61 protein-coding genes (1 of these 61 cut by a window edge) are annotated in these 53,713 nt (G+C 65.2%); 40 read left to right on the plus strand and 21 right to left on the minus strand.

Annotation, left to right across the window (positions count from 1 at the left end; genetic code table 11):
* Nucleotides 1-71: 71 nt before the first annotated feature.
* The 3 genes from ACK4HJ_RS13735 to ACK4HJ_RS13745 form a co-directional block, all read right to left on the minus strand.
* Complete coding sequence (locus ACK4HJ_RS13735; protein ID WP_409832468.1) at nt 72-464, minus strand: hypothetical protein; 393 nt, start codon at nt 462-464, stop codon at nt 72-74.
* A 109-nt stretch (nt 465-573) separates the two neighbouring features.
* Nucleotides 574-2,031 (minus strand): DUF1501 domain-containing protein, encoded by a 1,458-nt coding sequence (locus ACK4HJ_RS13740; protein WP_409832470.1) that lies wholly within the window; start codon nt 2,029-2,031, stop codon nt 574-576.
* A gap of 47 nt (nt 2,032-2,078) precedes the next feature.
* Nucleotides 2,079-4,124 carry a DUF1800 family protein gene (locus tag ACK4HJ_RS13745; RefSeq protein WP_409832472.1) on the minus strand — a complete coding sequence of 682 codons (2,046 nt, stop codon included), beginning with the start codon at nt 4,122-4,124 and terminating at the stop codon, nt 2,079-2,081.
* A 431-nt stretch (nt 4,125-4,555) separates the two neighbouring features.
* Between ACK4HJ_RS13745 and ACK4HJ_RS13750 the strand changes: the two genes are divergently transcribed.
* The 4 genes from ACK4HJ_RS13750 (at nt 4,556) to ACK4HJ_RS13765 (ending at nt 7,354) form a co-directional block, all read left to right on the plus strand.
* Complete coding sequence (locus ACK4HJ_RS13750) at nt 4,556-4,774, plus strand: CsbD family protein (protein WP_409832474.1); 219 nt, start codon at nt 4,556-4,558, stop codon at nt 4,772-4,774.
* Between the two features lie 77 nt (nt 4,775-4,851).
* On the plus strand, nt 4,852-5,433 hold the full coding sequence (locus ACK4HJ_RS13755; RefSeq protein WP_409832477.1) for a hypothetical protein: 582 nt from the start codon (nt 4,852-4,854) through the stop codon (nt 5,431-5,433).
* A gap of 186 nt (nt 5,434-5,619) precedes the next feature.
* Entirely contained in the window at nt 5,620-6,144 is a 525-nt protein-coding gene (locus ACK4HJ_RS13760; RefSeq protein ID WP_409832480.1) for a hemerythrin domain-containing protein, read from the plus strand.
* Nucleotides 6,145-6,247: 103 nt separating this feature from the next.
* The gene (locus ACK4HJ_RS13765) at nt 6,248-7,354 is read left to right on the plus strand and encodes a diguanylate cyclase (RefSeq protein ID WP_409832482.1); all 1,107 of its coding nucleotides are present in this window, start codon (nt 6,248-6,250) and stop codon (nt 7,352-7,354) included.
* A gap of 70 nt (nt 7,355-7,424) precedes the next feature.
* On the opposite strand, the gene ACK4HJ_RS13770 is transcribed toward ACK4HJ_RS13765, so the two are convergent.
* A complete protein-coding gene (locus ACK4HJ_RS13770; protein ID WP_409832483.1) occupies nt 7,425-7,748 on the minus strand; it encodes a hypothetical protein in 324 nt (107 codons plus the stop codon).
* Nucleotides 7,745-9,190 carry a cell envelope integrity protein CreD gene (gene creD, locus ACK4HJ_RS13775; protein WP_409832486.1) on the minus strand — a complete coding sequence of 482 codons (1,446 nt, stop codon included), beginning with the start codon at nt 9,188-9,190 and terminating at the stop codon, nt 7,745-7,747. Before creD ends, ACK4HJ_RS13770 begins: the two co-directional genes overlap by 4 nt.
* Before the next feature lie 244 nt (nt 9,191-9,434).
* On the opposite strand from creD, the gene ACK4HJ_RS13780 reads away from it, so the two are divergent.
* Nucleotides 9,435-12,197 carry a di-heme oxidoredictase family protein gene (locus ACK4HJ_RS13780; protein ID WP_409832489.1) on the plus strand — a complete coding sequence of 921 codons (2,763 nt, stop codon included), beginning with the start codon at nt 9,435-9,437 and terminating at the stop codon, nt 12,195-12,197.
* Between the two features lie 187 nt (nt 12,198-12,384).
* Here ACK4HJ_RS13780 and creC read toward each other — a convergent pair whose 3' ends face one another.
* From creC to ACK4HJ_RS13800, 4 genes are all read right to left on the minus strand, one after another.
* Nucleotides 12,385-13,821: a two-component system sensor histidine kinase CreC gene (creC, locus tag ACK4HJ_RS13785; protein WP_409832492.1), complete on the minus strand. Its 1,437-nt coding sequence runs from the start codon at nt 13,819-13,821 to the stop codon at nt 12,385-12,387.
* A 66-nt stretch (nt 13,822-13,887) separates the two neighbouring features.
* Entirely contained in the window at nt 13,888-14,586 is a 699-nt protein-coding gene (locus ACK4HJ_RS13790) for a winged helix-turn-helix domain-containing protein (protein ID WP_409832494.1), read from the minus strand.
* Between the two features lie 6 nt (nt 14,587-14,592).
* Complete coding sequence (locus ACK4HJ_RS13795) at nt 14,593-15,228, minus strand: MarC family protein (protein WP_409832497.1); 636 nt, start codon at nt 15,226-15,228, stop codon at nt 14,593-14,595.
* Nucleotides 15,228-15,977, minus strand: a complete 750-nt coding sequence (locus ACK4HJ_RS13800; protein ID WP_409832500.1) for an SDR family oxidoreductase — start codon at nt 15,975-15,977, stop codon at nt 15,228-15,230. Before ACK4HJ_RS13800 ends, ACK4HJ_RS13795 begins: the two co-directional genes overlap by 1 nt.
* 117 nt (nt 15,978-16,094) lie before the next feature.
* On the opposite strand from ACK4HJ_RS13800, the gene ACK4HJ_RS13805 reads away from it, so the two are divergent.
* A complete protein-coding gene (locus ACK4HJ_RS13805; RefSeq protein ID WP_409832503.1) occupies nt 16,095-16,784 on the plus strand; it encodes a dienelactone hydrolase family protein in 690 nt (229 codons plus the stop codon).
* A gap of 201 nt (nt 16,785-16,985) precedes the next feature.
* A complete protein-coding gene (locus tag ACK4HJ_RS13810) occupies nt 16,986-17,882 on the plus strand; it encodes an amidohydrolase family protein (RefSeq protein ID WP_409832744.1) in 897 nt (298 codons plus the stop codon).
* Between the two features lie 33 nt (nt 17,883-17,915).
* On the opposite strand, the gene ACK4HJ_RS13815 is transcribed toward ACK4HJ_RS13810, so the two are convergent.
* From ACK4HJ_RS13815 to hemB, 3 genes are all read right to left on the minus strand, one after another.
* Nucleotides 17,916-18,749, minus strand: coding sequence for a DUF72 domain-containing protein (locus ACK4HJ_RS13815; protein ID WP_409832505.1), 834 nt, complete (start codon nt 18,747-18,749; stop codon nt 17,916-17,918).
* 65 nt (nt 18,750-18,814) lie between these two features.
* Complete coding sequence (locus tag ACK4HJ_RS13820; RefSeq protein ID WP_409832507.1) at nt 18,815-19,942, minus strand: magnesium transporter CorA family protein; 1,128 nt, start codon at nt 19,940-19,942, stop codon at nt 18,815-18,817.
* 61 nt (nt 19,943-20,003) lie between these two features.
* On the minus strand, nt 20,004-21,008 hold the full coding sequence (gene hemB, locus ACK4HJ_RS13825; RefSeq protein WP_409832510.1) for a porphobilinogen synthase: 1,005 nt from the start codon (nt 21,006-21,008) through the stop codon (nt 20,004-20,006).
* A gap of 316 nt (nt 21,009-21,324) precedes the next feature.
* Here hemB and ACK4HJ_RS13830 point away from each other — a divergent pair, with 316 nt between their 5' ends.
* The 21 genes from ACK4HJ_RS13830 to ACK4HJ_RS13930 all read left to right on the plus strand — a co-directional run bounded on the left by ACK4HJ_RS13830 (nt 21,325) and on the right by ACK4HJ_RS13930 (nt 36,510).
* Nucleotides 21,325-21,753 (plus strand): CopD family protein, encoded by a 429-nt coding sequence (locus ACK4HJ_RS13830; protein ID WP_409832512.1) that lies wholly within the window; start codon nt 21,325-21,327, stop codon nt 21,751-21,753.
* Nucleotides 21,754-21,765: 12 nt separating this feature from the next.
* On the plus strand, nt 21,766-22,863 hold the full coding sequence (locus ACK4HJ_RS13835; RefSeq protein ID WP_409832514.1) for a VanZ family protein: 1,098 nt from the start codon (nt 21,766-21,768) through the stop codon (nt 22,861-22,863).
* Nucleotides 22,864-23,009: 146 nt separating this feature from the next.
* Nucleotides 23,010-23,372: a (2Fe-2S) ferredoxin domain-containing protein gene (locus ACK4HJ_RS13840; RefSeq protein ID WP_409832517.1), complete on the plus strand. Its 363-nt coding sequence runs from the start codon at nt 23,010-23,012 to the stop codon at nt 23,370-23,372.
* Nucleotides 23,373-23,468: 96 nt separating this feature from the next.
* Nucleotides 23,469-24,122 carry an alpha/beta hydrolase gene (locus ACK4HJ_RS13845; protein WP_409832519.1) on the plus strand — a complete coding sequence of 218 codons (654 nt, stop codon included), beginning with the start codon at nt 23,469-23,471 and terminating at the stop codon, nt 24,120-24,122.
* 85 nt (nt 24,123-24,207) lie between these two features.
* The gene (locus ACK4HJ_RS13850; protein ID WP_409832521.1) at nt 24,208-25,377 is read left to right on the plus strand and encodes a D-alanyl-D-alanine carboxypeptidase family protein; all 1,170 of its coding nucleotides are present in this window, start codon (nt 24,208-24,210) and stop codon (nt 25,375-25,377) included.
* Between the two features lie 295 nt (nt 25,378-25,672).
* Entirely contained in the window at nt 25,673-26,050 is a 378-nt protein-coding gene (gene rpsL / locus ACK4HJ_RS13855) for a 30S ribosomal protein S12 (protein ID WP_010104110.1), read from the plus strand.
* Nucleotides 26,051-26,221: 171 nt separating this feature from the next.
* A complete protein-coding gene (gene rpsG, locus ACK4HJ_RS13860) occupies nt 26,222-26,695 on the plus strand; it encodes a 30S ribosomal protein S7 (RefSeq protein WP_005798541.1) in 474 nt (157 codons plus the stop codon).
* 148 nt (nt 26,696-26,843) lie between these two features.
* Nucleotides 26,844-28,946 carry an elongation factor G gene (gene fusA / locus ACK4HJ_RS13865; RefSeq protein ID WP_409832525.1) on the plus strand — a complete coding sequence of 701 codons (2,103 nt, stop codon included), beginning with the start codon at nt 26,844-26,846 and terminating at the stop codon, nt 28,944-28,946.
* Nucleotides 28,947-29,119: 173 nt separating this feature from the next.
* Nucleotides 29,120-30,310: an elongation factor Tu gene (gene tuf / locus ACK4HJ_RS13870; RefSeq protein ID WP_409832528.1), complete on the plus strand. Its 1,191-nt coding sequence runs from the start codon at nt 29,120-29,122 to the stop codon at nt 30,308-30,310.
* Nucleotides 30,311-30,335: 25 nt separating this feature from the next.
* Complete coding sequence (gene rpsJ / locus ACK4HJ_RS13875; RefSeq protein WP_005796953.1) at nt 30,336-30,647, plus strand: 30S ribosomal protein S10; 312 nt, start codon at nt 30,336-30,338, stop codon at nt 30,645-30,647.
* A gap of 235 nt (nt 30,648-30,882) precedes the next feature.
* Nucleotides 30,883-31,557 (plus strand): 50S ribosomal protein L3, encoded by a 675-nt coding sequence (rplC, locus tag ACK4HJ_RS13880; RefSeq protein WP_409832531.1) that lies wholly within the window; start codon nt 30,883-30,885, stop codon nt 31,555-31,557.
* The gene (rplD, locus tag ACK4HJ_RS13885) at nt 31,557-32,177 is read left to right on the plus strand and encodes a 50S ribosomal protein L4 (RefSeq protein ID WP_008906425.1); all 621 of its coding nucleotides are present in this window, start codon (nt 31,557-31,559) and stop codon (nt 32,175-32,177) included. The genes rplC and rplD overlap by 1 nt, the downstream gene beginning before the upstream one ends.
* Nucleotides 32,174-32,509, plus strand: a complete 336-nt coding sequence (gene rplW / locus ACK4HJ_RS13890) for a 50S ribosomal protein L23 (RefSeq protein ID WP_409832534.1) — start codon at nt 32,174-32,176, stop codon at nt 32,507-32,509. Before rplD ends, rplW begins: the two co-directional genes overlap by 4 nt.
* Before the next feature lie 2 nt (nt 32,510-32,511).
* Entirely contained in the window at nt 32,512-33,336 is an 825-nt protein-coding gene (gene rplB, locus ACK4HJ_RS13895) for a 50S ribosomal protein L2 (RefSeq protein WP_409832536.1), read from the plus strand.
* A gap of 10 nt (nt 33,337-33,346) precedes the next feature.
* Nucleotides 33,347-33,622, plus strand: a complete 276-nt coding sequence (gene rpsS / locus ACK4HJ_RS13900) for a 30S ribosomal protein S19 (protein ID WP_010467177.1) — start codon at nt 33,347-33,349, stop codon at nt 33,620-33,622.
* Between the two features lie 9 nt (nt 33,623-33,631).
* Entirely contained in the window at nt 33,632-33,964 is a 333-nt protein-coding gene (gene rplV, locus ACK4HJ_RS13905) for a 50S ribosomal protein L22 (protein ID WP_119967500.1), read from the plus strand.
* 15 nt (nt 33,965-33,979) lie between these two features.
* A complete protein-coding gene (rpsC, locus tag ACK4HJ_RS13910) occupies nt 33,980-34,861 on the plus strand; it encodes a 30S ribosomal protein S3 (protein ID WP_409832541.1) in 882 nt (293 codons plus the stop codon).
* A 2-nt stretch (nt 34,862-34,863) separates the two neighbouring features.
* Nucleotides 34,864-35,280, plus strand: a complete 417-nt coding sequence (gene rplP / locus ACK4HJ_RS13915) for a 50S ribosomal protein L16 (RefSeq protein ID WP_409832542.1) — start codon at nt 34,864-34,866, stop codon at nt 35,278-35,280.
* A gap of 16 nt (nt 35,281-35,296) precedes the next feature.
* Entirely contained in the window at nt 35,297-35,491 is a 195-nt protein-coding gene (rpmC, locus tag ACK4HJ_RS13920) for a 50S ribosomal protein L29 (protein ID WP_409832545.1), read from the plus strand.
* Nucleotides 35,492-35,503: 12 nt separating this feature from the next.
* Nucleotides 35,504-35,773, plus strand: a complete 270-nt coding sequence (gene rpsQ / locus ACK4HJ_RS13925) for a 30S ribosomal protein S17 (protein ID WP_409832547.1) — start codon at nt 35,504-35,506, stop codon at nt 35,771-35,773.
* 227 nt (nt 35,774-36,000) lie between these two features.
* Nucleotides 36,001-36,510, plus strand: a complete 510-nt coding sequence (locus tag ACK4HJ_RS13930; protein WP_409832550.1) for a peroxiredoxin — start codon at nt 36,001-36,003, stop codon at nt 36,508-36,510.
* 193 nt (nt 36,511-36,703) lie between these two features.
* Here ACK4HJ_RS13930 and ACK4HJ_RS13935 read toward each other — a convergent pair whose 3' ends face one another.
* The 3 genes from ACK4HJ_RS13935 to ACK4HJ_RS13945 all read right to left on the minus strand — a co-directional run bounded on the left by ACK4HJ_RS13935 (nt 36,704) and on the right by ACK4HJ_RS13945 (nt 39,797).
* The gene (locus ACK4HJ_RS13935; RefSeq protein ID WP_409832553.1) at nt 36,704-38,320 is read right to left on the minus strand and encodes a reverse transcriptase family protein; all 1,617 of its coding nucleotides are present in this window, start codon (nt 38,318-38,320) and stop codon (nt 36,704-36,706) included.
* A 249-nt stretch (nt 38,321-38,569) separates the two neighbouring features.
* Nucleotides 38,570-39,061: a GNAT family N-acetyltransferase gene (locus tag ACK4HJ_RS13940; protein WP_409832556.1), complete on the minus strand. Its 492-nt coding sequence runs from the start codon at nt 39,059-39,061 to the stop codon at nt 38,570-38,572.
* 49 nt (nt 39,062-39,110) lie between these two features.
* Nucleotides 39,111-39,797: a cytochrome b/b6 domain-containing protein gene (locus ACK4HJ_RS13945; protein ID WP_409832558.1), complete on the minus strand. Its 687-nt coding sequence runs from the start codon at nt 39,795-39,797 to the stop codon at nt 39,111-39,113.
* 178 nt (nt 39,798-39,975) lie between these two features.
* On the opposite strand from ACK4HJ_RS13945, the gene ACK4HJ_RS13950 reads away from it, so the two are divergent.
* The gene (locus ACK4HJ_RS13950; protein ID WP_409832561.1) at nt 39,976-40,431 is read left to right on the plus strand and encodes a c-type cytochrome; all 456 of its coding nucleotides are present in this window, start codon (nt 39,976-39,978) and stop codon (nt 40,429-40,431) included.
* 239 nt (nt 40,432-40,670) lie between these two features.
* Here the strand turns inward: ACK4HJ_RS13950 and ACK4HJ_RS13955 are convergent, their stop codons facing one another.
* Complete coding sequence (locus ACK4HJ_RS13955; RefSeq protein ID WP_409832563.1) at nt 40,671-41,174, minus strand: TlpA disulfide reductase family protein; 504 nt, start codon at nt 41,172-41,174, stop codon at nt 40,671-40,673.
* A 179-nt stretch (nt 41,175-41,353) separates the two neighbouring features.
* Here ACK4HJ_RS13955 and ACK4HJ_RS13960 point away from each other — a divergent pair, with 179 nt between their 5' ends.
* From ACK4HJ_RS13960 to ptsP, 5 genes are all read left to right on the plus strand, one after another.
* Entirely contained in the window at nt 41,354-41,950 is a 597-nt protein-coding gene (locus ACK4HJ_RS13960) for a hypothetical protein (RefSeq protein WP_409832566.1), read from the plus strand.
* Nucleotides 41,947-43,203, plus strand: coding sequence for an MFS transporter (locus tag ACK4HJ_RS13965; protein ID WP_409832568.1), 1,257 nt, complete (start codon nt 41,947-41,949; stop codon nt 43,201-43,203). The genes ACK4HJ_RS13960 and ACK4HJ_RS13965 overlap by 4 nt, the downstream gene beginning before the upstream one ends.
* Nucleotides 43,204-43,283: 80 nt before the next feature.
* Complete coding sequence (locus ACK4HJ_RS13970; protein WP_409832571.1) at nt 43,284-43,739, plus strand: PTS sugar transporter subunit IIA; 456 nt, start codon at nt 43,284-43,286, stop codon at nt 43,737-43,739.
* Complete coding sequence (locus ACK4HJ_RS13975; protein WP_409832574.1) at nt 43,708-43,977, plus strand: HPr family phosphocarrier protein; 270 nt, start codon at nt 43,708-43,710, stop codon at nt 43,975-43,977. Before ACK4HJ_RS13970 ends, ACK4HJ_RS13975 begins: the two co-directional genes overlap by 32 nt.
* Nucleotides 43,978-44,185: 208 nt before the next feature.
* Nucleotides 44,186-45,934 (plus strand): phosphoenolpyruvate--protein phosphotransferase, encoded by a 1,749-nt coding sequence (gene ptsP, locus ACK4HJ_RS13980; RefSeq protein ID WP_409832577.1) that lies wholly within the window; start codon nt 44,186-44,188, stop codon nt 45,932-45,934.
* A 208-nt stretch (nt 45,935-46,142) separates the two neighbouring features.
* Here ptsP and ACK4HJ_RS13985 read toward each other — a convergent pair whose 3' ends face one another.
* The 5 genes from ACK4HJ_RS13985 to ACK4HJ_RS14005 all read right to left on the minus strand — a co-directional run bounded on the left by ACK4HJ_RS13985 (nt 46,143) and on the right by ACK4HJ_RS14005 (nt 49,844).
* Nucleotides 46,143-46,976, minus strand: a complete 834-nt coding sequence (locus ACK4HJ_RS13985; protein ID WP_409832580.1) for a DMT family transporter — start codon at nt 46,974-46,976, stop codon at nt 46,143-46,145.
* A gap of 77 nt (nt 46,977-47,053) precedes the next feature.
* Nucleotides 47,054-47,776: an AraC family transcriptional regulator gene (locus ACK4HJ_RS13990; protein ID WP_409832583.1), complete on the minus strand. Its 723-nt coding sequence runs from the start codon at nt 47,774-47,776 to the stop codon at nt 47,054-47,056.
* Between the two features lie 18 nt (nt 47,777-47,794).
* Nucleotides 47,795-48,775, minus strand: coding sequence for a lipoyl synthase (gene lipA / locus ACK4HJ_RS13995; RefSeq protein WP_409832586.1), 981 nt, complete (start codon nt 48,773-48,775; stop codon nt 47,795-47,797).
* 24 nt (nt 48,776-48,799) lie between these two features.
* Nucleotides 48,800-49,495 carry a lipoyl(octanoyl) transferase LipB gene (gene lipB / locus ACK4HJ_RS14000; protein WP_409832588.1) on the minus strand — a complete coding sequence of 232 codons (696 nt, stop codon included), beginning with the start codon at nt 49,493-49,495 and terminating at the stop codon, nt 48,800-48,802.
* A gap of 31 nt (nt 49,496-49,526) precedes the next feature.
* The gene (locus ACK4HJ_RS14005) at nt 49,527-49,844 is read right to left on the minus strand and encodes a YbeD family protein (RefSeq protein ID WP_409832591.1); all 318 of its coding nucleotides are present in this window, start codon (nt 49,842-49,844) and stop codon (nt 49,527-49,529) included.
* Nucleotides 49,845-50,144: 300 nt separating this feature from the next.
* Here ACK4HJ_RS14005 and ACK4HJ_RS14010 point away from each other — a divergent pair, with 300 nt between their 5' ends.
* The 6 genes in view from ACK4HJ_RS14010 to atpA are tightly spaced (at most 56 nt apart) and all read left to right on the plus strand, a layout consistent with a single transcriptional unit that may run on beyond the window.
* Entirely contained in the window at nt 50,145-50,618 is a 474-nt protein-coding gene (locus ACK4HJ_RS14010) for an ATP synthase subunit I (protein ID WP_409832593.1), read from the plus strand.
* 21 nt (nt 50,619-50,639) lie between these two features.
* Complete coding sequence (atpB, locus tag ACK4HJ_RS14015) at nt 50,640-51,518, plus strand: F0F1 ATP synthase subunit A (protein ID WP_409832596.1); 879 nt, start codon at nt 50,640-50,642, stop codon at nt 51,516-51,518.
* A gap of 56 nt (nt 51,519-51,574) precedes the next feature.
* Nucleotides 51,575-51,844, plus strand: coding sequence for a F0F1 ATP synthase subunit C (gene atpE / locus ACK4HJ_RS14020; protein WP_007847749.1), 270 nt, complete (start codon nt 51,575-51,577; stop codon nt 51,842-51,844).
* A gap of 34 nt (nt 51,845-51,878) precedes the next feature.
* Nucleotides 51,879-52,349, plus strand: a complete 471-nt coding sequence (locus ACK4HJ_RS14025) for a F0F1 ATP synthase subunit B (protein ID WP_409832599.1) — start codon at nt 51,879-51,881, stop codon at nt 52,347-52,349.
* A 10-nt stretch (nt 52,350-52,359) separates the two neighbouring features.
* The gene (locus ACK4HJ_RS14030; protein WP_409832602.1) at nt 52,360-52,902 is read left to right on the plus strand and encodes a F0F1 ATP synthase subunit delta; all 543 of its coding nucleotides are present in this window, start codon (nt 52,360-52,362) and stop codon (nt 52,900-52,902) included.
* Nucleotides 52,903-52,944: 42 nt separating this feature from the next.
* A protein-coding gene (gene atpA / locus ACK4HJ_RS14035) for a F0F1 ATP synthase subunit alpha (RefSeq protein WP_409832605.1) crosses the window boundary here: on the plus strand, nt 52,945-53,713 show its start. The gene runs 785 nt beyond the window's last position; only the first 769 of its 1,554 coding nucleotides appear in the window; its start codon is at nt 52,945-52,947; its stop codon lies off the right edge, out of view.

A 53,713-nucleotide genomic window follows, 5' to 3' on the forward strand; every position in this document is an offset into this window, starting at 1 on the left:
CGCTTGCGCGTGCGCTTGGTGGTGTTGCTCAGGCCCAGGCTGCTTTGCTTCATGTGCCTATTGTCTCGGCTTCAAGCATTCGTCGGCACATGACGCAGGGGATTCGTGAAGAGGGTCCTTAAGCCATCCCTGTAGTTGAATGTGTAGATGTTGGGGGGAAATCCGGGATTACTACAATGCGCGGCGGGATCGTTAGCCGCGGAAATAATGGCCGCAACGATCTCGTCGATGCTGCCGCCTAAGATGGATACTGCTAGGCCGGATCCGCTGCAGCCAATTACTCCGGCATAATCGTATTTCTCAATTGCGCTCACTTTTTCGAATTTTGACAGATTTGTTACTTTCGAGCGAAAATCAGAAATCCGTATTTGTGGATCAGCCCATGCAGCGCTGCACATAAAAAATAGCACGAGCCAGCCTAGAGCGATGCCGTCGCGAAGTATTGGTGTATTTTTAATATTCATTATTTTCCTGTGTTTCCTGGCATTTGTTATTGTTATTTTAATTTCCGGGCTGGGTGGTAAATCGCGCAGGCGTGGCAAATGGGGGGTTTACAGGCCTTCCCTGATTTTTCTATGCCATAAAACCCAAATCCACCGGATAGTCCGCCCTTCCGGCCCCTATCCCAAAATTCCCAATATTCGGCAACACCCCCGACATTTCGGACGCCGACACCCCAAACCACTTTGCCAAGGTGGCCGCGTACTGGTCCACCGACGTGCTGGGCAGCAGCCGCCCCTGGCCCACGTGCCACTGATCTTCGGGCGCAGCGGTGTTGGTGTTGCTGACCGGCGGCGCGCTGCCGTAGAAGGCCTTGCCTTTGACGGCGCCGCCCACCATGAGGTGGTGGCTGCCCCAGCCGTGGTCAGATCCGTCGCCGTTGGAGCTCAAGGTGCGGCCAAAGTCGGATGCGGTGAAGGCGGTCACCTTGTCGGCCACGCCCAGTTCCACCGTGGCGTTGTAGAAGGCGGTCATGGCTTCACTCACGCGCTGCATCAGCACGGGTTGCTGGGCGATGAGGTTGTCGTGCAGGTCAAACCCGCCCAGCGACACCAAGAACACCTGGCGTTTGCTGCCCAGCGTGTTGCGCGCGCCGATGAGGCGGGCCACCATCTTCAGCTGGTCGGCCAGGGAGTTGCCGGTGGGAAAGGCGGTGTTCACAGTCACGCCCGCCAGGCCGCCGGTGATCTGGCCTTCGGCCGCGATGGCGCGGGCGGTGACGCGGTTGTATTCGTTCTCCAGCGTCTGGCTGCTGGGCTGCTGGATCAGCGAGGTGAGTGCGGCGCGCACGGCGGTGGAGCCGTAGACGTTGTTCTTCACCCCGTTGATGGCCACGGCGCCGTTGGTGCTGACCTGGTACTGCAGGGCAGAGTCGCCCGACAGGAACACGGCGTTGCCCGTGACCGAGATGCAGGTGAACAGCGAGTTGCCATTGGACGACAGCGCCAGGTCGCCGATGTGGCCGCCCCAGCCCACGGTGGAGCCTTCAGACGACGACGATTGCCACACTGACTGCTGGTCGTTGTGCGAGAACAGCTTGGGAGGCAAGGGGTAGTTGGTGCGGTCCGAGCTGTTGTATTGCGCGCGGGTCAGCGGCACCACCAGCGGCCCCACGTTGAGCTGCACGGCGGCCTTGCCGCTGTTGAACAGGCCTGCCAGGCCCGTCATGGCCGGGTGCAGCGCGTACTGGCGGCCGCCGGGCAGGGGCGTGGTGGGGTTGAGCAGCGTGGCCGCCAGGTCGGACTTGGCCAGCGCAATGCCGCCGGCTGTCTGGCCGGCGCCGCCGCCGCGGATGGCGCTGTAGCGGTTGTAGCTGGCGTCGTCGTATGTGACCACGGTGTTGGCGTAGTCGTTGCCGCCGTAGAGAAACACGCAGACTAAGGCCTTGTAGTCGGTGGCTGTAAACGCTGCGGCTTCGCCCAGCGCGGCCAGGTTGAGCGCAAACGGCAGGGCGGTGCCCGCCAGCCCCAGCTGGGTGGAGCGGCGCAGGAACGCGCGGCGGGTGTGGAGTTCGGGTTGGAGCAGGTGCATGGTGCGGGCCTACGGGGGGCTGTATGTGTGTGTGAACTGACGACGGACTACTTTTGAACGAGGTATTCGGCCGAGGCCATCACCAGGAAGACGGCGGCCGCCACCCGGTCGAGCTTGGCGTTGTCGGTGCTGGCCGCAGTGACGTTGGTGGTCTTCAGCGCGTCGCTGATCAGCTTGACCGTGGCGGCCGAGAGCTGGCCTGCGCACATCAGCAGGTTGATGCGCGCAACCAGCGCGTCGGGGTCGGTCACCAGCGCCAGTTCGCTGCTGTAGCTCGCCTTGATGTCGAAGCCGTTGTTTGTGGTGCTGGCGTTGTTGGGCAACTCGGGCGCGTTGACATAGATGCCGTTGCGGATGACGCCCTGCATGTAGTTGAGGTAGCCGCCCACGCTGCTCTCGTTGACCAGCTGGAACTCTGGCGCCACGGCGCCGCTGGCGGCCAGCGTGGTGGATGGCGGCACATAACCAGGCCGGAAGAAGTTGAACACCGAGGGAGAGCGCAGCGGGCTTTGGCCCAGGCGGGAACCCGGGTCGCTGAGGTTGCCGATCTTCCAGCTGCCGCGCGCGGAGCTGACGCCAAAGGTGCGGCCCCACTGCACGAGGCGCAGCATGGGCTCGCGCAGCTTGCCAAAGCCGGGCTGCGTGAGGCCGGCGGGTGCGCGCACTTCATCGTCCAGCAGGATGGCCTTGACCACGGCGCGCAGATCGCCGCGCACGCCCAGGCCGTTGTTGTTGAAGGCTGCGGCCACCCGCGCCACGTAGGCAGGCGAGGGGTTGCTGGTCACCAGACGCTGGATGAGCTGCTTGCCGATGAACGGCCCCACGTTGGGGTGGTTGAACAGCGTGTCCAGCGCCGTCTTGAGGGCGGCCGCGCCAGGTGTGCTGCCCGGGATGGTGGTGCCCAGGAAGGTAGCGTCCAGCGTGGAGTGGCGCGATGCGTTGAGCGCCATGGGCAGGCGCGCAAACGTGGTGCTGGGCACCGTGCGGGTGGTGCCGGGCACCGTGGTGGGTGTGTTCTGTGACTGGTCGAAGTCATAGCCCGTGAACACCCGCGCGAGGTTGGTTACGTCGCTTTGCGTGTAGCTGTCGATGGGTTTGCCCGATCCGTCGCGCCGCACGGTGCCGTCGGGGTTCAGGGCCGACAGGCCGATGGACATGAGCTGCAGCACCTCGCGGGCGTAGTTTTCGTCGGGCAGTCGGCCGGTGGCAGGGTTTTCCTTCTGGTTGCCGCGCGTGTTCAGGTAGAAGCCCATGGCAGGGTTCAGCGTCACGTCTTCCAGCACCTGGCGGTAGTTGCCAAAGGCGTTGGCGACCAGCTGGTCCCAGTAGTGCGCGATGGCGTGGCTGCGCCAGCTGAAATCCAGCCCGGTGAGCGACACCACGCAGATCTCGGACAGCGCCAGCGCCACACGCTTGCGCAACTGGTCGGGCGCCGTCATGAGCTGGTTCCAGATCATGTAGTCGCCGGGGTAGCTGTTGTCGTAGTAGGACGTGTCGTTGCTGATGCTGGCGTAGCCGCGCTGGTTCAGCCAGTCCCAGCCGCGCTGGCCGGCGCTGCGGGCGAACTGGCTGTCCAGCCAGTCTGCGTAAGTGGTGGAGCGCAGTATGGCGATCTCGCTGGTAGAGGCGGAGAACTGTGCCTGCAGCAGGAAGCGCGCCGCCTCCTGGTCGGACCGGGCCACGGGGTGGGCGTAGTTGCCCAGCGTGGGCGTGGAAGGCGCGGGTGCCGGTGCGGGCGCTGGGCCGGGGGCTGGCGCAGGCGATGGGCTGGGCGATGGATTGGGCGCGGGGCTCGGCGACGGGCCGGGTGAGGGAGCGGGCGCAGGTGCCGGCGGCAGCGGCGCTGGCGACGGGGCCGCAGGGCTGGCGCCGGGCGTGTTCGCGTCACTGCCGCCACCGCCGCACGCGGCCAGGGCGGTGGACGCGAAAAGCGCCGTGAGCAACGGCGCATCGCTGCGCGCGGTGGTGCTTTGCGGCGTCGCAGTTGCGGGAGATTTGGAAACGGCGTTTTGCGCCGGCGTCGTCGAATGGCAGCCCTCTGTGTCCTCGGCGACTGCAGTGGCCGCCCGAGGCTCCTCGTGTGTGTATTGCATGGTGGTGTGGGGTGAAACACGCGCTGTGCGCCGCGCGCGGGCCTCACTTCATCACAAGCGCCCCCTGGCGCGGCAACATAAGCGTTACCAAACGAAACGCCCATAGGGAGAGGGTTACAAACCCCGCTGTTCAAGTGATGGGCAATTGCAACACTTTGTGGGCTTTGCGGACGGTTGTAACGGCGCGTTGCCGGTGGAGGGTAGCGGCCAATCCACCGCAACGCAGTGTGCGGCTGAGCATTTGCCCACCCCGCCCACGCGGCGCATCGACACCCGCTGGCAGGCCCGTAGGCGGGTGCTGACGCACGCTGCGTTGCATGGCCTACGGACGGCTTGTGGATTCATTTCTACAGTCACCTCCATCGCATCACGCAAGTAGTTCCACGCACTCCGAGTGGATGGCTGAAGCGAATTTTTTGAGGATGCACATCATGAATGAAGACACCGTCAAGGGCAACTGGAAGCAGTTCAAGGGCAAGATGATCGAACAGTGGGGCAAGCTCACGAATGACGACTTCGACGTGATCGACGGCAAGCGCGAGCAATTCCTGGGCAAGCTGCAAGAGCGTCAAGGCCTGGCCCGCGATGCTGCGGAAAAGCAGCTCAAGGAATGGCAAGACCGCCATCCTGACTTCCGCTTCAACGACTGACAGCGGGCTCCCGGCAGACCGGATCTGCCGGCCCTTCACTCCCTCATACCAATCACTCTGACACCGAGGAGAAAACCATGAAATTCGCACGCACCCTGATCGCCACCGTTGCCGCCGGCCTGATGGCTACTTCTGCCTTTGCCATGACGAAGGAAGAGCACAAGGCCGCCAAAGACAACATCGAAGCCACCTATAAGGCTGACAAGGACAAGTGCGATGCCCTGACGGCCAATGCCAAGGACATCTGCCAGAAGGAAGCCAAGGGCAAGGAAAAGGTCGCGAAGGCCGAACTGGAAGCCCAGTACAAGCCCAGCGCCAAGAACACCCAGAAAGTCGCCGAAGCACGCGCTGACGCTGCCTACGACGTTGCCAAGGAAAAGTGCGACGACCTGAAGGGCAATGAAAAAGACGTGTGTGAAAAGGACGCCAAGGCTGCCCATGTGAAGGCCAAGGAAGACGCCAAGGTGGCCGCAGCCCAGGCCAAGCCTGCTGACAATGCTGCCGACAAGGCCGCCAATGTGGCCGAGGCCCGCAAGGATGCCAACGCTGAAAAGAACGAAGCCAACTACAAGGCTGCCAAGGAGCGCTGCGACGCGATGTCCGGCAATGCCAAGTCGGCCTGCGTGGACGACATGAAGCGCATGTACGGCAAGAGCTGATGGACCCGCCGCATAGCGGCGCCCTGAGCTGAAGCAAAAGAACGCCCCGCCTATGCGGGGCATTCTTTTTTTGTGGGCGTGCTCTGTACACACTGCGCTGCGCCCTGACCTGCATCAATACCCGATTGCCGCGCGGCGCCTAAGCTGGGCTTCTCGAATTTCTTTTGCTTCAGGGGATCGAATTCCATGGCCCAACTCGAATGGTCCGACGCGCTGCACTTGGACCTGCCGTTGATGGACGACACGCACCGCGAGTTTGTCGACCTGCTGGCGGCGGTGGAGCGTGCCGATGACGCGCAACTGGTGTCCGCCTGGCACAGCCTGGTGGAGCACACCGAGCAGCACTTCGGGCAGGAAGACGCGTGGATGGCGTCCACGCGGTTCGCGTCCGGCAACTGCCACAGCATGCAGCACAAGGTAGTGCTGCAAGTGATGCGCGATGGCCTGGTGCGCGCGCAGCAAGGTGACCTCAAGGTGCTGCGGGTGATGGCGGGCGAGCTGGCGCTGTGGTTTCCGGCCCATGCGCAGAGCATGGACGCAGCCCTGGCCCTGCACCTGCGCCGGGTGGGCTTTGACGCCGCCACAGGGGTGGTGCATGCGCCTCAGGCGCTGCCGGGCGAGCTGATCCACGGCTGCGGCGGAGCCACCTGCGGCGACTCCGCTGCAACCCACGAGGCACCCGGAATACAGGCTGCACCGGTGGCGGCATAGCGCGAGTGCTGCCGTGCCGTGCTGCGCGGCAGACAGGCTTTTGCCGATGCGGTCGCGCGGCGGCTGTGGCATGCTGGCAAGGTCTCAGCCACCTCGCAGCGCCATGGCCGATTCCACAGACTTTTCCATCCTCTCGGCAGCCCATCCGGGCCACACACCCGGCGAAAGTACCGGCGACCCGGCCGATGCCGTGGTGCGGGACGCTGCGCGACTGCTCGCGTTGCAGCGCTATGCGATCCTCGACACCCCCATGGAGCCCGCCTACGACGAGCTGGCCCGCATTGCGGGCCACGTGTGTGACGCACCGGTGGCGTTGATCAGCTTTGTGGACCGCGACCGGCAGTGGTTCAAGGCCGCGCTGGGCGGCATGCCGGCCGAGACGCCGCTGGACCAGTCGGTGTGCCGCTACGCCCTGCGGCAGACCGGCGTGTTTGTGGTGCCCGACCTCGCGCAGGACCCGCGCTTTTGCCACATGCACATCGTCACCCAGCCCCACCCGCTGCGCTTTTACGCCGGGGCTCCGCTCGTCACCCCTGACGGCTATGTGCTGGGCACGCTGTGTGTGCTGGACCATGCGCCGCGCACGCTGTCCCCCGCCGTGCTCGACATGCTGAGCGCTTTGTCGCGCCAGGTAGTGCGGCTGCTGGAGCTCAAGCGCGCCAACGACCGCCAGGGCCAGATGCTGTTGGAGCTGGAAGAGGCGCGGCGCCAGATGGCGGTGCTGGCCCACACCGACGTGCTGACCGGGCTGGCCAACCGCCGTTCGTTCACCGAGCGTCTGCGGCAGGAGCTGGCTCTGCTGCAGCGCGATGGCGAGCCGGCCTGCCTGCTCATGATGGACATCGACCACTTCAAGCGCGTGAACGACGTGCACGGACACCACGTGGGCGACCAGGCGCTGCAGCTGTTTGCGGCCCTGTGCCGCGACGTGTTCCGCGCGGCCGATGTGGTGGGCCGCTGGGGCGGGGAGGAATTTCTGGCCCTGCTGCCGGGCACCCGGGTTGAGCAGGCGCAGGCCGTGGCACAACGCATCCACGCCGCGCTGGCGCACCAGCCTGTGCCCGGTGTGGAGCCGCCACTGGTGCTGACGGTGAGCATGGGTTTGGCCGCTTTCGACCCCTTGCGACCGCTGGACCTGACCCTGCGTGCCTTGGACGCCGCGCTGTACACCGCCAAGCGCGAGGGGCGCAACCGCACGGTGCTGGTGTAGGTTGGAAGTATCAATTTGATAGCTGCCAGCGTTTGATGGACAAGCGCTGGAGCCTGTTTTTGCATAAATTTCACAACAATTCCGTCCCGTTGCGCGTGCCGCGCGGCAGCAGCAGGCCCGCCATGCGCCAGGCCAGGTCGCGCAGGGCACCGCGCAGCGCGGGCGACAACGGTTGCCCGGCGGCCGGCTCGGTCGGGCGGAAGGCGGCGTCCAGCACCGCCTGCTTGGCGCACCACAGGGCCTTGCGGTCATGCGCCTGCAGGGCGGCCATGAGCTGGTCGCGGTGGCGCTGCACGCGGGCGGCCTCGGCCGCCGACAGCGCGGGCAGCGTTGATGATGCCGAGCCCACCGGCGCCACGAGGTGCCGGGCCCAAGTGTGGGGCGCCGGGGTCATGCGGCCTCCGACGGGGTGGGCAGCGGCTGCGTTTTCGGCATGCGGGCAGCGGGCGACGCACCGCCACCCTGCGCCAACCCGTACCAGTTCACCTTGCGCGTCAGCACCATCACCGCAGCCAGTACCAGAAACAGTGCAATCGAACCCACCACCAGCGCCGTCTGCTCCAACTGCAGCAGCACGTACAGCAGGCCGTACAGCAGTGCAACGCCCGCCCCCAGCGGCAGGCCGCGTGCCAGGCTTCCAAGGATGTGGCTGGCGTAGTAGCCCAGCAGCAGCACGCAGGCTGCGGCGGCAATGCCGTACGCGGCGCCAAAGGGCAGGTGCTCCGACAAGCTCACCAGCAGCAGGAAGAAGCTGCACAGCGCGCTGCCCACCAGCAGGTATTGCACGGGGTGCACACGCAGTTTCTTCATCAGCTCGAACAAACCCACCGCCACGAAGGTGAGGGCGATGAAGAGCAGGCCGTATTTGGTAGCGCGGTCGCTCAGGGTGTAGGGGTTCACGGGGTCCACAAAGGCGACGCTGAAACTGTCTGCGCAGTCGCGCGGCGTGGCGCCGCCGGGGGCGTATTCGCCCGGGGCGCTCGCATCGTCATAACCGCTCACGCAGACACGGCTGCCGCCCGCGATGTCGGCCTGCGCGGTGGTGGCCAGGGACGACAGGCGCCATTGGGCCGAAAAGCCGTCCGGTTTCACCTCCCGCTCGGACGGGAGGAACCGCCCCGCGAACGACGGATGGGGCCAGCTGCTGGTCATCTGTACTTCGGTATTGCCGCCCAGCGGCACGATGGCGATGCGCTCGGTGCCCACCAGCTCCAGGTCCAGCGTGGCCGTCAGGCCGTCGGCCTTGCCGCGCACGGCCTCGGGCAGCGCAGCGTGCAGGCCCCGGCTGTAGGTGGGGTGAAACGTGCCGGGCTTGAGTGGCAGCGCCTGCTCGCCCAGCGTGAGCTGCGCGGTGCGGATGCCGCGCGCGTCGCCCACCGCCATCATCACGATGGGCGCGCCGCAGTGCATGCGCGAGTTCTTCACCGTGCTCTGCGGCTGCAGGCTGGCCAGCGAACCCCACTCGGCCGTGATGTGCGCCTTGAGGTTGAAGGTGTTCACCTTGTGCACGCCGCGTGCACGCTCCTCCATCGCGGCGCCCGAGCGTAGCTTGAGCTGCTCGGGCATGGCGGTGAGCAAAAACTCGCGGCGCCGTTCCACCATGCGGCGTTCGTCGCCCTTGCCGGTTTCTTCGTCCCAGCTCTCCACGCAGGCGCTGTGGATCAGCGGGCCCATCAGCGTCTGCGGGCCGGCCAGGCTGTCGGCCACGCTCTGGGCTGTCAGGCTGCGGTAGCGCTGCCGGTCGTGCACCACGTCGCTGATGAGCGCAAGGCCGATCAGCAGCAGCAGTGTGACGGCGGCCAGCGCGAACAGTTTGATGAACAAGGGGTGTTTCAAGAGGTCCTCCACAAGGCTTAAAGAATGGGTGGAGGCAGTGTTCAAGCGCGCTGTGAGGGCGCAATGAAGTATGTGAAGTCTGTGTGAAGCGTACCGACGGAAACCTTGTGAAACATAAATTCCGCGCTTGCTACAAATTGGCCATGTTTTTGGCGCCAGCTGCAACACCGCGCAGCGGGGTTCGCCCGTAGCATCGCATCGCAACAACATCACATCCGCCCGCAGGGCGAGAGGGAGAGAACCCATGCGCACCCCGATGAAAGCCGGCCTGTCCCTGGCCGCCGCCGCATTGCTGGTCGCCTGTGGCGGCGGCAGCAACAGCACCGATACCCAAGACACTGCCACCCGCAGCGCCGGGACCGAAACAGTCACGGTCGCCGCGTCCCGCGCGGCCCAGGCCGTGCCCAGCCAGCCTGGCGTGCTGATCAAGCCCGTGGCCGCCACCTCGTCGCCGGTGGAAAACCCCGGCATGTCCGCCACCGCCGCCATCGACGGCAACCCCAACTCCCGCTGGGGCAGCACCTTTGTGGATGATGCGTGGATCCAGTTCGACTTCGGTCAGCCCACCGCCATCGGCGCCATGAAGCTGCTGTGGGAGCGCTCGTACGGCAAGGAGTACGCGCTGCAGGTGTCCGACGACGGCCAGACCTGGGCGCAGCTGCGCTACGTAATGGACGGCAAGGGCGGCACCGAGGAGTTTTTGAACCTGGGCGTGCTAACCCGCTATGTGCGCCTGCAGGGCGTCGCGCGCAGCTCGCAATACGGCTATTCGTTGTTCGAGGTGGAGTTCAAGTCCCCCGGCAGCGACAACACCCAGGGCGGCCAGGCCGTGGCGCCGCTGCGCTTTCCGGCCAACGGGCAGGGCCTGCAGCCGCTGCCTGCTGCACCGCAGCCCTTGGAGCAGGTGCAGTTCTCGCTGGCCGACGGCACCCTGGTCACCCGCTTTGGCGCGCGCGCCATGGGCCGCCACGGGCGCGAGCGCGGCGAGGAATGGAACGAGATCGGCTATGGCCCCAACGACACCGTGGACGCCGCCGGCCAGCCCGTGGACAAGGGACCGGGCGCGCACCTGACCTTCGTCACCCAGTACTTCAAGAACCGCACCTGGGGCATGGAGATCATCGACAACAGCCGCGTGGCGGGCGTCACCAAGCCCACGCTCATCGTCAACCGCTACACCCAGGTGGACTTCCTGCCGGGTGACACCGCGTTCTTCCGCGCGTTCGACCGTCCCGGGGTGACCGGCTACGGCTGGATGAACCCGGGCGAGCTGGTGGACCGCACTGTCAAGGTCTGCCGCCCCACGGCCTATCCGGCCACCGCGCAGCTGGTGGGCCCGGGCGGCATCAACGGCGCCTGCACGCTGCGGGTCAAGGACTACCCCGGCCATGGCGGCCTGGGCGCCGACGGCCTGCCCAACGGCACCAACGTGCCCTCGCGCCCACTGGTGGTGGGCGACGCCATCGAGATCTCGCCCGCCATGTTCAGCACGCACGAGGCCATGTCCGCCAAGGGCGACAGCGGCGGCATCCGCTACTACTCGGCCGAATGGCTGTATGTGGTGGGGCAGGGCCTGGCGCCCTGGTACGGCGTGCAGCCGCGGCTCAACTCCGCGCCGCTGCCGGTGGCCACGCTCTCGGGCGGCACGGGGTCGGTGTCGTACAACTACTCGGACAACGGCAGCTCGATGTTCCAGCAGCCGTTCAACCACGTGGGCATGAAGAACATGCAGCGGTTCGTGGAAGGCCGCCGCCTGATCCACACCGACTTCACCACGGGCGCGCACAGCGAGCCCGGCAACGACCCCTACACGCCCGCAGCCAAGCTGCAAGGCACGCATTTCAACCAGTCGATGTGCGTGGCCTGCCACGTCAACAACGGCCGCAGCCCGGCCCCCACGCGCCTGAACCAGCGGCTGGACAGCATGTCGGTGCATGCCGCGAGTCTGGGAGACGGCGGCGTGCAGCAGCCCCACCCGCGCTACGGCAGCGTGGTGCAGATGAACGCCCTGGCGGGCAGCGGCCAGCGGCAGGACTGGGGCAACAGCGTGCGCGTGGCGCGCTTCGAAACGCGCGAGGTGCGCCTGGCGGACGGCACGGTGGTGGAACTGCGCAAGCCCGTGCTGGGCTTTGACGGCCCGGTGCCTGCCGCCTACTCGCTGCGCGCCGCGCCGCCGATGATCGGCATGGGCCTGCTCGAAGCCGTGCCCGAGGCGGACATCCTGGCGCTGGCGCGCAGCGCGCCGGACCAGGACGGCGTGCGCGGGCGCGCCAACTACGTGTACGACCCCGAGACCGGCGCGGTGCGCCTGGGCCGTTTCGGCTGGAAGGCATCGAAGGCCACGCTGCGCCAGCAAGCGGCCACGGCGCTGCTGCAGGACATGGCGGTCACGTCGCCCGTGTACCCGTCGCGCAACTGCCATTACGGCCCCAAGGCATGCGCGGCGGGCCCGCGCGTGGCGGGCATCACCGCATCGGACCTGACCCTGATCTCCAACTACCTGGCCCTGGTGGCCGTGCCCGCACAGCGCAGCCTGGAAAGCGGCTTCCCCAAGGGCGTTGCGCCGCTGGACGAGCACCGCGTGGATGCGGCGCAAGTGGCGCTGGGCGCGCGCCTGTTTGAGGGCATGCGCTGCACCGCCTGCCACACCGCGCAGATGAAGACGGGCAGCGGCCACCTGTTTGCCGAGCTGCGCAACCAGACGATCCGGCCCTACACCGATTTGCTGCTGCACGACATGGGCCCCGGCCTGGCCGACAACTTTGCCGAAGGGCAGGCGCAGAGCGCGCTGTGGCGCACCGCACCCCTGTGGGGCATCGGCTACACCGAAAAAGTCATGGGCCAGGGCCGCAGCGCCGACGTGGGCTACCTGCACGACGGCCGCGCGCGCAGCCTGACCGAGGCCATCCTGTGGCACGGCGGCGAGGCGGAAGCGGCCCGCAGCCGCTTTGAAGGCCTGCCGCGCACCGACCGCGAGGCGCTGCTGGCTTTCCTGCGGTCGCTCTGAGTTCAGCCACCGGCGGGGCGCCAGGCGAGTCTGGCGTGCGCTGGGCCACGCGGCGACAACGGGATTTCCGGGGGCGTTGGCAGGGCGTTGAGCGGAGGCCCTGGGGCTGCAGCGGCTTCAGGAGCGCCCCGCGCACTGTCAGCCCGCCCCGCACCCCGCTTTCAGCGGCGCACTTTGCTGGGCCCGGTCACGCAAAGTCCAGCCGCACGCGCAGGCCGGGCGCGAGCGGCTGCGCCTGCATCCGCCCGCCGTGCAGCGCCATCACCCGCTGGACGATGGCCAGGCCTAGGCCAGAGCCGCTGCGCTCGCCGTTCGGCCGCGCCGTGGTGAAGAACCTCTCGCCCAGACGAGGCAGGGCATAGTCCGGCACGCCCGGGCCGGCGTCCTCTACCGCCACGCTCGGGCCCTGCAGCACCACGCGCACCGTGCCTCCCGCCGGGGAAAAGTCGATCGCGTTGTCCAGCAAGTTGCCGATAGCCAGCGTCACCAGTTCCGCCTCCCAGCGGCCGCTGGCGCCTTCGCCCGACAGTTCCAGGCGCACGCCGCGCTGCCGCGCGCGCGCTTCGCACTGGCGCACGGCCTGGGCGGCGCAGTCGTGCAGCGCCACCGGCGCTGCGGCATCGGCGTGCTGGCGCTGCTCCAGCTTGCTCAGCTCCAGCAGGCGGTCGATCAGGCGCTGCAGGCGCTGGCTTTGCTCCACCACCTGCGTGGCGAACTGCGCGCGGTCGGCCGCGGGCAGTTCGTCCTGCAGCAGCTCGCCCGCGCCGCGGATGGCGGCCACGGGGCTTTTCAGTTCGTGCGTCAGAGCGCGCACATAGCCTTCCACATAGTCGCGGCCTTCCAGCCGCGCGCGCATGCGGTCCATGGCGCGGGCCAGGTCGCCCAGCTCGCCGGGCACCTGGGGCATGGGCGGCGGCGATGCGGTGGCGTCGGCGGGGCCCTGCACGCTCAGTGCGTAGTCGCGCAGCCGGCGCACATTCCACACCATCCACACCGTCACCGCCACGCCCACCAGGGCCGACAGCGCCAGCAGCAGCACCCCGCCCATGAACACCTTGCGCTCTGCGCGGTCGATGAAGCGCTGCACCGTGCGCGTGGGCTTGGCCACGGTGAGCACGCCTGCAATCTGCCCCTGCACATAGATGGGCGCGGCCACGTGCATCACGCCGGTGGTGTCATCGCTCTCCACATCGCGCGTGGAGCGTGCGCCGTATTCACCGCGCAGCGTGCGCGCCACATCGCGCCACTGCGAATAGTCGGCGCCCACCGCGCGGTTCTCCGAATCGAACAGCACCCGGCCCGCCGCGTCGGTCACGTAGATGCGGTAGTCGAGCGACTGCTTGGAAAAGCCCCAGATCGCCGCGTCGATGGGCCGCGTGGCATAGCGGCGCACATGCTGCGCAAACGGGCTGGTGCCGCTGTTGTCCGCACCCACCGCCAGTCGACCGCCTGCCAGGTCGTCGCTGGCCAGCTCGGCCAGGATGTTGGCCGTGTCCACCATCATGTCCTCCATCACCTCGCGCACGCTGGGCTTGATCTCGGCCATGAACACGCGCAGCACAAAGAACGCGGCGATGCCGTTGATCAGGAAGAAGGCGAACAGCAGGCGGATGCCGAGGCGCATGGTGTGTTGCTTCAAAAACAATAGCTGTCGGCGCTTGATAGATAAGCGCTAGGCGCCGATTTGGCTTCAGATGTCCAGGCAATACCCCATGCCGCGGTGTGTGCTGATGTACTCCCGCCCCGGGTCCACCTCGCGCAGCTTGGCGCGCAGGGTCTTGATGTGGGTGTCCACCGTGCGGTCGGTGCTTTCGCTGTCGTCGCCCCAGGCGGCGGCCAGCAAGGCTTCGCGCGAATGGATGCGGCCGGCGCCGTGCAGCAGGTGGGACAGCAGGCGGTATTCGCGGCGTGTGAGCGGCAGCGGCTGGCCGCGCAGGCTGATGCGCTGGCCGGCCTCGTCGTCGTGGAACAGGGCCGGCGCGGCCGCAGGCGCGGTGGCGTGCCCGTTGCCGCCGTGGCCCGCGCGGCGCAGCAGCGCCTTGACGCGGGCGGCCAGCTCGCGGGGGCTGAAAGGTTTGGTCAGGTAGTCGTCGGCTCCCAGCTCCAGGCCCAGCACGCGGTCGATCTCTTCGCCGTGGGCGCTGAGCATCAGCACGGGCAGCGTGGCGGTGGGCGCGGCGTTGCGCACATCGCGCAGCAGGTCCAGGCCGCTGCCGTCCGGCAGGCCCACGTCCAGCACCAGCAGGTCAAAACGGCTGCGTTGCAGCTGCTGGCGCGCGTCGTGCACCAGCAGGCTGTGCGTCACGGCCAGGCCGTCACGCTGCAACGCATAGGCCACGGTGCGGGCGATGGCGGGATCATCTTCGAGCAGCAGCAGGCGGGCGGACATGGGCGATCAACGAGCCACCAAAATGGGAAAAATCTTGCCCAGCCCATCGGCCATCACCTCCACCGCCAGCGCGGCCAGGATCAGGCCCATGAGCCGGGTCATCACGTTGATGCCGGTCTTGCCCAGCACGCGCGCAATCGGGTCGGCCAGTGCAAAACACACGGCGGTGGCCAGCGCGATCACCACGCCGTAGCCCACCAGCGCCAGCGTCTGCCACACGCCCTGCGCGCGGTCGGCATAAATCACCACGGTGGACATGCTGGCCGGGCCGGTGAGCAGCGGGATGGTGAGCGGCACCACGGCGATGCTGCTCCCGGCGGCGGCTTTCTCTGCCCCTTCTTCGAACTCGTTGGTGCTGGGCTTGGCCTCGGCCGGTTGGGCGTTGAGCATGTTCATCGCGCTGATGAGCAGCAGCATGCCGCCGCCCACCTGAAAGCTCTGCAGCGAGATGTTGAAGAAGTCGAGGATCTGCAAGCCCAGCAGCGCACAGGCCGCAATCACGCAGAACACGCTGAAGCTGGCCACCTGGATGGTGCGGCGCCGCTGCGCGTACGAGAAGCCCTGCGTGTAGTGGATGAAGAACGGCACGATGGCCAGCGGGTTCACGATGGCCAGCAGGGTGATGAGAGGTTTGAGATCCATCAGCGGCCTCCGGAAACGTCGAGCAATGACATGGTGGTGTAGGGCGAAGCATCCGACATCAGCCACACGATGGCCTCCGCCACCTCGTCGGCCGTGCCGCCGCGCTGCATGGGCACCAGGTGGGCCAGGTCGCGCACGCGGTCGGGCAGGCCGCCGCTGGCGTGGATGTCGGTCTCGATGAGGCCCGGGCGCACGGCGTTCACACGGATGCCTTCTGCCGCCACTTCGCGCGCCAAGCCCAACGTCATGGTGTCGATGGCGCCCTTGGCTGCCGCGTAGTCCACATACTGGCCCGCCGCGCCCAGCCGCGCGGCGGCGCTGGAGACGTTGACGATGCTGCCGCCCGCGCCGCCGTGTTTTGTGCTCATGCGGCGCACGGCCTCGCGGGCGCAGACGAAGCTGCCGATCACGTTGATGTCGAACATGCGGCGCAGGCGCGCCACACTCATTTCATCCACACGCTGGGTCCGGTCCACCACGCCCGCGTTGTTCACCAGCGCGGTGATGCGGCCGAGTTGTGCGTCGACGGTGGCAAACATGGCCAGCACCTGGGCCTCGTCGGCCACATCGGCCTGCACGGCCAGCGCGGTGCCGCCGGCGGATCGAATCTGCTGCACCACCGCATCGGCGGCGGCCTGGTTGCCCTGGTAGTTGACCGCCACGGCCCAGCCCTGGCGCGCAGCCAGCAGGGCGGTGGCGGCGCCAATGCCTCGGCTGGCGCCGGTGATTAAGGCAATCTTGTTGTTCATGGAATGCGGTCTCCTGCAAGAATGGCGCATTGGAACAGGTTCTGGGGGCATCGGGCAGGTGCCGATGTGCCGGGTGGCCAACGCGTGAGCACCTTTTTTCTTCAAGGAGATTGCAGCATGGGACAGTTTGTCGATCTGACTTCCGGCGATGGTTTTGTGTTTCCGGCCTGGGTGGCGCAGCCGGACGTCGCACCGCGCGGCGCCGTGGTGGTGCTGCAGGAGATTTTTGGCGTCAACTCCCACATCCGCGCCGTGGCCGACCGCTTTGCGGCGCGCGGCTACCTGGCCGTGGCGCCTTCGACCTTCCACCGCGTGAAGCCCGGCGTGGAGCTGGGCTACAGCGGTGATGACATGCAGGCCGGCATGGGCCTGAAGGCGGCGGTGGAGGCGCTGCCCGCCCCCGGCGTGATGCCCGACATCCAGGCCGCCATCGACTACGCCGCCGCACAAAGCGGACGCAAGGTGGGCATCGTGGGTTTCTGCTGGGGCGGCCTGCTGACCTGGCGCGCGGCCTGCACGCTCAGCGGTTTGTCGGCCGCCGTGCCGTACTACGGCGGCGGCATGACCAGCCCCGACGAAGCCGCCCGCCAGCCGCGCGTGCCCGTGATGGCGCACTTCGGCCAGCGCGACCACTTCATCCCGGTGGACAGCGTGCAGGCCTTTGCCCGCGCGCATCCCGAGGTCGAGGTCCATATCTATGACGCCGACCACGGCTTCAACTGCGACCAGCGCGGCAGCTACGACGAGCCCTCGGCCATGACGGCGCGCGACCGCACGCTGGCGTTCTTCGACAAGCACCTGGGGTAGGGATTCTCTCTGAGTCGCCTGCGGCGCCTTCCCCCCAGGGGACGACGCCCTCGCTGCTGGGCGGCCCTTGCCAGGCGTCCCTCGCGGGACCGCGCCAAGTAGAGGCGCGAAGGGGTCACGACATATCGCTGATGTCTGGAGGTTGCCATGGCATGTCCGACGTGGTTCGATTTTTCTAAGCGTTTTTGGCCTCTGGCGCTTATCCAGCAAGCGCTGGCAGCTATTGTTTTGATAGTTGGGGCTGGCGCCGTGCAGAAAGTCCACGCCGCCGACTACACCGGTCCGCTGTTTGACGCGCACCTGCACTACAACGAGGAGGCGTGGGACGGCAAAACGGGCCCGCATCCGCCGTCGGACGTATTGGCGCGCATGAAGGCCTCTGGCGTGCGCGCCATCGTGGCCAACTCGCGGCCCAACACCGGGTCGCTGGCGCTGGCGGCCCTGCCCGAGGTGCGCGCGGCCGGGGTGGCCGTGGTGCCTTTTGTGCGGCTGTACCGCAACCGGGCCGACTACACGGGCTGGTTTGCCGACGAGACCATCTACGACATGGTGCTGGACGAGTTGAAGCGCGGCACCGGGTCTGGCCCGTACCGCGGCATTGGCGAATTCCACCTGTACGACAGCGCCAATGCCAACGGCCCGGTGGCCAAGAAGCTCATGGCCCTGGCCGAAGAGCGCGGCCTGGTGGTGCTGGCGCATGTGGACGATGTAGCCATCGACCTGCTGATGGCCAACACGCCGTCGAAGGGCGAGAAGGTGCGCCTGATCTGGGCCCACACCGGCATCGGCGGCGCGCCGGTGGAGCGGGTCGACGCCCTGATGGCCCGCTACCCCGGCCTGGTGGGCGAACTCTCATACCGCCCCGGCCTGGTCTGCGACGACAACCAGCTGTGCCCCGCGTGGCGCGCGCTGCTGCTCAAGTACCCCACGCGTTTCGTGATCGGCTCGGACACCTGGGTCAACCAACGCTGGCAGCACTACGAAAGTCTGATGCAGGGCTACCGCCAGTGGCTGGGCGGCCTGCCCGCCGACGTGGCGCGCAAGATTGCGTGGGACAACGGGGCTGGGCTCTTTGGCACGCCCACGCCGTCTCGCTGACCGCTGACCAATGACCGATTTCCTCTCAGCCTCTCAGGCGTTGCGCAGACGCGCCAACAGGTCCAGCGCGTTCTCCGTGGCAGCCCCGCTGGCGGTGTTGTCGAAGATGCACCACACGCTGCCGGCCTCTTGCGGGGCGTTTTGCGCGACCTCCCGCGTGGCCCGCTGCAGGCGTGCGGCCAGCGCATCGATCAGAGCTTTGTCATACGCCGAGTAGTAGGTGCGCGGCGAGCCGTGCAGCCGGCAATACACCAGCCCAGGCCACCCGCCCGGCGCGCGCCCCGCGTCGTGCAGCACCGGGTCGGCCAGAACGCGCGCAGCCTGCCAGTGCGACAACAGCGTGTCGCCTTCGGACGTGAACCAACTGGCGTGGCGTGGTTCCACCGCCAGGCCGACACCGTCCGGCAGCAGGCGCCGCAGGCCCGCAAAGAAGGCGTGGGCCACTGGTGCATCCAGCACCAGGCTGGGCGGCAGCTGCACCAGCACGCAGCCCAGGCGGTCGCCCAGACCGCTGGCTTGGTCCACAAACGCCTGCAGCAGGGCTTCGGTATCGTTCAGCCGTGCGTCATGCGTGATGCTGCGCGGCAGCTTGACGCAAAACCGGAACCCGGCCGGCGTGGCTGCGGCCCAGCGTTCGTAGGTGCTGCGCTGGTGCGGGCGGTAGAACGACGAGTTGATCTCCGCAGCCGTCAACTGCCGCGCGTAGCGCACCAGGTGCGATTCAGCCGGGCTGTCTGCGGCCATGGCAAAGCGGTGTTGGCTGGCGCGCGGCAGGCTCCAGCCCGCAGTGCCGATGTACAGGGGCGCTTGTGCATCGGCAGAGGCCAGGGGAAAGGGGGCGGCAGGATCAGCGGAAGGCGCGGGCATCAATGCACTCCTCGGGCGTGTGCAGATGCGATGCTGCCCCTGGCGCAGCAGGACCGGGGTAGGAATTACCGCCGGGTTCGCGACAGGTATTGCTTGCGCCAGAACAGCGCCACCAGCGCCAGCGCGATCACGCCCATAGACCCCAGCGCCCACCAGAAGCCGTCGGCCTTGTGGATCAGCGGCAGGAATTCGAAGTTCATGCCAAAGATGCCCGCGATCAGGTTCAGCGGCAAAAACACAGCCGTGAGTGCCGTGAGCGTGCGCATGATGTCGTTGGTGCGGTTGCTCTGCACGCTGAAATGCATCTGCACGGCGGTTTCGGTGCTTTGCTCCAGGCGCCGCACGTGGTGCACCACGCGCTCGATGTGTTCGAGCACGTCGCGGCTGCGCACTTTCAGCAGGTCCAGCTCGCGCAGGCCCGCGGGCGTCTCGGGCAGGGCCCAGGTTTCCAGAGCGTCGATCCAGTCCTGCACGGCGGTGCGCTGGTCTTCGCAGATTTCGTCGAGCTGGTGCAGCGACAGGCGCGCTTCGAGCAGCGAGGTCCAGTTCACATAGCGCGCTCGGGGTTTGAGCAGCTCGGTCTGCCAGTGGTCCAGCTGGCGGGTGAGTTCGCGGCGCAGATCCAGGTAGCCGTCCACCATGAGGTTGACCACGCGCAGCATCAGGTCGGCAGGGCTGGTGGGCACGCGGGCGCCGGGCACGGGGCTGCTGCGACCCTCGCTGGGGCCGGTGGGCAGCGAGGCCAGCAGGCGGGCCGCGTAGGCGTCGCGCACTGCGCAGTCGGCCGGGTGCACCGTCAGCAGCAGCTGGTCAAAAACGGCAAACCCCACCGGGCTGGTGTCGATGCGCCGCAGCACGGGCGGGCCGCTGCGCCGGGGCGCGGCGCCTTCCGGCGCAGCGGCGGGCGGCTGTGCCGCGTCGCCATTTGCCGTCGCCAGGCGGCGGAACACCAGCAGGTCGTACTGCGAGGTGTAGTCGTAGTGCGATGGGAGCTGTGCGTTGAGCAGGTCGGACACGTGCAGGTCCACCAACTGCAGTCCTACCAGCGCCTGCAGGCTGGCCTGGATCTCGGCCAGCTGCGACTGGAACGCGGGCCGCGCACAGGCGATCCAGACAAACCCCTGCGCAGGCATCTGTGTGGGCAGCGCAGCCAGCTCGTGCACGCCGCCGCTGTGGATGTGAAAAATGCGCATGCAACCCAGAAATATGGATAAAAAGTGCCTCTAGCGCTTATCCAGCGAGCGCTGACAGCTCTTATTTTCGGAGCAAGCGAGCCACATCGCGTGCAAAGTAGGTCAGCACGCCGTCGGCGCCAGCGCGCTTGAAGGCCAGCAGGCTTTCCATCATCACGGCGTCATGCTGAAGCCAGCCGTTGGCCGCAGCGGCTTTGATCATGGCGTACTCGCCGCTCACCTGGTAGGCAAAGGTGGGCACCTTGAACTCGTCCTTCACGCGGCGCACGATGTCCAGGTAGGGCATGCCGGGCTTCACCATCACCATGTCGGCGCCTTCGGCGATGTCGATGGCCACCTCGCGCAGGGCCTCGTCGCTGTTGCCAGGGTCCATCTGGTACACATTCTTGTCGGCCTTGCCTAAAGCGCCGCGCGTGCCCACCGCGTCGCGGAAGGGGCCGTAGAAGCTGCTCGCGTACTTGGCGCTGTAGGCCATGATGCGGGTGTGGATGTGGCCCTGCACCTCAAGCGCCTCGCGGATGGCGCCGATGCGGCCGTCCATCATGTCGCTGGGCGCGACGATGTCCACGCCCGCCTCGGCATGCGTGAGCGCCTGGCCGGTGAGGATCTCCACCGTCTCGTCGTTGATGATGTAGCCGGTCTCGTCCAGCACGCCGTCCTGGCCGTGGCTGGTGTACGGGTCCAGCGCCACGTCGGTCATCACGCCCAGGTCGGGGAATTCTTTCTTGAGCGCCCGCACCACGCGCGGGATCAGGCCGTCGGGGTTGAGGGCCTCCTTGCCGTCCGGCGTCTTGAGCGCGGGGTCAATCGCCGGGAACAGCGCCAGCACCGGGATGCCCAGCTTCACGCAGTCTTCGGCCACGGGCAGCAGCAAGTCCAGGCTCAGGCGGTCCACGCCGGGCATGGAGGTCACGGCCTCGCTGCGGTTGGTGCCCTCGTGCACGAACACGGGGTAGATCAGGTCGTCAACGGTGACCAGGTTCTCGCGCACCAGGCGGCGGGTGAAGGCGTCGCGGCGCAGGCGGCGGGGGCGGTTCTGGGGGAAGGGGGTGGGGCTTTGGAGCATGGGCGGATTATGTCCCTGAGCCGCTGCGCGGCAGGTGCCTATGGCCTGCCGGCGGCGCTCGAATCTGCAGGCGCGCTGGCCGGGCCGGCCGGTGGTTGCCAGGCGCTGGTGCCGCTGCGCCCGCCCTGGGAAATGCCGCTTGTAACACCCCTTGCCCGGTGCTAAATTGGCGCCGGGCGGCTTGCTGCCCCCCGCTTTTCCTCCCTGAGCGGGGCCTCGGATTGCAGCAATGCAAAACAGGCTTTCCTGGCCCGGCGGATTTGCCGGGCTTTTTTTTGCCGGGCGGGCGCGCCATGCCATCCCCTTAAACTGCCGCATGCTCTGGGTCAAAGCCTTTCACATCGTCTTCGTGGCCAGCTGGTTTGCCGGCCTGTTCTATCTCCCCCGCATCTTCGTCAACCTGGCCATGGTGGCCCCGGGCTCGGTGGCCGAGCGCGATCGCCTGCTGCTCATGGCGCGCAAGCTGCTGCGCTTCACCACGCTGCTGGCGGTGCCGGCGGTGGCCCTGGGCGTGTGGCTGTGGATGGGCTACGGCATCGGTCGGGGCCCAGGCAATGGCTGGATGCACGCCAAGCTGGCCGTTGTGGTGCTGGTCATCGGCTACCACCATGCCTGCAGCGTGCTGCTGCGCAAGCTGGCCGATGGCACCAGCCGCCGCAGCCATGTGTGGTTCCGCTGGTTCAACGAGGCACCAGTGCTGCTGCTGGTGGCCGCCGTGGTGCTGGTCGTGGTGAAACCGTTCTAGGTCCATACGCCGGTGCACAAGACCTCTGCCTGGCCCCTGGCGCTGATCTATACGGCGCTCATCGTCTTCGCCAGCCTGTTCCCGTTTGACGGCTGGCGTGCCCAGGGCATCGATCCGCTGGTCTTTTTGCTGGCGCCCATCCCGCCGCCGTACTGGACGGGGTTCGACGTCACGATCAACGTAGTGGGCTACGCGCCCCTGGGGTTCCTGCTGGTGCTGGCCATGCTGCGCACGGGCTGGCAGGGCAGCCCCGTGCTGCTGGCCACGCTCGCTGGCACGCTGCTGTCGCTGGGGCTGGAGTTCTTGCAGATATACCTGCCGCGGCGTGTGCCATCCAACATGGACCTGGCACTGAACGCGGCGGGTGCGCTGGCTGGTGCGCTGAGCGCCGCGCTGCTGGAGCGCGTGGGCGCCATCGACCGCTGGAGCGACTTCCGCGGCCGCTGGTTTGTGCAGGACGCCAGCGGCGCGCTGGTGCTGTTGGCGCTGTGGCCGCTGGCACTGCTGTTCCCAGCAGCCGTGCCCTTTGGCTTGGGCCAGGTGCTGGAACGGCTGGAGGCCGCGCTGGTCGAGTTGCTGGCCGACACGCCGTTCCTGCAGTGGCTGCCGGTGCGCGAGGTGGCGCTGGACCCGCTGTCGCGCGGCGGCGAGCTGCTCAGCGTGATTCTGGGGTTGCTGGTGCCATGCCTGCTGGGCTACTGCGTGATCCGCCAGATGGGCCGGCGCGCGCTGTTTGCGCTGGGTGTGGTGGCGGTGGGCGTGGCGCTGACGGCGCTGTCGGCCGCGCTGAGCTGGGGGCCGGTGCACGCCTGGGAATGGATGGGCCAGCCCGTGCGCCTGGGCGTGTGGGCGGCGCTGGCGCTGGCCCTGCTGCTGGTGGCACTGCCGCGCCGGGCCTGCGCAGCGCTGCTGCTGCTGGCGCTGGCCTGGCACCTGGCGCTGCTCAACCAGGCGCCCACCAGCGCCTACTTTGCGCAGACGCTGCAGATCTGGGAGCAGGGCCGCTTCATCCGCTTTTACGGCCTGGGCCAGTGGCTGGGCTGGCTGTGGCCTTATGCGACGCTGCTGTATGTGCTGATGCGGGTGTCGAGGAGAGAAAGCGCCCCCTGAGAGGCTGCTCGCCATGGCCCGAGCTATGGCTGTGCGTTGCGCCTCCATCCGAAGCGATTCGGCGCGCCTTTCGGGCCCCGGCCAAAAAACTCTCAGCCTCTGAGTCGCCGCAGAGGTGCCCGGGGCACGGTTCGTAAAATGCGCGGATGAGCGACACCCCCTCCACCCCGCCGGCCACCGCGCCCGGCTACTACCAGCGCCACATCTTCTTCTGTCTGAACGACCGCACCAATGGCGAAGACAGCTGCGCCCACCACAACGCGCAGGCGGGCTTTGACCGCTGCAAGGCGCAGGTCAAGGCCGCTGGCCTGGCCGGCCCCGGCAAGGTCCGCGTGAACAAGGCCGGCTGCCTGGACCGCTGCGCGGGCGGCCCCGTCGCCGTGGTCTACCCGGAAGGCACCTGGTACACCTATGTGGACGCGTCCGACATCGACGAAATCGTCGAATCCCACCTCAAGAACGGCCAGGTGGTGGAGCGTCTGGTCACGCCGGCGGAACTTGGGCGCTGAAACCGCCTCCACCTCCTTCACCCGATTTTTTGAATGTTTTTGCCCTCTAGCGCTTATCCATCAAGCGCTGGAAGCTATTGATTTGGTAGTAAACCCGTGAATGCCCAGACCGAACGCCTGACCCTCGCCGGCACCGCAGGCGCCATCGAGGCCGTGCGCGACAGCGCCATGCTGGCCGAAGGTGCCACGCCGCGTGGTGTGGCCGTCATCGCCCATCCCCATCCGCTGTTTGGGGGCACCATGGACAACAAGGTCGTGCAGACCTTGGCGCGCGCCTTCGTGCAGTGCGGCTGGACAGCCGTGCGCTTCAACTTCCGGGGCGTGGGCGGCTCGGCTGGCGTGCACGACGAAGGGCGGGCCGAGCTGCAGGACCTGCTGGCCGTGGTGGAGCAGGTGGCGCCTGCAGCCGGGGGCCAGCGCCTTGCACTGGCGGGTTTCTCGTTTGGCGCGTTCGTCACCAGCCATGCGCTGCAAGCCCTGTGGCCCCAGGGTCGGGTGGACACCACCGTGCTCGTGGGCACGGCCGCCAGCCGCTTCACAGTGGCGCCCGTGCCGCCAGACGCCCATGTAAGTACCCTGGTCGTGCACGGCGAGGCGGACGACACCGTTCCCCTGGCGTCCGTCATGGACTGGGCCCGGCCCCAGATACTGCCTGTCACAGTCATCCCCGCAGGTGGGCATTTCTTTCACGGACAATTGCCGCTTCTCAAGAGCCTGGTGGTGCGCCACCTGCAAGCAGCCTCCGTGTAGGGCCCACCGGCCCTGGCTGCTGTTCCACTGTGGCGCTCTTTTCTTTTTCCCCCTTTTTCGAGCCTCTCCAGCCTTCCTCTGCCCCATGAAACGAATCCTGTCCGCGTTGCGATCCCTGGCCGTTTTTGCCGCGGTGGCCCCCGCCGCCTTCGGCGCCCTGGCCCAGGCGCCCCAGCCCCCTGAAATCGCCGCGCGCACCTACATGCTGGTGGATGTCACCGCGGGCCAGGTGCTGGCCGCCAAGGACATCGATGCGCCGGTGGAGCAAGCCTCGCTCACCAAGCTCATGACGGGCTACCTGGTGTTTGATGCCCTGCGTGCCAGGAAGATATCCCTGGACCAGAAGCTGCCCGTGAGCGTGCGCGCCTGGAAGATGCCCGGCTCGCGCATGTTCATCGACCCCAAGATGCAGGTGCCGGTGGAAGACCTCATCAAGGGCATGATCGTGCAGTCGGGCAACGACGCCACCATGGCCCTGGCCGAAGGCGTGGGCGGCACGGCCGAAAACTTCGTCAAGCTCATGAACGACCAGGCCAAGGCCCTGGGCATGAACGGCACCAACTACAAGAATCCCGAAGGCCTGACCGAACCCGGCCACACCACCACGGCGCGCGACCTGTCGGTTCTGGCCATGCGGTTGATGAAGGACTTTCCGGAGTACATGCACTATTACTCCACCAAGCAGTACAGCTACCCTGGCACGCCGGCGTCCAACGGCAGCAACCGCAACACGCTGCTGTTCCGCGACCCCACGGTGGACGGTCTCAAGACTGGTCACACGGCCGCTGCGGGCTACTGCCTGGTGGCCACATCCAAGCGGGAATTCCCCGGCGTGGGCCAGCGCCGGCTGCTGTCCATCGTGCTCGGTGCCGCCAGCGAGAACGCGCGCGCGAATGAAAGCCAGAAGCTGCTGAACTGGGGCTACACCGCGTTCGAGGCGGTCAAGCTTTTTGATGCCGGCAGCCCGGTCGCCTCCCCCGCCGTGTGGAAGGGCACGGCCAGCACCCTCAAGATCGGCCGCGAGGAGGCCATCGTCGTGGCCGTGCCCTCGGGCAGCGCCGGCAAGGTCACCACCCAGATTACCCGCCCCGACCCGCTGGTGGCGCCATACACCAAGGGCCAGTCCATCGGCACGCTCAAGGTCATGCTGGCGGACCAGGCCGTGGCCGAAGTGCCCCTGATCGCGCTGGAGGGCGTGGAGCAGGCAGGCACCCTGGGCCGTGCCTGGGACGGCATCCGTCTCTGGATTAAATAAGGTACATCCCCCTGAGTCGCTTCGCGCCTTCCCCCTTCTCTCGAATGGCTGCGCCATTCAGGAAAGGGGACACCGCCAGCGCGGCGGGGCGGCCCTTGCGCGGCGGTCCTGGCCTGGGCCGTGCGCTTTTAAACGCGGCAGGCCATATCGGCGCTTCGGGAGGGGTTTGGGTGTAACGCCGCATGCGGCTTGCCTGATCGACGCCTTGCTGCTACATTAGAAGGCTTTTCGGAATTTCCGAAGGGATTCACGTTTTCGCTTTCACGAAGCAAATTCACGTTTAGGGACGTATTTCATGCCAACCATCAATCAACTAGTCCGTCAGGGGCGCGAGGTCGAAAAGATCAAGTCCAAGAGCCCTGCGATGGAAAACTCTCCCCAGCGCCGTGGCGTGTGCACCCGTGTGTACACCACGACGCCCAAGAAGCCTAACTCCGCTCTGCGTAAGGTTGCCAAGGTTCGCCTGACCAACGGCTTCGAAGTCATCTCCTACATCGGCGGTGAAGGCCACAACCTGCAGGAACACAGCGTGGTGCTGGTTCGCGGCGGTCGTGTGAAGGACTTGCCCGGTGTGCGTTACCACATCGTGCGCGGTTCGCTGGACCTGCAAGGCGTGAAAGACCGCAAGCAAGCCCGCTCCAAGTACGGCGCCAAGAAGCCCAAGGCCAAGTAAGCCCTGGTTTTTCGGTCAGAAGAATTTTCGGTGCTGTTTCCCGCGTGGCGCGGTGATCCAGCGTAGTGACCCCAAACGCAGATTGTCTGCGCGGGTCGAGTAAGTGGGAGTCCTGAATGGCTCTCGCGGTGTCTGAAAAGATGCCAACTGAAGCAAAGATAGAGGTAAAAAATGCCACGTCGTCGCGAAGTCCCCAAACGTGAAATCCTGCCGGATCCCAAGTTCGGCAATGTAGAGCTGTCCAAATTCATGAACGTGATCATGGAAGGCGGCAAGAAGGCAGTTGCAGAGCGCATCATTTACGGCGCCCTGGAACTCATCGAGAAGAAGCATCCTGACAAGGACCCCCTGGAAGCCTTCACCGTTGCCATCAACAACGTGAAGCCCATGGTGGAAGTGAAGTCCCGCCGCGTTGGTGGTGCCAACTACCAGGTGCCTGTGGAAGTGCGCCCTGTCCGTCGTCTGGCCCTGTCAATGCGCTGGATCAAGGAAGCCGCCCGCAAGCGTGGCGAGAAGTCGATGGCCCAACGTCTGGCCAACGAACTGCTGGAAGCCACCGAAGGCCGTGGCGGCGCCATGAAGAAGCGTGACGAAGTGCACCGCATGGCCGAAGCCAACAAGGCATTCAGCCACTTCCGCTTCTAAAACGCGGATTTGTCCTGATATAGGTCCAAGGCTGCTGGTGTTTTGCCAGCAGCCTTGTGTCGATTTCAGGCAGTCACAAAATTGACGGGCATTGCCGCCAGTATGGCTGCCCGACACCCTCACCAATACGACCCATCAAGGATCCACCATGGCTCGCAATACCCCCATCGAGCGCTACCGCAATATCGGTATCTCGGCCCACATTGACGCTGGCAAGACCACGACCACCGAACGTATCCTGTTCTACACGGGCGTGAGCCACAAGATTGGCGAAGTGCACGACGGCGCTGCCACCATGGACTGGATGGAGCAAGAGCAAGAGCGCGGCATCACGATCACCTCTGCGGCCACGACCTGCTTCTGGAAGGGCATGGACAACACGTACCCCGAGCACCGCTTCAACATCATCGACACCCCCGGCCACGTGGACTTCACGATTGAAGTGGAGCGTTCCATGCGCGTGCTGGACGGCGCTTGCATGGTGTACTGCGCCGTGGGTGGCGTGCAGCCCCAGTCTGAAACCGTCTGGCGCCAGGCCAACAAGTACAAGGTGCCTCGCCTGGCCTTTGTGAACAAGATGGACCGCACAGGTGCCAACTTCTTCAAGGTCTACGACCAGATGAAGCTGCGCCTGAAGGCCAACCCCGTGCCCGTCGTGATCCCGATCGGCGCCGAAGACAAGTTCACCGGCGTGGTGGACCTGCTGAAGATGAAGGCCATCATCTGGGACGAAGCTTCCCAGGGCATGAAGTTCAGCTACGAAGATATCCCGGCCGACCTGGTGGAATCCGCCAAGGAATGGCGCGAGAAGATGGTCGAAGCCGCTGCCGAAGCCTCGGAAGAGCTGATGAACAAGTACCTGGAAGAAGGTGACTTGAGCGAAGCCGAGATCAAGCAAGGTCTGCGCACGCGCACCATCGCGACGGAAATCCACCCCATGCTGTGCGGCACGGCCTTCAAGAACAAGGGTGTGCAGCGCATGCTGGACGCCGTGATCGACTACCTGCCTGCACCGACGGACATTCCTGACGTGGCCGGCACCGACGAAGACGAAAAGCCCGTCACCCGCAAGGCTGACGACAGCGAGAAGTTTTCGGCGCTGGCATTCAAGCTGATGACTGACCCGTTCGTGGGCCAACTGACCTTCGTGCGCGTTTACTCCGGCGTGCTGACCAAGGGCGATACCGTCTACAACCCCATCAAGGGCAAGAAGGAACGTATCGGCCGTATCGTGCAGATGCACGCCAACGAGCGTCAGGAAGTCGAAGAAATCCGCGCCGGCGACATCGCTGCCTGCGTGGGCCTGAAGGAAGTGACCACGGGCGAAACCCTGTGCGATGTGAATTCGCAGATCGTGCTGGAGCGCATGGTGTTCCCTGAGCCCGTGATCTCGCAGGCCGTGGAACCCAAGACCAAGGCCGACCAGGAAAAGATGGGCATCGCGCTGCAGCGTCTGGCTGCCGAAGATCCGTCTTTCCGCGTGAAGACCGACGAAGAATCCGGCCAGACCATCATTTCCGGCATGGGCGAGCTGCACCTGGAAATCATCGTGGACCGCATGAAGCGCGAGTTCGGCGTGGAGTCCAATGTGGGCAAGCCCCAAGTGGCTTACCGCGAAACCATCCGCAAGACGGTGGAAGAAGCCGAAGGCAAGTTTGTGCGCCAGTCCGGTGGTAAGGGTCAGTACGGCCACGTCGTGCTCAAGATCGAACCCAACGAAGCCGGCAAGGGCATCGAGTTCGTCGACGCGATCAAGGGCGGTGTGGTGCCTCGCGAATTCATCCCGGCCGTGGAAAAGGGTATCAACGAAGCCGTCACGCAAGGCGTGCTGGCCGGTTACCCCGTGGTGGACGTCAAGGTCACGCTGCACTTCGGTTCGTACCACGATGTGGACTCGAACGAACTGGCGTTCAAGATGGCTGCCATCTTTGGCTTCAAGGAAGGTTGCAAGAAGGCCGGTCCGGTCATCCTGGAACCCATGATGGCTGTGGAAGTGGAAACGCCTGAAGACTACGCCGGCAACGTGATGGGCGATCTGTCCAGCCGCCGCGGCATGGTCCAGGGCATGGACGACATCCCAGGCGGTGGCAAGGCCATCCGTGCGGAAGTGCCTCTGTCGGAAATGTTCGGCTACTCCACGACCCTGCGTTCCGCAACGCAAGGCCGCGCTACGTACTCGATGGAATTCAAGCACTACAGCGAAGCACCTCGCAACGTGTCTGAAGCCATCATGGCAGCTCGCGCTAAATAATGGTCAAAGTGGCTGCTAGCGCTTACCCGGTAAGCGCTAGCAGCTATCGATCAAATAGCAAATTTTTTGCAATCTGCGACCCGGTGCCGTCCCGTTGCTCTGTGCAGGACGAATCAGCAATCGGGTGCAGACGTTAAACCCCAACACAGGCATCGCTCTTTGGAGAATTGAAAATGGCAAAAGGTAAATTCGAACGCACCAAGCCTCACGTCAACGTGGGCACGATCGGCCACGTGGACCATGGCAAGACGACGCTGACGGCAGCCATCGCTACCGTGCTGTCCGCCAAGTTCGGCGGCGAAGCCAAGGCATACGACCAGATCGACGCAGCCCCTGAAGAAAAGGCTCGCGGTATCACGATCAACACCGCTCACGTGGAATACGAAACGGCCAACCGCCACTACGCCCACGTGGACTGCCCCGGCCACGCCGACTATGTGAAGAACATGATCACCGGCGCTGCCCAGATGGACGGCGCTATCCTGGTGTGCTCGGCTGCTGACGGCCCCATGCCCCAGACCCGTGAGCACATCCTGCTGGCCCGCCAAGTGGGCGTGCCTTACATCATCGTGTTCCTGAACAAGTGCGACATGGTGGACGACGAAGAACTGCTCGAACTCGTCGAAATGGAAGTGCGCGAACTCCTGGACAAGTACGACTTCCCAGGCGACGACACCCCCATCGTGCGCGGCTCTGCCAAGCTCGCCCTGGAAGGCGACAAGGGCAAGCTGGGTGAAGAAGCCATCATGAAGCTGGCCGAAGCCCTGGACACCTACATCCCCACGCCTGAGCGCGCTGTGGACGGTGCCTTCCTGATGCCCGTGGAAGACGTGTTCTCCATCTCCGGCCGCGGCACCGTGGTGACCGGTCGCGTGGAACGCGGCATCATCAAGGTCGGCGAAGAAATCGAAATCGTGGGTATCCGCGACACGCAAAAGACCACCTGCACCGGCGTGGAAATGTTCCGCAAGCTGCTGGACCAAGGCCAAGCTGGCGACAACGTCGGCCTGCTGCTGCGCGGCACCAAGCGCGAAGATGTGGAACGCGGCCAAGTGCTGTGCAAGCCCGGCTCGATCAAGCCCCACACCCACTTCACGGCTGAGGTGTATGTGCTGAGCAAGGACGAAGGTGGCCGTCACACGCCTTTCTTCAACAACTACCGTCCTCAGTTCTACTTCCGCACGACCGACGTGACTGGCGCCATCGAGCTGCCAGCCGACAAGGAAATGGTCATGCCTGGTGACAACGTGTCGATCACTGTGAAGCTGATCAACCCCATCGCCATGGAAGAAGGTCTGCGCTTCGCTATCCGCGAAGGTGGCCGCACGGTGGGTGCTGGCGTCGTGGCCAAGATCATTGCTTAATCTTTAAGCAGAAAAGGAACTTGCCATGTCCAAGCAAAAAATCCGCATCCGCCTGAAGGCGTTTGATTACAAGCTGATCGACCAGTCCGCTGCCGAGATCGTTGACACCGCCAAGCGCACCGGCGCCATCGTCAAGGGTCCCGTGCCTCTGCCGACGCGCATGAAGCGTTTCGACATCCTGCGTTCGCCCCACGTCAACAAGACCAGCCGCGACCAGCTCGAAATCCGCACGCACCAGCGTCTGATGGACATCGTGGACCCTACGGACAAGACCGTGGACGCCCTGATGAAGCTCGACCTGCCCGCTGGCGTGGACGTCGAAATCAAGCTGCAGTAATCCTGTTGCAACTCCGCAGGGCAGGCCCGTCAGGGCCGGTCTTGCGATTCCCTAACGCGGACTTGCTTGAAAAAGCAGTCCGCGTTATACTTGAGAGCTTCGCCTTCTTTGCGCGCAATCGCAAAGAGAAAAATGGCGGAGTTTTATTAACCTTCTTTCATGCGCTGGCGCGAAAGTGCTGAGCAAACGCTGAGGCCAATTGAAGTCGCAGCGGTGGAAGTTTTGGAGAAAACCAATGAGTCTGAGCAACTCCCTCGGGTTGCTGGGTCGCAAGGTGGGCATGATGCGTCTGTTCACTGATGATGGGGACGCAGTGCCTGTCACAGTGGTGGATGTGTCCAACAACCGCGTTACCCAGGTCAAAACCCAAGAGAACGATGGCTATGTGGCCCTGCAGGTCACGTTCGGTTCGCGCAAAGCATCGCGTGTGACCAAGCCAGAAGCCGGCCACCTTGCCAAGGCAGGTGTGGAAGCCGGTGAAATCATCCAGGAATTCCGCGTGACCGCTGAAACCGCCGGCAAGTATGCCGCCGGTGCTGCAGTGCCCGTGGCAGATGTCTTTGCAGTGGGCCAGAAGGTCGATGTGCAAGGCACCTCCATCGGTAAGGGCTACGCCGGTACCATCAAGCGCCACAACATGGCCTCGCAGCGCGCGTCGCACGGTAACAGCCGTTCGCACAACGTGCCAGGCTCCATCGGTATGGCACAGGACCCCGGTCGTGTGTTCCCCGGCAAGCGCATGACGGGCCACCTCGGCGATGTCACCAAGACCACGCAAAACCTCGATGTGATCCGCATCGACGAAGCGCGTCAACTGCTCTTGATCAAGGGCGCGATTCCGGGCTCCAAGGGTGGGTTCGTGACTGTGCGTCCCGCCGTCAAGGCCAAAGCCTCCAAAGGAGCGAACTAATGCAGCTCGAACTCCTGAATGACCAAGGCCAAGGCGCATCCAAGCTGGATGTTCCCGAAACCGTGTTCGGTCGTGAATACAACGAAGATCTGGTGCACCAGATCGTGGTGGCCTATCAGGCCAACGCACGCCAAGGCACTCGCGCCCAGAAGGACCGCGAGCAAGTCCGTCACTCGACCAAGAAGCCTTTCAAGCAAAAGGGTACGGGTAACGCACGTGCAGGTATGACTTCCTCGCCACTGTGGCGTGGGGGCGGTCGGATTTTCCCGAACATGCCTGACGAAAACTTCACGCAGAAGATCAACAAGAAGATGTACCGCGCCGGTATGTCTGCCATCTTGTCGCAGCTGGCCCGCGAAGGTCGCCTGGCTGTGGTCGATTCGTTGAAGCTTGACTCTCCCAAGACCAAGGTCCTGGCTGATAAGTTCAAGGCGATGAACCTGCAATCGGTGATGGTGATTGCCGATGAAGTGGACGAAAACCTGTACCTGGCTTCGCGCAATCTGGTGAACGTGCTCGTGGTTGAGCCCCGTTACGCCGATCCCGTGTCGCTGGTGCGTTTCAAGAAGGTGCTCGTCACCAAAGGGGCGATCGACAAGCTCAAGGAGATGTTCGCATGAGCCGCGTGAATCCTACCCCCGCAGAACGCAAGTTCGATGAAGGTCGTCTGATGCAGGTGCTGGTCGCTCCCATCGTGTCCGAAAAGGCCACCATGGCAGCTGAAAAGTCCAATGCTGTGACCTTCAAGGTGCTGCAGAACGCGACCAAGCCTGAAATCAAGGCCGCCGTTGAACTGATGTTCAAGGTCGAGGTCAAGGGCGTTTCTGTGGTGAACACCAAGGGCAAGACCAAGCGCTTTGGCAAGACCATGGGCCGCCGCGACAACGTTCGCAAGGCCTATGTGATGCTGAAGGAAGGTCAAGAGCTGAACCTGTCCGGGGAGGCTGCTTAATCATGGCCGTTATCAAGATGAAACCCACCTCGCCCGGCCAACGTGCCGTGGTGAAGGTTACGCGTGACCACCTGTACAAGGGCGAAGCATTTGCTCCGCTGCTGGAACCCCAGCACCAGAAGTCTGGCCGCAACAACAACGGTCACATCACCACCCGCCACAAGGGCGGTGGTCACAAGCACCACTACCGTGTGGTGGACTTCAAGCGCAACAAGGACGGCATTCCGGCCAAGGTTGAGCGCATTGAGTACGACCCCAACCGTACGGCCCACATCGCTCTGGTGTGCTATGCCGACGGCGAGCGCCGCTACATCATCGCTCCCCGCAACCTGGAAGTGGGCGCAACCTTGCTGTCCGGTTCGGAAGCTCCGATCCGTGCTGGCAACACGCTGCCAATACGCAACATCCCCGTGGGTTCGACCATCCACTGCATCGAGCTCAAGCCCGGTGCCGGTGCACAGATCGCACGCTCGGCTGGTGCTTCGGCAACGCTGCTGGCCCGTGAAGGCGTGTACGCCCAGGTGCGTATGCGCTCTGGCGAAGTGCGCAAGATCCACATCGAGTGCCGCGCCACCATTGGCGAAGTGGCCAACGAAGAACACAGCCTGCGCCAACTGGGCAAGGCCGGTGTGAAGCGCTGGATGGGTATCCGCCCGACCGTTCGCGGCGTGGCCATGAACCCAGTGGATCACCCTCACGGTGGTGGCGAAGGCCGCACCGGCGAAGGCCGCCATGCAGTCGATCCTTGGGGCAATCTGACCAAGGGTTATCGCACCCGTAACAACAAGCGCACACAGATCATGATCGTGTCGCGTCGCAAGAAGTAAGGGGTAACAGATGACTCGCTCTCTTAAAAAGGGTCCATTTGTTGACCATCACTTGCTGGCCAAGGTCGAGAAGGCCGTTGCCACCAAGGACAAGAAACCAGTCAAGACCTGGTCGCGTCGCTCCATGGTTCTGCCCGAGTTCATCGGTCTGACCATTGCCGTGCACAACGGCAAGCAGCACGTCCCGGTCTATGTCACCGACCAGATGGTGGGCCACAAGCTGGGCGAATTCGCCCTGACGCGCACCTTCAAGGGTCACCCCGCTGACAAAAAAGCGAAGAAGTAAGGAACGACCATGTCTGAAACACGTGCAGTCCTCCGGGGCGTTCGTCTGTCGGTCGACAAGGGCCGTCTGGTCGCCGATCTGATCCGCGGCAAGAAAGTGGACCAAGCCCTGAACATCCTGACGTTCACGCAGAAAAAAGCTGCGGGCATCGTCAAGAAGGTGCTGGAGTCGGCTATCGCCAACGCCGAGCACAACGATGGTGCCGATATTGACGAACTCCGCGTCAAGACCATCTACGTCGAGCAAGGCACCACGCTCAAGCGCTTCACCGCGCGCGCCAAAGGCCGCGGCAACCGCATCAGCAAGCCCACGTGCCATGTGTACGTGACGGTGGGCAACTGAGGCCAAAGGAAGAATATGGGACAGAAAATCCATCCTACCGGCTTCCGCCTGGCCGTGAGCCGTAACTGGTCCAGCCGCTGGTACGCCAGCAACCGCGACTTTGCGGGCATGCTGGCCGAAGACATCAAGGTGCGCGAGTACCTGAAGGCCAAGCTCAAGAACGCCGCCGTGTCGCGCATCCTGATCGAGCGTCCTGCCAAGAACGCCCGTATCACGATTTTCTCCGCACGTCCTGGTGTCGTGATCGGCAAGAAGGGCGAAGACATCGAGAACCTGAAGAAGGAACTCGCGTCGCGCCTGGGCGTGCCTGTCGCAGTGAACATCGAAGAAGTGCGCAAGCCCGAAATCGATGCCAAGCTGATCGCCGACAGCATCACGCAACAGCTCGAAAAGCGCATCATGTTCCGCCGCGCCATGAAGCGCGCCATGCAGAACGCCATGCGTCTGGGTGCTCAGGGCATCAAGATCATGTCGTCCGGCCGTCTGAACGGTATCGAAATCGCTCGTACCGAGTGGTACCGTGAAGGCCGTGTGCCACTGCACACGCTGCGTGCGGACATCGACTACGGCACCTCCGAAGCCAAGACCACCTACGGTGTGATCGGCGTGAAGGTGTGGGTCTACAAGGGTGACACGCTGGGCCGCAATGACCTGCCCGCCGTGGAAACGCCCCGTCCGGACGAAGAGCGCCGCCCACGCGGCCCACGCCGTGATGGCCGCCCAGGTGGCGACCGTCCAGGCGCAGGTCGTGGCCCACGTCGTCCTGTCGGTGGCAACACCGCTCCGGCCGATGGCAGCGACAAGCCAGCGGAAGCCGGTGGCGCTGATAACAATGCCGTTAAGCGCGTACGCAAGGTCGCCGCGCCCGCTACAGCAGCGGACGGTAAAGGAGAATAAAGATGCTGCAACCTGCTCGCCGTAAATACCGCAAGGAGCAAAAGGGCCGAAACACTGGCGTCGCAACGCGGGGTGCCTCCGTTGCCTTCGGTGATTTCGGTCTGAAGTGCACCGATCGTGGCCGCCTCACGGCCCGCCAGATCGAAGCTGCACGCCGTGCGATTTCCCGTCACGTCAAGCGTGGCGGCCGTATCTGGATCCGCGTGTTCCCGGACAAGCCAATCTCTACCAAGCCCGCAGAAGTGCGTATGGGTAACGGTAAGGGCAACCCCGAGTACTACGTGGCCGAAATCCAGCCCGGCAAGATCGTGTTTGAAATCGTTGGCGTGCCTGAAGAACTGGCCCGCGAAGCGTTCCGCCTGGCTGCCGCCAAGCTGCCGCTGCGCACCACCTTCGTGACCCGCCATCTGGGCGCGTAATTCAGGAGAACAAGAAATGAAAGCTGCTGAACTGCGCCAAAAAGACGTCGCCGGCATTGAAGCCGAAATCAAGGCTCTGCAGAAGGCCCATTTCGGCCTGCGCATGCAGAAGGCTACGCAACAGTTGGCAAACACCAACACGTTGCGTACCACCCGCCGCGACATCGCCCGTGCAAAGACCATTCTTGCTGAAAAGCAAGCCGCCAAGTAAGTAGGAGCGAACATGACGGAAGCTAAAAAATCCCTCAAGCGCACCTTGGTTGGCAAGGTGGTCAGCGACAAGCGTCAAAAGACCGTGACCGTGCTGGTCGAGCGCCGTGTGAAGCACGAGCTCTACGGCAAGATCGTGGCCAAGTCGAGCAAGTACCACGCCCACGATGAAAAGGGCGAGTACAAGCTGGGCGACGTGATCGAAATCACGGAGAGCCGTCCGCTCTCCAAGACCAAGAACTGGGTCGCTACCCGCTTGGTGCAAAAGGCCGGCCTGCTGTAATCCAGCGCGTCAGTGCCGCCGGGGCCAAGACCCCAGGCGGCATCGCCCTTCAAAACGACCCACAATGTGGGTCGTTTTGCTTTGTGAGGCCTGTTCTGTGCAGGCTTTCGAGCTGCGCGGCTGTTGATTGATGCTGTCGATACAGCCGATGCCGCAGCTTGCATACGGCATCAACGCAACAACAAGCCCTTTCCCTGTTCGTTCACGCAATACCCAAGGAGATACCAATGATCAAAGTCGGTGACACCCTGCCCGCCAGCACGCTGATGGAATACTCGGAAGTCGAAGGCGAGGGCTGCAGCATCGGCCCCAACCCCGTGTCCGTCGAAAAGGCCACGGCAGGCAAGACGATTGCCCTGTTTGCGCTGCCCGGCGCTTTCACGCCCACCTGCTCGGCCAAGCATGTACCTGGCTATGTGGAAAAGGCCGCTGAGTTCAAGGCAGCCGGTGTGGATGAAATCTGGTGCGTGAGCGTGAACGACGCGTTCGTGATGGGCGCCTGGGCACGCGATCAAAAAACGGATGGCAAGGTCCGCATGCTCGGCGATGGCAGCGCGGCGTTTGCCCAGGCCACCGGCCTTACGCTGGACCTGACGAGCAAGGGCATGGGCGTGCGCAGCAACCGCTATTCCATGCTCGTCAAGGACGGCAAGGTGGTGACGCTCAACGTGGAAGCGCCCGGCAAGTTTGAAGTGAGCGACGCCGACACGCTGCTGCAGCAGGCCCAGAAGGCTTGACCGCAATTTGAGAGGAAGTCGGCATCCACCCGCAGTACCGTTCACCCCGAACTTGTCGAAGCGCTTCCCTGGGTTCCGACAAGCTCAACCTGAACGGGTGACGCGGCGCACAGGAACCGACTCGCCAAGTTCGCAGGCCGGCTCGGCCTGCGCCAAGGGACGCCAGCCCACGTCGCCCACCGCTGCGCAGGCGCTATCCGCCAACTGCAAAACGGATCGCGCTGAAAAGGCGCCACAGCTTGTCGCAGCGTGCGGGGGCCAGCCAGCGGCAGGCCCATTGAATCTCTCCCTCCAGCCGCGCGCGTTCGGCCGGGTCCACAAACGGTTGCTGCCCCAGGCGGTGCAGGCGCGCCTTCAGGCCGTCAAACTGCGCCCGACTGTAGTTCAGGCGTTGGTTGACCACCAGGCCGGTCACCGTTTGTCGCTGGTGCGCAGGCATCACGCGGGTTTTGTCGGTGCGCAGCACAAAACCCTCGTCCTCCACGATGGCCGTGACCCAGGCCTTCAGCTCCACAAACTGGCAGCGCAGCGTTGCGGGACCTGAAAACACCATATCGTCAGCATAACGCGTGTAGCGCGCACCAAACCGCTGCGCCAGAGCGTTCAGCCGCACGTCCATGCCAAATGCGCACAGATTGGCCAAGGCCGGCGATGTGGGCGCACCCTGCGGCAGGTGCGGCCGTGCCAAGCGCGCCCCGAGCGCGCGACGCGGTGCGATGGCGTCTGGGGCCAGGGGCGGCGCATCCAGCAAGCGTTCGCGCACGGCCGCAGGTGTGCGTGTGGTGACCAGGCGCGTCAGCAGCTCTGCGGCCGGGCGCGCGTGCCCCAGCGCCCGCCACAGCGCGCGCACCCGCGTGGCGTCGATGTGTGTGAAGAAATCTGCAAGATCAAACCGGATGACCACCGGCTGTTGGGTGTGTACGCGCGCATGGCTGTCCACGCTGCGGCCGCGCACAAAGCCATGGGCGGCCTCATGCGCGGGGACGTCGGTCAGCAGCCGACGCAGGATCTTCCGCTGCCCTGCGGCGAGGCGGGCAAGGGGCGCCTCCAGCAGCCGCAGGCCGCCGCTGGGCTTGGGCAGCAACCGGTAGCGGTAGTGTGATGGACGCAGCGCGTGGCCGCCATGGCCCGGTTCGCGCCAGGCCGCGTGTTCGGGCGCCAGCCAGAGCAGATCGTCCAGCGACAAGGCCAGCGCTGCAGCCACATCTCCAACGCTTGCCACAACCAGGGGTGCCAATGCGGACTGCTCCCTTCTCCAGGCGGGCAGCGGCGCCGGCGCAGCGGGACGCAGCAACCAGTGCAGGCGGGTACCGGAGCGGGGGCTGGCCGCCCAGTTGCGAAAGGCAGCAGCGAGCTGGGCAGGCGTCCACAGGTGCCGAGGGAGAGTGTGGTCGCCCTCATCATCCTGACCTTCGTCGTTCCAGTCGTTGGCCCAGTCGCCGTCAGGGGGCGGCCTGCCGCTGTCTGCGGGGGCAGAAGCGTGCCGCTCGTAGCCTGCAGGGTTATTGACACCGGCCGAGCGCCACCAGAAACCATGCACCAGCCACGTCGCCACGTCTTCCGGCTCTAGCCGAGCCCATTCCGAGGGGGACAACACCGAGAGGCGCCGCAGTTGCTCGAACAGGGATTCACACAAGGGCCCGGGCTGCGCTGGGGCGTCGTAGACCGATGCCACCCCATGCCCCAAACAGACCCGCGCGCGGGCGGCCAATGCCTGCAGGCTGCGTTGCCCGGGTTTGTCGGAATCCGCCAGCAAGGCCATGGCCAGGGCCTGGGCGATGGCGCGGACGGGCGGCGACGGGGTCTGCAAAGCGAAGCTAGGTACAGGGAAAAAAGGCCTGGCACCAACCAGCGGGTTGTGCGTGAACTGTGCGCCATGCCTGCATGGCGGGAGGTTCGTGCGCCGCTATGTGGGCTATCCAAAAACACCGTGGGGATGCCCCACGGCCCGAAGCCTGAGAGCCTCGGTGTGCTTGGCACCAGGCCGGTGTCATTCTAAACATGCTATCAACAAGATAGCTGCCAGCGCTTGATGGACGAGCGCCAAGGGCCAAAAAGACTAGAAAATCTCGACCTTGAGGTAGTGCGCGCCTGCGATGGGGTTGTGGTAGTACGGCGGAATCTCCTCAAACCCCAGGTCGGTGTACAGCGCGCGCGCCGACTCCATGTCGTCCAGGGTGTCGAGCAGCACGCAGGCATAGCCGGCCTGGCGGGCCTTGTCGAGAATGGCCTCGGCCAGCTCGCGCCCCAGGCCGAAGCCGCGGAACGCCTTGCGCACAAACAGCCGCTTCATCTCGCTGGCGTTGGGATAGTCGGCGTTGTCCAGCGGGCGCAGTGCGCAGCAGCCGGCGACCGCGCCCTCGACCTCGGCGAGCAGCAGCGCGCCACGGGGCTCGGCGTAGTCGCCAGGCAGCTGGGCCAGCTCGTTGTCAAAGTCCTGGAAGCAGAGGTCCACGCCCAGCGCGCTGGCGTACTCACGGAAGATCTGGCGGACTGCGTCCATGTCGGCGGGCGTCACCGCAGTCCGCAGGGTTACAGAGGGCTTGTCCAAAACACGGGCGGGGTAGTCAAACAAGGAAGCCGCAGTGTAGCGAGTTTGCTCAGAAGGTCATCGCTGCGGAGAGCGTGGACACCCACCACGCCAGCGCAAGGCTGAGGCCCAGCACAACCAGCGCCATCATCCTGCTCGCCGCGTCGTCGCGCGAAGGCGTGGCCGGGGTGGGCAGGTCCTTGTCGCCGTGCAGCATGGGGCGCACCAGGCGCTGGCGCCGCACGAGAACGTAGAACAACACCGCCACGACGTGCAGGCCCACCAGGCCCAGCACCAGGTACTGGCCAATCTCCTTGTGATATCCGGTGGCCTGCCCCACCACCGCGTTGCTCACAAACCGCGTGAGCGGCCCGGCAAACGCGATTTCATCGTCGCTGAGCAGCCCGGTCGCCACCTGCGCCACCAGCACGGCCAGCAGCGTAAACACCGACAGGGCGCCCAGCGGGCTGTGGCCAATGGCGTCGTCGGCGTGTGGCATGCCGCGCAGGTAGCGCAGCAGCCGCGCGGGCGAATATAAAAAGGCCGCAAACCGCGACCACCGCCCTCCAATGACGCCCCACACGATGCGAAACACCAGCAACGCCAGAACCAGGTAGCCCAGCCTGAAATGCCACTCCATGGCGTTGCCGCCCACCTTGGCGGTGACGACGAGGCCGATCACGCTGGCGGCCAGGGCCCAGTGGAAGACGCGGGTGGGCAGATCCCAGATGCGGACGGTGTGGGTAGGCGTGGTCATGGTGGTCCGGAGTGTGCAGGGGGAGGGAAGGGCGCGTGGCACCATTGTGCAAGAGGCAAGGGTTCGCCCGGAAGCGCTGGCGATGCGCAAAGGCTGTCAAAACGGCATACTCCGTTGCGCAAGCCTGGTTCCTTGCTGTGTCTCTTTGCTCCCCTCCCCACGAAAAAAGGACGTTCCCATGAAAGCACTTGCCGCGTTCACCTTTGCCGCAGCCATGCTGACCCTGTCGGCACCTGCATCTGCCCAGTTTGCCAAACCCGAAGACGCCATCAAATACCGCCAGAGCGCGCTGTTCGTGATGGGCCAGCACTTCGGGCGCATCGGCGCCATGGCCAATGGTCGGGCGCCGTTTGATGCCAAGGCGGCCCAGGACAACGCAGAAGTAGTGGCCCAGATGGCCAAGCTGCCCTGGGCGGGTTTCGGCGCCGGCACTGACAAGGGCGCGCCCACCAAGGCTCTGCCGGAGATCTGGCTCGAGCAGGCCAAGTTCAAGGAACACTCCGACAAACTCGAAGCCGAGGCCGTCAAGCTGGCGGCTGCCGCCAAGACGGGCAACCTGGACAACCTCAAGGCCGCATTCGGCGCCACGGCGGGCACGTGCAAGGCGTGCCATGACAGCTATCGCGGGAAGTAGAGTGCATCCCCCTGAGCGGCTTTGCCGCTTCCCCCTTCTCTCGAATCGCTGCGCGATTCGGGAAGGGGGACGACGCCAGCGCGGCGGGGCGGCCCTTGCGCGGCCTCCGCTGAGCTGGGCCGCGCCAGTTTCAACTGATGCGATTCAAAAATGATAGCTGTCAGCGCTTGATAAATAAGCGCAAAAGGCTGATTTCATCTGAAATCAGCCTTTTGTATTTGTGTACCTGCGGGGGCGGGTCAGGTCTCGGCCAGCAGCTTCTCGATGAGCTGGTGCAACTCCGGGAAGCTTGGGGCGCCGACGTAGGTTTTCACGATTTCGCCCCGCTTGTTCACGATGAATGTAGAGGGGGTCAGCCGCACGTCGCCCCAGGCCTTGGCCACTGCGCCCGTGTTGTCGATGGCCACCTTGAAGGGCAGCTTGCGCGTTTGGGCAAAGTTCACAACGTAGCTGGGCGGGTCGTAGGCCATGGCCACCGCCACGGTGTCAAAGCCGCGCGCCTGGTATTTGTTGTAGGTGGCGACGATCTCCGGCATTTCGGCCACGCAGGTGGTGCAGCTGGTGGCCCAGAAGTTCACCAGCGTGACCTTGCCCTGCATGTCCGTCGTCGTCTTGCTGGACCCGTCGAGCAGAACGAAGGTGGAGGCCGGAGCGGCAGCGCGACCCGTGTCGAGGTACACAAAAGCGCCCACGGCCACGAACGCTGCCACCGCCACGCCTGCTGCCCAATGTTTGACTGCCATGATCTTTTTCACCCCTTTATCGTCCCTTGGCCTCAGAGCCCTCAGGCTGCATGCCACTGCCATTGTGCCGGAGTGGTGGATTCGGCCAGAGCGCAAAAGTTCGGAACGTCAGTCGGCGGTGCCGGGCGTGGTCACGCGGGGCCACAGCGTCAGGCGGCTCGACTGCCGATAATCGCCTGATGAACAGGACACCGACCGGGGCCGATGCCCCACTGCCAACGCCGCCCAGCACAGTCGTGAAAAAGGGGCGTTGCGCCCTGGTGTTGCTGCTGTCGGTGCTTGCGGCTTGCAGCCCCGCGCTCAACTGGCGCAGCGTGCCCGTGCCGGAGGGCGCGCTCACCATCACCCTGCCATGCAAGCCTGACCACGCCACGCGCGCGGTGGAGCTCGCGGGCGCGCCGGGGGAGCTGTCCATGACAGGCTGTGACGCGGACGGCGCCACTTTTGCCGTGTCGCACCTGCTGCTGGACGATCCGGCCCAGGTGGGCGCCGCGCTCACGCACTGGCGCATTGCGGTGCTGGCCAACCTGGGGCCGGGGGCGGCGGCCACGGCAGTGGACGCGCCCTACACACCCGCCGGGGTGCTGCCGGTGCCGCAGTCGGTGCGCACCACCGTGCAGGGGCAGCGTGCGGACGGCACTGCTGTCACCGCGCAGGCCGTGTGGTTTGCACGGGCGCTGGGGCCGCAGGTGCGGCTGTACCACGCGGTGGTGTACACATCCACGCCCCGGCCCGATGCGGCCGACACCTTCTTCGCCGGGCTGGTGCTGCAATGAGCGGCGGGGTGCTGCCGCGGCGCACGGCCGTCATCGTGTTTCTGGCCTTTGCGTTTGCATACTTTCTTTCGGCCCTGGTGCGGGCCGTCACGGCCACACTGGCGCCCACACTGGCGGACGAGTTTGCGCTGCAGGCCAGCGACCTGGGGCTGCTGGCAGGGGGGTACTTTCTGGGGTTTTCTGCCACCCAGCTGCCGCTGGGCACCTGGCTGGACCGGCACGGTCCGCGCAAGGTGGCGTTGGGCTTTCTGGGCGTGGCCGTGGTGGGCAGCCTGGTGTTTTCGGTCGCCACGGGTTTTTCGGGCCTGCTGGCAGGGCGGGTGCTGTGTGGCGCTGGCGTCAGTGCCTGCCTCATGGCGCCGCTCACGGGCTACCGCCGCTGGCTTGAGCCCACGGCGCAGATGCGGGCGAATTCGTGGATGCTCATGACCGGGTCGCTGGGCATGGTGGCCTCCACGCTGCCGGTGCAGTGGGCGCTGCCGGTGGTGGGCTGGCGCCCGCTGTTCTGGGGGCTCGCAGCGCTGATTGTGCTGTCGATGGTGCTGATCGCCGTGTGGGTGCCGCGCTGGGAGCCCGCGCCGCACGGCGGCACGCCCGCCGCAGCGGACACGCCCGCGCCCCCAGGCTACGCCATGGTGTGGCGTCACCCGTACTTCCTGCGCCTGGCGCCGCTGGGGTTCTTCATCTACGGCGGCATGGTGGCCATGCAGACACTGTGGGCCGGGCCGTGGATGCAGCGCGTGGCGGGCTACACGCCGCTGGCGTCTGCCACCGGGCTGTTCTGGATCAACGTCAGCATGCTGTGCACGTTCTGGACCTGGGGCATGGTCAGCCCCTGGCTGCAGCGCCGGGGGTATGGAGCGGACCGGCTCATGGCCGCCGGCCTGCCCCTGTGCCTGGTGGTGCTGCTGGGCATCATCGTGGCCGGCCCCCAGGCGGGGGGCGGTGCGTGGGCGTTGTTCTGCGTGTCGTGCACCTTTGTGTCGCTGTCGCAGCCTGCGGTGGCGCTGGCGTTTCCGTCGGCGCTCGCGGGACGGGCGCTGTCAGCCTACAACCTGGTGATCTTCTCGGGCGTGTTTGTGGTGCAGTGGGGCATTGGCCTGGCGGTGGATGCGTTTGCAGCGCTGGGCCTGGCCACCGTGGCCTCGTTCCAGGCGGCCATGGCTGTGTACCTGGCGTGCAACGTGGCGGCCTACGCGTGGTTCATGCTGCGGGGGCGGCGCCATAATGTGCTGCAAACCTCTGCACCATGAAGACTTGCGCCTTGAGAGTCAACGACAGCCTGGCTGTTTCCATCGCAGCGTCGCTGCCCCGCTGTGCGTAAGTCCCGACCATGAGCCCCACCACCCGCATCCTCATCATTGCCCACGCTCCCCTGGCCCACGCGCTGCGCGAGTGTGCGCTGCACGTGTTTGCCGACTGCGGCGACAGCGTGGTGGCGCTGGACGTACAGCCCAACCAGCCCCCTGAAGAATCGCTGGCGCAGGCGCGCATCCTGTTGGACCAGCTGGGCGTGGACACCACTCTGGTGCTGACCGACGTGTTTGGCGCCACGCCCTGCAACGTCGCCCAGCGCCTGGTGGAGGGCGTGCGCTCGCGCCTGGTCACCGGGGTCAACCTGCCCATGCTGCTGCGTGCGGTGAGCTACCGGTCCGAGGCCCTGGAGTCGGTCGTCACCCGCGCGGTGGTGGGCGGTACCCAGGGCGTGATGCAGGTGGCCATCTCCGCACCGCAGAACCAACACCGCCGTCACCGACATGATCAAGACCCGTACGACCATCAGCAATAAACTGGGCCTGCACGCCCGCGCATCGGCCAAGCTCACCAAGCTGGCCGGCAGTTTTCCGTGTGACGTTTTCATGAGCCGGGGCGACCGCCGCATCAACGCCAAGAGCATCATGGGCGTGATGATGCTGGCCGCCGGCATGGGCACGGAAGTGGAAATCGAAACCAGCGGCGATCGCGAGCAGGAGGCGATGGATGCGCTCCTCGCGCTCATCGCCGACAAGTTCGGCGAAGGGGAATGAGGATGGCCCCCACGGTCGCGCACTGCGTGTCGCTCCCTGCCCCCCGAGGGGGCCCAGCCCGCCTTCGGGCGGCCGGGCGGCGGGCTGAGATGGCCCCCACGGTCGCGCACTGCGTGTCGCTCCCTGCCCCCCAGGGGGGGCCAGCCCGCCTTCGGGCGGCCGGGCGGCGGGCTGAGGCGCTCTCTGCGATCTGCATCGGATAACTCCCATGACCTTCTCCGTCCACGGTCTCGCAGTCGCCCGCGGCATCGCCATTGGCCGCGCGGTGCTGATCGCGTCCAGCCGCGTGGACGTGGCGCACTATTTTGTGGAGCCCGATCAGGTCGAGCGCGAAATTGAACGCGTGCGTCAGGGCCGCAATGCCGTGGTCGAAGAACTCCAGCGCCTGCAGACCGACATGCCGGCCGACGCGCCGCACGAGCTGACGGCGCTGCTCGATGTGCACCTGATGCTGCTGCAGGACGAGGCCCTCACGGGTGGCGTCAAACACTGGATCACCGAGCGGCTGTACAACGCTGAGTGGGCACTGACCACGCAGCTTGAAGTGATTGCGCGCCAGTTCGACGAGATGGAGGACGAGTACCTGCGCGAACGCAAGGCCGACCTGGAGCAGGTGGTCGAGCGCATCCTGCGCTACATGAAAGGTGTGGCCAGTCCGGTGGCGCCCCCGTCCAGCAGCCCGCGCCGCAAGACCCAACAAGACTTGCTGCTGGACGATACGGTGGACGTGCCCCTGGTGCTGGTCGCACACGACCTTTCACCCGCCGACATGCTCCAGTTCAAGCAAAGCGTGTTTGCCGGTTTCGTGACCGACGTGGGTGGCAAGACATCGCACACCGCGATCGTCGCGCGCAGCATGGACATCCCCGCCGTGGTGGGCGCGCGCGCGGCCAGCCAGCTGGTGCGGCAGGACGACTGGGTCATCATCGACGGCGATGCGGGCGTGATGATCGTGGACCCGTCGCCCATCATCCTGGCCGAGTACGGGTTTCGCCAGCGACAGGTGGAGCTGGAGCGCGAACGCTTGGCTCGCCTGCGCCACACGCCAGCCGTTACGCTCGACGGCCACAAGATCGAGCTGTTGGCCAACATCGAGCAGCCCGGCGATGCCGCCACCGCCGTGCGCGCGGGCGCCGTGGGCGTGGGACTGTTTCGCAGCGAATTCTTGTTCATGGGCCGAAGCGGCAACCTGCCCGGGGAAGACGAGCAGTACCGCGCCTACTGCGAGGCCATCGACGGCATGCAGGGCCTGCCCGTCACCATCCGCACCATCGACGTGGGCGCCGACAAGCCGCTGGACAACAAGGCCCACAAGGACAACTACCTGAACCCGGCCCTGGGCCTGCGCGCCATCCGCTGGAGCCTGGCCGACCCGGCCATGTTCCGCACCCAGTTGCGCGCCGTGCTGCGCGCCGCGGCGCATGGCAAGGTCAACCTGCTGTTCCCCATGCTGGCGCACACGCACGAGATCCAGCAGACCCTGGCCCAGGTGGAGCTGGCGCGCGGCGAGCTGGATGCGCGGGGGGTGCCCTACGGCCCCGTGCAGCTGGGCGCGATGATCGAGGTGCCGGCCGCCGCGCTCATGGTGCGCACCTTTCTGCAGTACTTTGATTTCCTGTCCATCGGCACCAACGACCTGATCCAGTACACCCTGGCCATCGACCGTGCCGACGAGGCTGTGGCCCACCTGTACGACCCGCTGCACCCCGCCGTGCTGCGGCTTGTGGCGGACGTGATTGCCGAAGGCGCCGTGCAGGGCAAGAGCGTGTGTGTTTGCGGCGAAACGGCGGGCGACATCACCATGACCCGGCTGCTGCTGGGCCTGGGCCTGCGCAGCTTCTCCATGCACCCGGCGCAGATCCTGGCGATCAAGCAGGAGATCCTGCGGGCCGACACCCGCAAGCTCGCGCCCTGGGCGCAGCAGGTGCTGGCGGGCGAGGTGCCGCTGGTGGCGTGAGGCAGCGGGTGCTCGCACCCATGTTTAACGCCACATTGCTACTCTTATTTTGATAGCTGCTAGCGCTTTCAGGATATGCGCTAAAGCCCAATTTCATTCAAATTTCCGTTCGCCGTCGGGCTGCCGCGATGGTGCCGGGTGCGACCAGGGCTGCCGCGCTGGCGCACCGCCGATTTCTCGCCTTCAGTGCACTAGAGTGGTGGCCATGTCAGCGAGCGCGCACGCCCAGCACCGCTGCGCCAAGGATCATCACCGTGGCCACCACGATACTGCCGCTGAACGGGCGACCGCTGACCAGCACCAGCAGGCTGGTAGACGCGAGCGGCGTGATGTAGCTCAGGATGCCGATCTGCCGCGCATCTCCCAGCTTCAGCGCCCTGTCCCACATGAAAAACGATGCGCCCAGCGGCCCCAGGCCGAGCAGCGCCAGCAGGCCCCAGTCGCGCCACTGCAGCGTGGCAGTGGGCTCCAGCGCCCAGTGGCACAGCAGCGCCAGCACCCCCGACACCAGCCCGAACAGGCCGATGGCCGTGGTCGGAAACGCCGCCACGCGCTTGGTCAGCAGCGAATAGCTCGCCCAGATGAACGCCGCCGCCAGCGCAGGCAGATAGCCCCAAGCCAGCTCGCCGCTCAGCTCTCGCCCGCCCACGATGGCAATGGCCGCCCCGCCAAAACCCAGCAGCGCGGCCAGCACATGCGCCGCCCGCAGCCGCACGCCCGGCAACAGCACGGGCGCCAACACCACGATGAGCAGCGGCCACAGGTAGTTGACCAGATTGGCTTCCACCGCCGGCGCGTGGCGCAAGGCGATGAACAGCAGGAAGTGGTAGGCGAACAGGCCGTACACGCCCAGAGCCAGCGTGCCCAGCGGCACGCGCCACTGCGTGGGGTCGCGCGCCACCAGCGGCCAGGCAGGCACGCTGCCGATGACCAGCGCAATGCCCGTGAGCAGAAACGGCGGCACGTGCGTGAGCGACACGCCCAGCGACGCCAGCGAGGCCCACAGCGCGATGGCGCCCAGTGCGTAGAAGTTGGCTTTCATCCTGTCGAGGATAAGGGGGCGCGCCATCGCGGGGCGACGGTGCGTCGTCGCGAAAAAGCGGTACCGCGAAAGCGGAATCAGTGGCCCGAGCGCCGCAGTGCTGCCGTCAGCGCCGACGGCGAGCGGTAGCCCGTGCGCCGGGCCACCTCGGCCACGGCCAGGCCGCTGTTGCGCAGCAGGCGGGCCTGCTCCAGCCGCAGACTGCGCAGCCACGCCATGGCGCTGATGCCCCGGTCATCGCGGCAGCGGGCAGCGAACTGGCTCGCGCTCAGGTGCACGCGCTGCGCCAGGTCGGCCACGGTGAGGGGCGTGTGCCACTGCTGGGCGGCCCAGTGTTCCAGAGCGGCCCAGTCGATGGGGCGGCGGCGGGCTGGGCTGGCGGGGGATTTGGGTGTGGCAGCGGTGGGGTGGTCGGCGAGCCAGGCTTCGCGCAACAGTGCAGGGCCGTAGGCTTGGGCGAGCGGCCGTCCTTGCTGCAGGGCGGTGGCGAGGTAGCGCGCCAGCGGCAAGGCGGGGGCGGGGAGGGTGGCTTGGCCCGCGCGCTGCGCGGCGCAGCGGGCCCAGTCCGGGTGGCTGCTGTCCAGCACCAGGCACAGGCTGCCGCGGGCGGACGCAAAATCGTGCCGGTCGCCGGGGGCAATCACGCAGCCGCCGCCCGGGCCCACGCGCAGGCCGCGGCCTTCAATTTCCAGTTCCAGCGCGCCCGAAAGGCCCAGCAGGATCTGGAAGTGCGCATGGCTGTGGCTGCCGGGCGACGCGCCGTAGCGCCTTAGCGAGAGCGAGCCGGCCAGCGCGTCCATGGGGCAGAGAGCTGGCTGTTAAACGCCGGCGGCGTGCGCCTGCTGGTCCGCGTGGTAACTGGAGCGCACCATGGCGCCCACGGCCGCGTGGGAGAAGCCCATCTTGTAGGCCTCTTCCTCGAAAATCTTGAAGGTGTCGGGGTGCACGTAGCGGCGCACGGGCAGGTGGCTGTTGCTGGGGGCCAGGTACTGGCCGATGGTCAGCATGTCGATGTTGTGTTCGCGCATGTCGCGCATGACCTGCAGGATCTCTTCGTCCGTCTCGCCCAGGCCGACCATGATGCCGCTCTTGGTGGGCACGTTGGGGTGTAGCGCCTTGAACTTTTTCAACAAGTTGAGGCTGAACTGGTAGTCCGATCCGGGGCGCGCTTCCTTGTACAGGCGGGGCGCAGTTTCCAGGTTGTGGTTCATCACATCCGGAGGAGCTGCCTTGAGGATTTCGAGCGCGCGGTCATCGCGACCACGGAAGTCGGGCACCAGGATTTCGATTTGGGTCTGGGGCGACATCTCGCGGATGTTCTGAATGCATTCCACAAAGTGGCCCGAGCCGCCGTCGCGCAGGTCGTCGCGGTCCACGCTGGTGATCACCACGTACTTGAGCTTGAGGGCTGCAATCGTCTTGGCCAAATTCAGCGGCTCGTCCTTGTCCAGTGGGTCGGGCCGGCCGTGGCCCACGTCGCAGAACGGGCAGCGGCGTGTGCACTTGTCGCCCATGATCATGAAGGTGGCCGTGCCCTTGCCAAAGCATTCGCCGATGTTGGGGCACGAGGCTTCTTCGCACACCGTGTGCAGCTTGTGCTCGCGCAGGATCTCCTTAATCTCGTAGAAGCGCGTGGTGGGGCTGCCGGCCTTCACGCGGATCCATTCGGGCTTCTTCAGCACCTCGCCTTGCTCCACCTTGATCGGAATGCGCGACAGCTTGGCCGCAGCCTTTTGCTTGGCCAGCGGGTTGTAGGCTTCGGTGGATTGCGCTTCGCGGACGACTTCAGGGGTGCTCATGGCGTGGTGGCAGCGTGGTGGTGTTCAGGACGCCAACCGGATGCTGAGCTGCTGGCCCAGCACCTGCGCGGCTTCGTCCCAGGTGGTGTGGACCCCGATTGTAGAAAGGTCCACCGTGCGCAAGCCTGCGTAGCCGCAAGGGTTGATGCGCAGGTAGGGTTCCAGGTCCATCGCTACGTTGAGCGCCACGCCGTGGTACGTGCAGTGGCGGCTGACCTTGATGCCCAGCGCGGCAATCTTGCCCAGGCCTTCAAAGTTAGGCACGGGCGGCGCCGTGCCGATGCGTTTTTGCGGGCGCTGCGGCAGCAAGGCGTGGCTGTGCGGGTCTTCCAGGCGCACATAGATGCCCGGCGCCCCGCCCACTCGGTGGCCCGTGACGCCGAAGTGCAGGAGCGTGCGGATCACAGCCTCCTCCACGCGGTAAACATATTCCTTCACAAAATATCCGGCACGCTGCAGGTCTATAAGTGGATATGCCACTACCTGGCCCGGCCCATGGAAGGTGACCTGTCCGCCACGGTTGGTGGCCACCACGGGGATGTTCCCGGGGCTCAGCAGGTGATCGGCCTTGCCGGCGAGGCCCTGCGTGTAAAGCGGGGGGTGCTCGCACAACCAGAGCACATCTGGCGTATTGGGCGTGCGGGAGTGCGTGTAGTCCTGCATGGCCTGCACGGTGGCCGCATAGTCCACCTGGCCCAGTACACGGAGATCGACAGTCATGGTGGCAGCAATGGCGCCGGGCGCTTTGGTCTTACAAAACCACCTTCACCAGGGGGTGGGAAGACAGCGCGCGGTACAGGTCGTCCAGCTGCTCGCGGCTGGTCGCGGTGATGGTGATGGTTACTCCGAGGTAATTGCCAGCCCGGCTGTCGCGCAGTTCAATGGTGCTCGCGTCGAAGGTCGGGTCGTACTGACGCGCCAACTCAGTGATGGCATGCACGAAGCCATCCACCTTGGCGCCCATCACTTTGATGGGAAAGCGAGAGGGGTATTCGATGAGCGAATCCTTGCGCGGGTCGGTAGGCTGTGTGTCCAGTCCGTTTGTAGGCGGCGGTGTCGAGGAGGTCATGGTGCGAGTTGAGGTGTGGGCTGCTGCGGATTCAGTAGCTGCTGCGGCTTGCGGATTGTGCTTGAGCGCGCTTCCGAAGGCTCGGGTGGCGCGCGGTGCACGTGCGCTGACAGGTGCGCCAAAACGGTGCATGGGAGTCTCGAGACTTTCCGCAAAGCCGTTGGCACATCGCCACAACCGCGCGGGTGGGTGCACCGGTTTCGTGCCCCGCTTGCGGGTCTTTGTTGGGCGCCATGGGTTTTTACTTATAATTAGAGGCTTTGTGAAAGTTGCGGTCTGTAACGCGGGCGTCATTCAACAATGAAAACAATCGCGCCTGAGACTGAAACTGAGGCTGAAGAATCTGACTTCAAGCCCCTGACGCCCGAAGAGGCGCAGGCGTGGCGAAGCCGTCATCCGCCCCTGTCGGTGTGGAAGGTGGTTGCAAGTCAGGCGCTGGTCGGCGTGCTGGTGGCTCTGGTGGCTTGGCTGCTCACGGACAGTGCGCTGGTGGGGTGGTCTGCGGCTTACGGTGCGTTGGCTGTGGTGGTCCCGGCAGTCCTGTTTGCGCAAGGGGTGTTGCGCCAGAAAGTGTCCTCCGATCCGCGCGCAGCGATGGTGGGATTCTTTGGATGGGAGATCGCCAAGATCGTGCTGACGGTCGCGCTGCTGGTGGCAGCCCCCTGGCTGGTTCCGGGCTTGAACTGGGTGGCTTTGGTGGTCAGCATGGTGATCACAATGAAAACGTACTGGGTAGCACTGTTGGTGCGGCCCGGTGTTCGAAAAACCGATTGATAGTTACGAGAGAGTTGTCCGATGGCCGCAGAAGCGCACGCTCCGACTGCAAGTGAATACATCGTTCACCACCTGCAGCATCTTCAAAACGTTCAACAGACCAAGATCGTCGATTTTTCGATCATCAACTACGACTCCATCATCATCGGGTTGTTTCTGGGCATGTTGACGCTCCTCATCCTGTGGAGCGCAGCCCGCAAGGCCACGTCCGGCGTGCCCGGCCGCTTCCAGGCGGCGGTGGAAATGCTGGTGGAGATGGTGGACAACCAGGCCAAGGCCAATATCCACAACGCTGAAAGCCGCAAGTTCATTGCGCCTCTGGGCCTTACAGTGTTCGTCTGGATCTTCCTGATGAACTTCATGGACATGATCCCCGTGGACCTGTTGCCTTCCATCTGGGCATGGATTTATGGCGCAGCCGGCCATGACCCGCACCACGCTTACCTGCGCGTTGTGCCCACCGCCGACCTTTCCACCACTCTGGGCCTCGCATTCGCGGTTCTGATCCTGCGCTTCTGGTACAGCGTCAAGATCAAGGGCGCTGGCGGCTGGGCGCACGAGCTGGTCTCTGCGCCTTTCGGCACCAGCAAGAACCCCATCTTTGCCCTGATCCTGGGCGTGGTGAACGTGCTGATGCAGATCATTGAATATGTCGCCAACACCGTGTCGCATGGCATGCGGCTGTTTGGCAACATGTACGCCGGCGAATTGGTGTTCATGCTGATTGCCCTCATGGGTGGTGCGGCTGCGCTGTCGCTGTCGGGTGTGCTGCTGCCTGTGGGCCACGTCATCGCTGGCACCATCTGGACGCTGTTCCACATTCTGGTGATCTCGCTGCAGGCTTTCATCTTCATGATGCTTGCGCTGATCTACCTTGGTCAGGCGCACAACGCGCACTAATCGGTTTCCCTTTCGTTTTTCTTTCCTTAACTTTTCTTTTTTACTCAGGAGTCATCATGGAAAACATTCTCGGTCTCGTCGCTCTGGCTTGTGGTCTGATCGTTGGTCTGGGCGCTATCGGCGCTTCGATTGGTATCGCTCTGATGGGTGGCAAGTTCCTGGAATCGTCGGCTCGCCAGCCTGAGCTGATCAACGAACTGCAAACCAAGATGTTCATCTTGGCCGGTCTGATCGACGCTGCGTTCCTGATCGGTGTTGCTATCGCCCTGCTGTTCGCATTCGCCAACCCCTTCGCCTCTACGTTCTTGGCCAACCTGCCCAAGTAATTCCCGTTCAACGCCACTCTAGAAAGGTGTTGCCGTGAGTATCAACGCGACCCTGTTCATTCAGGCCATCGTCTTCCTGATCCTGGTGTGGTTCACGATGAAATTCGTGTGGCCTCCGATCGCGAAGGCGTTGGATGAACGAGCCCAGAAAATCGCCGAAGGCCTCGCTGCTGCCGACCGTGCCAAGTCCGAACTGACCGCTGCCAACCAGCGCGTCGAAAAGGAACTGTCACAGGCGCGCAACGAAACGGCCTCGCGTCTTGCGGACGCCGACCGCCGTGCCCAGGCCATCATCGAAGAAGCCAAGGTACGCGCCACGGAGGAAGGCAACAAGATCGTTGCATCCGCACGTGCCGAAGCCGAGCAGCAAACGGTGCAAGCCCGCGAAGCCCTGCGTGAGCAAGTGGCTGCGCTGGCCGTCAAGGGTGCAGAGCAGATTCTCCGCAAGGAAGTCAACGCCGGCGTTCACGCCGACTTGCTCAACCGCCTGAAGACCGAGCTGTAAGGGGATCAACATGGCTGAACTCGCCACCATTGCCCGCCCTTACGCCGATGCCCTGTTCAAGGCCGCTACGGCGGGTGCGGGCATGGACCTGACCAGCACGGCTGACTGGGTCGATGAACTGGCGGCCATAGCCGCCAACCCGCAATTGCGTCAGCTGGCGGACAATCCCAAAGTGACGGCAGACCAAGTGTTTGCTGTCGTTACGGGGGTTGCGCGTTCGGCGCTGCCCGATACGGCCAAGAACTTCCTGCGCACCGTTATCGACAACGGGCGCCTGAATGCGCTGCCCGAAGTGGCCGCGCAGTTCCGAGCCCTCGTGAATCGCCGCAACGGCACGTCGGATGCCGTGGTGCACAGCGCTTTCCCCCTGGATGGCGCTGCCCTGGCTTCGGTCAGCGATGCGCTGCAAAAGCGCTTTGGCCGCAAGCTCAATCTCACCGTTCAGCTGGATGAATCGCTGATCGGTGGCATTCGCGTAGTGGTGGGTGACGAGGTGCTGGACACTTCGGTCAAGGCCCGTCTTGAACAAATGAAAGCGGCCCTCATCGCCTAAGGCGGTGAGGTCTCAGCGAACCAAAGAAAGAAGGAAAGAGTCATGCAACTCAATCCCGCAGAAATTTCTGAACTCATCAAGAGCCGCATCGAAGGTCTGGCCGCCAGCAGCGATATCCGCAACCAAGGCACCGTGGTGTCCGTGTCGGACGGTATCGTGCGCGTGCACGGCCTGTCGGACGTGATGCAAGGCGAAATGCTGGAGTTCCCCGCCACCAAGGACGGCGCTCCGTCGTACGGTCTGGCACTGAATCTCGAGCGCGACTCCGTCGGTGCCGTGATTCTGGGCGAATACGAGCACATCTCCGAAGGCGACACCGTCAAGTGCACGGGCCGCATTCTGGAAGTGCCTGTAGGCCCCGAACTGGTCGGCCGCGTGGTGAACGCCCTGGGCCAGCCGATCGACGGCAAGGGCCCCATCAACGCCAAGCTCACCGACGTGATCGAAAAGGTCGCTCCTGGTGTGATCGCCCGTAAGTCCGTGGACCAGCCTCTGCAGACCGGCCTGAAGTCCATCGACTCCATGGTGCCCGTAGGCCGTGGCCAGCGCGAGCTGATCATCGGCGACCGCCAGACCGGCAAGACGGCAGTGGCCATCGACGCGATCATCGCCCAGAAGGGCCAGGGCGTTACCTGTATCTATGTTGCCATCGGTCAGAAGGCATCGTCGATCAAGAACGTTGTGCGCGCTCTGGAACAAGCCGGCGCCATGGAGTACACGATTGTGGTGGCCGCATCGGCCTCCGAATCGGCTGCCATGCAGTACGTGTCCGCCTACTCGGGTTGCACGATGGGCGAATACTTCCGCGACC

It is taken from the genome of Acidovorax sp. (assembly GCF_046294525.1).
Taxonomy (GTDB): domain Bacteria; phylum Pseudomonadota; class Gammaproteobacteria; order Burkholderiales; family Burkholderiaceae_C; genus Acidovorax.

Coding starts and splice junctions, on each gene's coding strand:
- ACK4HJ_RS13735 (WP_409832468.1), bottom strand. CDS start 464: ATGAATATTAAAAATACACCAATACTTCGCGACGGCATCGCTCTAGGC.
- ACK4HJ_RS13740 (WP_409832470.1), bottom strand. CDS start 2,031: ATGCACCTGCTCCAACCCGAACTCCACACCCGCCGCGCGTTCCTGCGC.
- ACK4HJ_RS13745 (WP_409832472.1), bottom strand. CDS start 4,124: ATGCAATACACACACGAGGAGCCTCGGGCGGCCACTGCAGTCGCCGAG.
- ACK4HJ_RS13750 (WP_409832474.1), top strand. CDS start 4,556: ATGAATGAAGACACCGTCAAGGGCAACTGGAAGCAGTTCAAGGGCAAG.
- ACK4HJ_RS13755 (WP_409832477.1), top strand. CDS start 4,852: ATGAAATTCGCACGCACCCTGATCGCCACCGTTGCCGCCGGCCTGATG.
- ACK4HJ_RS13760 (WP_409832480.1), top strand. CDS start 5,620: ATGGCCCAACTCGAATGGTCCGACGCGCTGCACTTGGACCTGCCGTTG.
- ACK4HJ_RS13765 (WP_409832482.1), top strand. CDS start 6,248: ATGGCCGATTCCACAGACTTTTCCATCCTCTCGGCAGCCCATCCGGGC.
- ACK4HJ_RS13770 (WP_409832483.1), bottom strand. CDS start 7,748: ATGACCCCGGCGCCCCACACTTGGGCCCGGCACCTCGTGGCGCCGGTG.
- ACK4HJ_RS13780 (WP_409832489.1), top strand. CDS start 9,435: ATGCGCACCCCGATGAAAGCCGGCCTGTCCCTGGCCGCCGCCGCATTG.
- creC (WP_409832492.1), bottom strand. CDS start 13,821: ATGCGCCTCGGCATCCGCCTGCTGTTCGCCTTCTTCCTGATCAACGGC.
- ACK4HJ_RS13790 (WP_409832494.1), bottom strand. CDS start 14,586: ATGTCCGCCCGCCTGCTGCTGCTCGAAGATGATCCCGCCATCGCCCGC.
- ACK4HJ_RS13795 (WP_409832497.1), bottom strand. CDS start 15,228: ATGGATCTCAAACCTCTCATCACCCTGCTGGCCATCGTGAACCCGCTG.
- ACK4HJ_RS13800 (WP_409832500.1), bottom strand. CDS start 15,977: ATGAACAACAAGATTGCCTTAATCACCGGCGCCAGCCGAGGCATTGGC.
- ACK4HJ_RS13805 (WP_409832503.1), top strand. CDS start 16,095: ATGGGACAGTTTGTCGATCTGACTTCCGGCGATGGTTTTGTGTTTCCG.
- ACK4HJ_RS13815 (WP_409832505.1), bottom strand. CDS start 18,749: ATGCCCGCGCCTTCCGCTGATCCTGCCGCCCCCTTTCCCCTGGCCTCT.
- ACK4HJ_RS13820 (WP_409832507.1), bottom strand. CDS start 19,942: ATGCGCATTTTTCACATCCACAGCGGCGGCGTGCACGAGCTGGCTGCG.
- hemB (WP_409832510.1), bottom strand. CDS start 21,008: ATGCTCCAAAGCCCCACCCCCTTCCCCCAGAACCGCCCCCGCCGCCTG.
- ACK4HJ_RS13830 (WP_409832512.1), top strand. CDS start 21,325: ATGCTCTGGGTCAAAGCCTTTCACATCGTCTTCGTGGCCAGCTGGTTT.
- ACK4HJ_RS13840 (WP_409832517.1), top strand. CDS start 23,010: ATGAGCGACACCCCCTCCACCCCGCCGGCCACCGCGCCCGGCTACTAC.
- ACK4HJ_RS13850 (WP_409832521.1), top strand. CDS start 24,208: ATGAAACGAATCCTGTCCGCGTTGCGATCCCTGGCCGTTTTTGCCGCG.
- rpsL (WP_010104110.1), top strand. CDS start 25,673: ATGCCAACCATCAATCAACTAGTCCGTCAGGGGCGCGAGGTCGAAAAG.
- rpsG (WP_005798541.1), top strand. CDS start 26,222: ATGCCACGTCGTCGCGAAGTCCCCAAACGTGAAATCCTGCCGGATCCC.
- fusA (WP_409832525.1), top strand. CDS start 26,844: ATGGCTCGCAATACCCCCATCGAGCGCTACCGCAATATCGGTATCTCG.
- tuf (WP_409832528.1), top strand. CDS start 29,120: ATGGCAAAAGGTAAATTCGAACGCACCAAGCCTCACGTCAACGTGGGC.
- rpsJ (WP_005796953.1), top strand. CDS start 30,336: ATGTCCAAGCAAAAAATCCGCATCCGCCTGAAGGCGTTTGATTACAAG.
- rplC (WP_409832531.1), top strand. CDS start 30,883: ATGAGTCTGAGCAACTCCCTCGGGTTGCTGGGTCGCAAGGTGGGCATG.
- rplD (WP_008906425.1), top strand. CDS start 31,557: ATGCAGCTCGAACTCCTGAATGACCAAGGCCAAGGCGCATCCAAGCTG.
- rplW (WP_409832534.1), top strand. CDS start 32,174: ATGAGCCGCGTGAATCCTACCCCCGCAGAACGCAAGTTCGATGAAGGT.
- rplB (WP_409832536.1), top strand. CDS start 32,512: ATGGCCGTTATCAAGATGAAACCCACCTCGCCCGGCCAACGTGCCGTG.
- rpsS (WP_010467177.1), top strand. CDS start 33,347: ATGACTCGCTCTCTTAAAAAGGGTCCATTTGTTGACCATCACTTGCTG.
- rplV (WP_119967500.1), top strand. CDS start 33,632: ATGTCTGAAACACGTGCAGTCCTCCGGGGCGTTCGTCTGTCGGTCGAC.
- rpsC (WP_409832541.1), top strand. CDS start 33,980: ATGGGACAGAAAATCCATCCTACCGGCTTCCGCCTGGCCGTGAGCCGT.
- rplP (WP_409832542.1), top strand. CDS start 34,864: ATGCTGCAACCTGCTCGCCGTAAATACCGCAAGGAGCAAAAGGGCCGA.
- rpmC (WP_409832545.1), top strand. CDS start 35,297: ATGAAAGCTGCTGAACTGCGCCAAAAAGACGTCGCCGGCATTGAAGCC.
- rpsQ (WP_409832547.1), top strand. CDS start 35,504: ATGACGGAAGCTAAAAAATCCCTCAAGCGCACCTTGGTTGGCAAGGTG.
- ACK4HJ_RS13930 (WP_409832550.1), top strand. CDS start 36,001: ATGATCAAAGTCGGTGACACCCTGCCCGCCAGCACGCTGATGGAATAC.
- ACK4HJ_RS13945 (WP_409832558.1), bottom strand. CDS start 39,797: ATGACCACGCCTACCCACACCGTCCGCATCTGGGATCTGCCCACCCGC.
- ACK4HJ_RS13950 (WP_409832561.1), top strand. CDS start 39,976: ATGAAAGCACTTGCCGCGTTCACCTTTGCCGCAGCCATGCTGACCCTG.
- ACK4HJ_RS13955 (WP_409832563.1), bottom strand. CDS start 41,174: ATGGCAGTCAAACATTGGGCAGCAGGCGTGGCGGTGGCAGCGTTCGTG.
- ACK4HJ_RS13960 (WP_409832566.1), top strand. CDS start 41,354: ATGAACAGGACACCGACCGGGGCCGATGCCCCACTGCCAACGCCGCCC.
- ACK4HJ_RS13965 (WP_409832568.1), top strand. CDS start 41,947: ATGAGCGGCGGGGTGCTGCCGCGGCGCACGGCCGTCATCGTGTTTCTG.
- ACK4HJ_RS13970 (WP_409832571.1), top strand. CDS start 43,284: ATGAGCCCCACCACCCGCATCCTCATCATTGCCCACGCTCCCCTGGCC.
- ACK4HJ_RS13975 (WP_409832574.1), top strand. CDS start 43,708: ATGATCAAGACCCGTACGACCATCAGCAATAAACTGGGCCTGCACGCC.
- ptsP (WP_409832577.1), top strand. CDS start 44,186: ATGACCTTCTCCGTCCACGGTCTCGCAGTCGCCCGCGGCATCGCCATT.
- ACK4HJ_RS13985 (WP_409832580.1), bottom strand. CDS start 46,976: ATGAAAGCCAACTTCTACGCACTGGGCGCCATCGCGCTGTGGGCCTCG.
- ACK4HJ_RS13990 (WP_409832583.1), bottom strand. CDS start 47,776: ATGGACGCGCTGGCCGGCTCGCTCTCGCTAAGGCGCTACGGCGCGTCG.
- lipA (WP_409832586.1), bottom strand. CDS start 48,775: ATGAGCACCCCTGAAGTCGTCCGCGAAGCGCAATCCACCGAAGCCTAC.
- lipB (WP_409832588.1), bottom strand. CDS start 49,495: ATGACTGTCGATCTCCGTGTACTGGGCCAGGTGGACTATGCGGCCACC.
- ACK4HJ_RS14005 (WP_409832591.1), bottom strand. CDS start 49,844: ATGACCTCCTCGACACCGCCGCCTACAAACGGACTGGACACACAGCCT.
- ACK4HJ_RS14010 (WP_409832593.1), top strand. CDS start 50,145: ATGAAAACAATCGCGCCTGAGACTGAAACTGAGGCTGAAGAATCTGAC.
- atpB (WP_409832596.1), top strand. CDS start 50,640: ATGGCCGCAGAAGCGCACGCTCCGACTGCAAGTGAATACATCGTTCAC.
- atpE (WP_007847749.1), top strand. CDS start 51,575: ATGGAAAACATTCTCGGTCTCGTCGCTCTGGCTTGTGGTCTGATCGTT.
- ACK4HJ_RS14030 (WP_409832602.1), top strand. CDS start 52,360: ATGGCTGAACTCGCCACCATTGCCCGCCCTTACGCCGATGCCCTGTTC.